The sequence below is a fragment of the Aeromonas sp. FDAARGOS 1415 genome, assembly GCF_019048365.1.
Lineage (GTDB): Bacteria > Pseudomonadota > Gammaproteobacteria > Enterobacterales > Aeromonadaceae > Aeromonas > Aeromonas taiwanensis.
This window is the reverse complement of sequence record NZ_CP077363.1, coordinates 589672-645889: the sequence shown is the minus strand read 5'-3', so window position 1 is coordinate 645889 and position 56218 is coordinate 589672. Positions and strand designations below refer to the sequence as shown.

Here is a 56218-nt window from a genome sequence, read left to right as displayed (position 1 = left end):
CGTCGCCGGCCTACCGGGCGCGCCAGCAGGCCCTGACAAGCAACGAGGGGGGCAGGGCCTCCGTCGCCCAGCTGCGGCAGGCCCTGGCCGCGAACCCGGACGATCCCGAGCTGATGGGGGCCCTGGGGCAGGCCTACTCCCGCAACGATCAGCGGGCGCTGGCCATCGCCCAGTTCGAACGGGTGCTGGCAAACCCCGATGTCACCGACAAGGACAAATGGCGCAGCCTGTTGGCGACCAACCGTTACTGGCTGCTGGTGAGCCAGGGGCGCAGCGCCCTCGAGCGCGAACAGTGGGGGGAGGCCGCGACCCTGTATCGGCGCGCCATCGCCCAGGACGGCCAGGAGCCCGAGGCCTGGCTAGGCCTGGGGGACAGCGAGCTGGGCCGCCAGCACGAGGCCGAGGCCGAGACCGCCTATCGCAAGGCGCTCGCCATGAAGGGAGCCAGGGAGCGGGCCCTGGCCCGGCTGTTCGATCTCTACAAGGAGCAGGACCCGTCGCGGGCCCTGGCCCTGCTGGCGCAGCAGGGCACCCCCGGGATGCAGGCCGAAGGGCGGCGGCTCAAGGCCGGTCTGCTGCAGGACGAGGCCGACCAGCTGGATCGGGCCGGCAAGCTGCAGGAGGCCCTGCGCCTGCGCGAACAGGCCCTGGCGCTGACGCCGGAGGAGACCTGGCTGGCCTACCGGGTCGCCGACACCCGGGCCCGCCTCGGGCAGGCGGGGAGCGGGGAGCGCCTCTTGCGGGAGCAACTGGCGGCGCGGCCCCAGGATGCCGCCCTGCGCTACGCCACCGCCCTCTACCTCTCGGGACAGGAGAAGGGCACAGAGGCGAGAGGCGTGCTGGCCGCCGTCCCCCGGGCGGGGTGGACGACACAGATGAGCGAGCTGGATCAGCGCCTCGCCCGCGACGAGGTGCTCGCCCAGGCGAGGGCACGCCACGATGCCGGAGATGATGCGGGGGCGGAGCGGCTGCTCCAGCCGCTGCAACCCGATGACGCCGTGACCCTGACCCTGGCGGAGTGGGCCGCCGGGCGGAAAGAGTGGGCCCGGGCCGAGGAGTATTACCGCCAGGTGCTGGCCCGCACGCCCCGGCAGCCGGAGGCCCGGCTCGGCCTGGCCGAGCTGGCCCTGGCCAGGGGGGGCAGGACCCAGGCCCGCCAGTGGTTGCCGGCCTGGCCGGTCAGCCCGCTGCCCGAGGATGAATTCAACTACTACCGCCGGGTGGCGAACCTCTATCAGGGGCTGGGGGAGGAGGAGACGGCCAAGGCCATCTTCGTGGCCTACGAGCCCCTGGTTGCGTCGCAACCGGCGTCCCAGCAGACGGCCCTGTTCTGGCGCGATGCCGCGCGCCAGCGCTTCGCGGCCCAGGACACCGAGGGCGCCCTGGTGCTGGATCGCAAGGGGTTGGTGGCCGCGGGCCTCGCCCCCCGCGAGGATCTGGACGGGGGCGAGCTGACCCGGCTGGCCCAGAGCCGTGACGGAGAGGGGTGGCTGGCGTCCGGCCTGCGCAGCGATCTGGACAAACATTACCGGCAGAGCCAGACCACGGTGTCCCTCGACAGCGACTACTGGGGATCCAGCGGCACCGGGGGGCTCTCCGATCTGCGCGCCCTGACCCAGATGGCGCAGCTGGACACCCCCCTGGCCGGCGGCACCGCCTTCGGCCGGCTGGAGCTGGTGGACATGGACGCGGGCCGGCTGCCGGACTCCCCCTACCGGGAGGAGTTCGGCACCTGCGCCGCCCGGGACTGCCGTGGGCAGGAGCACCAGCAGAGCCGGGGCACCACCCTGGCGGCGGGCTGGCAGCGGGGCGCCTGGGCCTTCGATCTCGGCACCACGCCTCTGGGGTTCGAGGTGGTGGACTGGGTCGGCGGCGCCACCCTGACCGGCGACTGGCGCGAGCTGGGGTGGGGGATGACCCTCTCCAGGCGGCCTGTCAGCAGCTCGCTGCTCTCCTACGGGGGGACGGTGGATCCGGGGACGGGTATCCGCTGGGGCGGGGTGAGGGCGAACGGGGTCCGCCTCGATCTCAGCCACGATCAGGGGGGCGCCGTCGGTTTCTGGGGTAGCGCCCAGCAGCACCTGCTGACCGGCAAGAACGTGCCGGACAACTGGCGCACCCGGCTCATGGGGGGCGGCTATTACAAGCTCGTCAACGAGAACCACCGCCGGGCCAGCGTGGGGCTCAACACCATGCTGTGGCATTACCAGCAGGATCTGAGCGGCTATACCCTGGGGCAGGGGGGCTACTACAGCCCGCAGGGATACTTCTCCCTCTCGGTGCCGGTCAGCTACCGTCAGCGCACGCCCGACTGGTCCTGGGAGCTGGGTGGTTCGGGTTCCTGGTCCCGCTCCCGCACCGACGACAGCCGCCGCTACCCGCTGGCGGAGCTGCTACCCACCGGCCTGCCGGACAGGAATGCACCGGTGGAGGGGGGCAGCAGCAGCGGCTTCGGCTACACCCTCAACGCTGTGGTGGAGCATCGCCTGACCGAGCACTGGCGCATCGGTGGACGGGTGGATATCCAGCAGGCGGACGATTACGCCCCCAGCCATGCCACCCTGTTCCTGCGCTACACCTTCAAGCCCTGGCAGGGGGATCTCGACATGCCGCCCCGGCCCCTCACCCCCTACGCGGACTTCGACTGACAGGGGCGCCCGAGCTCGCCGGGCGCCCTCATTTCAGATAGGAGCGCAGCACCCGCACCACCTGATCCAGATCCTCCAGCCGCTCGGCCGGGGTCGCCTCCGGCGCGCCCAGGTGTTCGCGCATGTGCCCCTCCAGTACCTCCAGCATCAGGCCGTTGACGGCCCCGCGGATAGCGGCGATCTGCTGCAGGATGGCGGCGCACTCGCTCCCCTGCTCCAGGGCGCTCTCCAGGGCGCCGGTCTGTCCCTTGATGCGTCTGACCCGGGCCAGCAGCTTCTTCTTGTCGTGGATGGTGTGTGACATCACGGATCCTCTCGCGCAATAAAACTATACTGGGGTATAGTATATTACATCATCGGCTTCAGGAGAAATCCATGTCATCCCCCGTCTCGTCCCATTGCCACCAGCCCGTCGTGCACGAAGGCAATCCGCTGGCAGAACAGAAGACCCGCTGGGCCGTGCTGCTCACCGTCGTCATGATGGTGGCGGAGATCGGCGGCGGCTGGTTCTACAACTCCATGGCGTTGCTGGCCGACGGCTGGCACATGAGCTCCCATGCGCTGGCGCTCGGCCTCTCGGTGCTGGCCTATCGCGCCGCCCGCCACTTCGCCCGCGACCACAGGTTCAGCTTCGGAACCTGGAAGATAGAGGTGCTGGGGGGCTTCAGCAGCGCCCTGCTGCTGGTGGGGGTGGCGGGGCTGATGTTGTTCGAGTCGCTGGCCCGGTTGCTGGATCCCAGCCCCATCCACTACCCGCAGGCGATCGGCATCGCCCTGCTGGGGCTGCTGGTGAACCTGGCCTGCGCCTGGCTGCTGAAGGACGATCACGGCCACCATCACGGGCACGGCCATGGCCATCATCATGACCACCATGATGATCATCACCACGACCATGATCATCATCACGGCCACCAGGATCTGAACCTGCGCGCCGCCTACCTCCACGTGCTGGCGGACGCGGCCACCTCGGTGCTGGCCATACTGGCGCTGGTGGGGGGCATGCTGTGGGGGGCCGACTGGCTGGATCCCCTGATGGGCATAGTGGGGGCCGCCCTGGTGGCGGTGTGGGCCGTCGGTCTGCTGCGGGACACCGGCCGGGTCCTGCTGGATGCGGAGATGGATGCGCCCCTGGTGGACGAGATCCGCGAGGTGATTGCCGAGCTGCCTGACGCCGAGATCCGCGATCTGCACGTCTGGCGGGTGGGTCAGGTGCAGTATGCGGCCGTGCTGTCGCTGCAGATGGGCACTCCGCTCCCGGCCCGGGCGATCCGCGATCGGCTCGCCATTCACGAGGAGCTGGTGCACCTGACCATCGAAATCGCCGAAGCCTGAGGCCGGGTCAGCGCCCCCCCTCGCCGTCCCCGGGCTCCTGCCAGAGGGAGCCCAGCATCAGCCTGAGCAGCAGCCCCGGCGGATCGTCGAGCAGGCTGCCTGGCTCCAGCAGCAGGTGGCCGTCGGCGCGAAAGCCCAACCTGGCGTGGACCGTGCCCTCCTCATCGCACACCTGGAGGATGCCGGTCAGGGCGCCCCCCTCGCCGGGCTGGCAGCGCAGCCTCAGTTCTCGCGGCTCCCCCAGCAGGGTGAAGGCGCGGGCAAGGGGTGGGCTCTCCTCGTAGTCGGGCCAGCTGAAGAAGTGGTAGCGCTCGGCGAGCGCCCCCGCCTGCTGGCAGAATTGGTCGAACAGCTGGGCAATCTCCTGATACTCCTGATCCAGCCGTTTTGCCTGCTCCTCGATCCGTTTCATCCCCGTGGCTCCTTGCTATCCGGTTGATTGGACATCGGTTTCTCTGGCATGCGTCCCGCTCTCTGCTGGTATGAGCCGAAAGAGGCGAGCGGTCTGTGAGCGCGATCCAATTTTCGTTATGAAAACGTTATCTTGTTGAAACGGATTGGTTTTTTTTGCCCATCCGCTCACATTTACGACAATCCCTGCTGATTAATATGACACCGCTCGGCCACGACCGGGTACCTCGAGTATCGAGACCAACTACAGCGGGAATTATAAAAAAATGGATATGAAAAAGACCAAGGTGGCGCTGGTAACAGCCTCACTGCTCGCGCTTTTGTCAGGCTGTAACGACAACAGTTCTTCCTCTTCTACCCCCACCCCCCAGGATGAGCCCGTCGCTCGTCTTCCCAATGTCCAGCCCCCGGCCGAGCTGCTGACGGCCGGTCCCGACGAGGCCGTGATCGCCCTGGTCGATACCCAGAGCAGCGCGGCGCGCGGGGTCACGGGCCCCTTCGCCAACCACAGCCTGCACCTGTGGAACAACGACGCCTGCAACGCGACGGCCGAGAGCGGCCTCAACAGCAGCTGGGATGACAAGAGCAAGACGCCGTCCGAGGCGGACAGCTTCGGCCCGGCCTGGGTCGTGCCGCTCAGCAAGATGGAAGGCTGCATCAACTTCATCGCCCGCAACGGCGATCTCGCGAACCTGACCGGCAGCGACATGAAGGTGGTCTTCAGCGATCACCCGGATCGCACCGTGGCCATCGTGGCGGGCAAGAGCGAGATCTTCGGCAGCCGGGCCGAGGCCTTCACCGCCGCCTTCGGCGTGGCGGGGGCCAGCGCCCACCTGATCGACGGCAATACCCTGATCTGGCAAGGGGGCAAGGACAAGCCCTATGTGCGTCTCTACTACACCGAGTCCGGCACCATCACCGCCAACAGCGACGGCGTGTTCGACTTCCCCTACCTCAAGCTGACCCCGACCAGCCTGAGCGAGGAGCAGCAGGCCAAGTACCCGCACCTCAAGGATGCCGCCGCCTTCGCCCTGCCCGCCGGGCAGGACCTCAAGCCCCTGCTCAAGGGTGAGCTGGTGGCCATCGGCACCGACGCCGACGGCATTCTGCAGGGGGCCACCCTGGTGCAGAGCGCCGGCGCCCTCGACGCCCTCTACAGCGAAGCGGCTACCAAGCTGGCCTACGGCGCCGTGGTCGAGGGGGGCAATGTCACCTTCCGGCTGTGGGCGCCGACCGCCAAGTCGGTCAAGCTGGCGCTGTTCGACGAGCAGCACAACGCCCTCGGCGAGCGTGCCATGACCCTGGACGAGGCCAGCGGCAGCTGGAGCGTGCAGGGGGGCAGCGATCTGGTCGGCAAATACTATCGCTACGACATCCAGGTCTATCACCCGGTCAGCCGCAAGCTGGAGTCCTATCAGGTGACCGACCCCTACTCCCTGAGCCTGGCGATGAACTCCGAGTTCAGCCAGGTGGTGGATCTCGACGATCCGGCCCTCAAGCCGGAAGGGTGGGACAGCCTCAAGGCCCCCCACAGCCAGCAGAACCCTGCCGACATCACCATCTACGAGGCCCATGTCCGGGATCTGACCGGCAACGATGCCTCGACCGATGCAGACAAGCGCGGCAAGTTCCTCGGGCTGACCCAGCCCGACAGCGTGCCGGTCAAGCACCTGCAATCCCTGGCCAAGAGCGGCGTCAGCCACCTGCACCTGCTGCCGGTGTTCGACATCGCCACCGTCAACGAGGATCCGGCCAAGGTGGCCAACATCGGCGACGACTTCAGCAAGCTGTGCGAGGTCAATGCCGAGGTCAAGAACTCCAGGTTCGCCAGCCACTGCGGCGGCGGTGAGACCATCGAGGCCGTGCTGGCAGATCTGCAAGCCAGCGACAGCAAGGAGAACCCGGTCGTGCAGGAGCTGTACGGCTATCTGCGCGGGGTCGACTCCTTCAACTGGGGTTATGACCCTTACCACTACACCACGCCGGAAGGCTCCTACGCCACCAATGCGGAGGGGACGACCCGGATCAAGGAGTTCCGCGAGATGGTCATGGCCATCAAGCAGAACATCGGCATGAACGTGGTGATGGACGTGGTCTACAACCACACCAACGAGGCGGGGCTGGGTCCGAAATCCGTGCTCGACAAGATAGTGCCCTGGTACTACCAGCGCCTCAATCCGGAGACCGGCTCGGTGGAGAACTCCACCTGCTGCTCCAACACGGCGCCGGAACACGCCATGTTCGCCAAGCTGATGGATGACTCTTTGGTCACCTGGGCGCGGGACTACAAGATCGACGCCTTCCGCTTCGACCTGATGGGCCACCACCCGAAAGATCAGATGGTGCAGGCCCTGGCCGAGGTGAAGAAGGTCAACCCGGAGATGTACTTCTACGGCGAGGGGTGGAACTTCGGCGAGGTGCAGGATGACAAGCGCTTCGTGCAGGCGACCCAGAAACACCTGGCCGGCACCGGCATCGGCTCCTTCTCCGACCGGCTGCGGGACGCGGTCCGTGGCGGCAGCCCGTTCGACGGCGGCGAAACGATCCGCAAGACCCAGGGCTTTGGCAACGGCGCCCTGGTGGATGCCAACGAGCTGGACGGCGTCGATCTCGCCACCGCCCTGCACCAGTCTGACCTGGTGCGCCTCGGCATGGCGGGCAACCTCAAGGAGTTCGTGCTGACCGACAAGGACGGCGTACCCAAGAAGGGGTCCGACATCGACTACAACGGTCAGCCTGCGGGTTATGCCCAGGATCCGACCGAAATCCAGAACTACGTCGACAAGCACGACAACCAGACCCTGTTTGACAACCTGGTTTACAAGGCGCCGGAAGGGGCCGATCTGGTGCGGATGCAGGGGGTATCGCTCGCCACCGCCATGCTGGGGCAGGGCATTCCCTTCACCCACGCCGGGGTGGAACTGCTGCGCTCCAAGTCCATGGAGCGGGACAGCTACGACTCCGGCGACTGGTACAACAGAGTCGACTATACCCTGGCCGACAACAACTTCGACAAGGGGCTGCCGCGCAAGGACAAGGACGAGGCCAACTACGAGCTGATCGAGCAGGTGCTCGGCCAGCACGCCAAGCCGGGGTCGGCCGAGATGGCGCAGATGATGGGCTTCTACCAGGAGCTGGCCGAGTTGCGTCAATCCTCCCGTCTGCTGCGTCTGGGCAGCGGTGCCGAGGTGATCAAGCGCGTCGACTTCCGCAACACCGGGCCGGATCAGGTGCCGGGTCTCATCGTGATGACGGTGGACGATGGCAGCAAGGCCGGCGCGGATCTGGATCCGGCCATCGACGGCCTGGTGGTGATGATCAACGCCACCAGCCAGAGCCAGAGCATCGGCGACTTCCGTGACGGCGACGATCAGCCCATCGATCTGGCCGGCATGGTGCTGAGCGGGGCCCATCACGGCGCTGGCAGCATCGCCAGCGGCGCTGCCGTAGGGAACGGTGAGCTGACGCTGGGGGCCTGGTCCGCCGCCGTCTTCGTCAAGCCGCAGAGCGGCGCCCAGGGCGCGGGTCTGCCGGTGAGCAAAAAGACGGATCTGAGCACCTTGCCCCCCTTCGGTGATACCGAGGTGTTTGTCCGTGGTTTCCTGGGGACCTGGGATCCGGTCAACAAGATGAGCTTCAGTGGCAACTACACCTATGAGTTCACCACCGAGGTGACGACGGATCAGCTGGGGACGACCCAGGTGAAGATCGCCGGCAGCGACTGGGGTGGCCCCATCAACTACGGCAAGTGCAGCGATACCGACCAGCTGGCGACCGGCCAGGTCAGTGCGCTCTGTGCCAATGGCGGGGATCTGCCGTTCAACGTGGAGAAGGCTGGCACCTACAAGTTTGTCTTCACCGCCATGAACAAGGACAAGCCCACCCTGAGTGTCAGCTACACCGAACCGGCGCAGAGCTGCAAGGTGCTGGATACCGTCGCGGGCAATCCGCTCGGCTTCCCGCTCTATGTGCGCGGCAGTCTGAGCGACTGGAACGCCCAGCCGGCCTACCAGCTGAGCTACAAGGGGATGGAAGGTAACCTCGCCATCTATCAGGCCGCCTTCAACTACGCGGGCAGCTTTGACTTCAAGTTTGCCAACGACGATGGCAACTGGAGCAAGCAGTTCTTCGTGAAGGATGCCGGTGGCACCCTGATCGCACTGGAGCCCGAGCAGGTTTACCCGCTCCAGCACGGCGACGGTGGCATGGGCAACAACAGCATCACGCTGGAACAGGGTCTGTGGAGCTTCCTGGTGAAGGTTGACCCGACCCAGACTTCCGGCGAGGTGGGCAGCGTCATCATCCAGGAGTGCAGCGCCAAGTAAGTCTTTCCCATCGAGCCCGGGGCTGGCTCGGCAGCCCCGGGTTGAATTCCGCCTCGCCAAGGGCGGGATAACACCGAGAGAGTAAGCAAAGCGCGACTGCCGACCGGCAGCCGCGCTTTTTCTTTGCTCGTGGGCGAGGCAATAAAAAAGCCGCCCCGTTGGAGCGGCTGTTGGTTGTGCAGTTTACGGCCGGACTAGCGTTTTCGCAGCAGGCGCAGGGCGTTGGCGGTGACCAGGGCGGTGGCGCCGGTGTCGGCCAGCACCGCAATCCACAGGCCGGTGATGCCGAGCAGGCTGGTGACCAGGAAGATGGCCTTGAGCCCCAGCGCCAGCGCTATGTTCTGGTGGATGTTGGCCAGCGCCGCGCGGGAGAGCCGGATCATGGCGGCGACCCCGCCGAGCTGGTTGTGGGTCAGGGCCGCATCGGCGGTCTCCAGCGCCACGTCGGTGCCGCCTCCCATGGCGATGCCGATGCTGGCCCGCTTCATGGCCGGTGCGTCGTTGATGCCGTCGCCGATCATCGCGACCTTTTGCGTCAGACCTAGCTTGGCGATCTCATCGACCTTGCCCTCCGGCAGCAGGCCTGCGCGCCAGCCCATGCCGAGCTCGGTGGCGATGGCCTCGGCGGCGCGGGGGTTGTCACCGGTCAGCATGATGCTCTTGAGCCCGAGCTCGCCCAGCTCGCGCAGGGCCGGGGCTGCCTCCGGGCGGATCTGGTCGCGCAGGGCCAGCAGGGCAGCCGGGGCGGTGTCAGGCTGGCCGAGCACCACCACCGTCTTGCCCTGTTGCTCCAGGGTGGCGACCCGGGCCTGCACCGTCGCATCCAGGGTGGCGACCCGGCTCGGCGCCAGCAGCTGCCAGAGAGTGCCGCCTATGCGGCCTTCCACGCCCATGCCGGGCAGGGCGCGCAGATCCTGAGCGGCGGCGGGGCTGAGGCCCCGTTCGCCGGCCGCCATCACCACGGCGCGGGCCAGGGGGTGGTGGGAGCCCTGCTCGATGGCGGCGGCCAGGGCCAGCAGTTCGGCCTCAGGCTGGCCATTCAGGCTCACCAGTTCAGTCAGTTGCGGCTTGCCCAGGGTCAGGGTGCCTGTCTTGTCAAAGGCCAGGGTATCGATGTGGGCGAGGCGTTCCAGGGCCGCGCCCCCCTTGATGAGGGCCCCCTGGCGGGTGGCTGCCGCCAGGGCGGAGGTGACCGCCGCCGGGGTGGAGATCACCAGGGCGCAGGGGCAGCCGATGAGCAGCAGCGCCAGGGCGCGGTAGATCCACTCGTCCCAGCCCTGGCCGAAGGCGAGCGGGGGCACCAGCATCACCAGCAGGGCGACCAGCATCATGGCCGGGGTGTACCAGCGGCTGAAACGGTCGATGAAGCGCTCGATGGGGGCGCGCTGGGTCTCGGCCTCCTCGATGAGGTGCAGGATGCGGTCGATGGCGTTGTTGCCGGGCTCGGAGACCACCTCGAGGCGCAGCACCCGATCCGCCGCCAGACTGCCGGCGGGCACCTTGTCACCCTGGCGGCGTTCCACCGGGATGGATTCGCCGGTCAGGGTACTCTCGTCAAAGGCGCCGAGGGTATCGAGCAGGCGGGCATCGGCGGGCAGACGGGCGCCCGGGGCGATCTCGATGACGTCGCCTGGACGCAGCTGGTCGGCGGCCACCTCTTCACGCAGCTCCCCGTCGGGCGTCTTGCGGATGCGCAGCGCCTTGTCGGGCACCAGGGCCATCAGGGCGGTGACCCCGGCACGGGCGCGACCGGCGGCGTAGGCCTCCAGGTGTTCCCCCAGCATGAAGAGCAGCAGCACCATGGCCGCCTCGGCGGTCTCGCCGAGGAAGAGGGCGCCCACGGCGGCGACCGTCATCAGGGTCTCGATGGCGAAGGGGGAACCGCTTCGGGTCAGTGCCCAGGCCTTGCGGGCGACGGGCCACAGGCCCCAGAGGGTGGCCAGGGTAAAGATGGGCTGGCCGATCTGGCTCGGCAGCAGGGCCGCCACCCCCATCAGGCCGGCCAGCGACAGGGGCTGCCAATACTTGCCGAGCAGGTTGCCAAGCGAGGTCGCCAGAGCCGCGCCTGTGGCGGTCTGTGCCTGCTTGTCGTCCTGCTCCCCCTTGAGCCGGAAGCCGGCGGCCAGCACGGCGGCGGTGACGGGGTCGGGGGCCTGGCCCGGGGCGAGATCCACCACCAGCTTCTCGGTGGCGAACAGCACGCGGGCCTGCTGAACCCCTTCGACGCGGCTGACGGCCGTCTCTATCTTGCGGGCGCAGCTGGGGCAGTCCATCCCCAGCACCTGCCAGCTGTGACGGCGGCTGTCGCGGGTGGGGGCAGGCAGGGGGCCGTCGGGGACGTGTGCGTGATGCGCAGAGGGCGGACTGTTGGCCCCGGCGGGGGGATCCTCATCCCCGGTACATTCGCCTGCGCCGTGCTCCTGGTGATCCCGGGGGGCCTGACGCTGGCAGTCCTGGGTGGCGTTGTCGCAGCAGTGGCTGTCGTGCTGGTGCTCGTGGGGGGCGGCCTTGACGATGCCCTTGATGGGGGATGCATGGGAATGGCCGCAGCAGGATTTGCTCATGATGAGTCCCTCTTGAGTGGATCCCGCCCCTGCGGGATCCCCGATGTCTGGACCCAGTGTAAACCTTGGTCTTTAGTCCAAGGTCAAGCCCGGTTTGTGGTCCCTGTCCGGAGGCATTGGGTCCAGGTCTTGTGGCTGGAAAGCGCGGGGGACGGGAGCAGGGCGCAAATCCCTCTTGTTAGCGGGTGTTTGTCCCCTGCCGCTGGGCCTATACTGTTGACCCTGGATCCCACACCGATAATCAAGGACCTAACATGAGCAATACCGTCACCCTGCAAGGCAACCCCGTCTCCGTTTCCGGCCACTTCCCCGTTGCCGGTGAGCAGGCCAAGCCCTTCTCCCTGGTTGCCAAGGACCTGTCCGACGTGACCCTGGCGAACTTCGCCGGTCAGCGCAAGATCCTGAACATCTTCCCGAGCGTCGATACCCCGACCTGCGCTACTTCCGTGCGCAAGTTCAACGAGCAGGCCAGCGCCCTGAACAACGCCGTGGTGCTGTGCATCTCCGCCGACCTGCCGTTCGCCCAGGCCCGTTTCTGCGGCGCCGAGGGGCTGGACAAGGTAGTGAACCTGTCCACCCTGCGTGGCGTCTCCTTCCTGCAGGACTACGGCGTGGCCTTCTCCTCCGGTCCGCTGGTGGGTCTGGCCGCCCGCGCCATCGTGGTGCTGGATGAGCACGACAAGGTGCTGCACAGCGAGCTGGTGGCCGAAGTGGCCGACGAGCCGAACTACGCCGCCGCCCTGGCTGCCCTGTAATCCGCGCCCAGCGCTGATGGCCGACGGCCTGCCCCGATGCAAGGGGCAGGCCGTTTTTCTTTGCCGTCTGCCCGACTCTTTTACTTCTGGGGCGGGTCTGGCTAGACTTCGCCCCCATCTCTTCCCTCATCCTGTCTGCGTAGCCCCATGACCTTTAGCGAACTTCCCCTCGATCCCGCCCTGCTGGCCCTGTTGCCTGCGGGTCTGCAAAACCCCACTCCCATCCAGCAGCTGGCCATTCCTGGTGCCCTCGCAGGCCGGGATCTGCTGGCCCTGGCCCGCACCGGCAGCGGCAAGACCCTGGCGTTCGGCCTGCCGCTGCTGCAGCGGCTGGATCCCGCCCTGGCAGAGGTGCAGGGGCTGGTGCTGGTGCCGACCCGGGAGCTGGCAAGCCAGGTGAGCGACGCCCTGCGGGGGCTGGCCGCCGGGCTGGGGCTTCGCCTCGTGACCCTGTGTGGCGGAGTCGCCCAGGAGCTGCAGGTGGCCGAGCTGGCGCAGGGGGTACAGCTCCTGGTGGCGACACCGGGCAGGCTGCGGGATCTGGTGAACCAGGAAGTGCTGACCCTGGCCGGGCTGCGCACCCTGGTGCTGGACGAGGCGGATCGCCTGCTGGAGATGGGGTTCTGGCCCGATATCCAGTGGCTGATGCACGGGATGCCCGAGGCGCGCCAGCACCTGCTCTTCTCTGCCACCCTGCCCACCGAGCTGGAGAGTCTGGCCATGGGCCTGCTGCGGGATCCGGTCCGCATCGAGGCCGACCCGCTCAACAGCCTGGTGAGCGAGATCGAGGAGCGGCTTTATCTGGTCAACAAGAGCAGCAAGGTGCCGGCGCTTATCGCCTTGCTCAGCGCGCAGGCCTGGCCCCAGGTGCTGGTCTTCATCAGCGCCAGGGACGATGCAGACGGGGTGGCGAAGAAGCTCGCGAAGGCGGGCATCGCGGTGGCGGCCCTGCACGGGGAGAAGGATCAGGGGGCGCGGGAGCAGGCGCTCAATGACTTCAAGGCGGGCAGGGTGCGGGTGCTGGTGGCCACGGATCTGATGGCGCGCGGCATCCACGTGGAGGCCCTTCCCGTGGTGATCAACCTGGACCTGCCCGCCCATGCCCCCGTCTACGTGCACCGCATCGGTCGTACCGCCCGGGCCGGGCGCAGCGGGCTCGCCATCTCCCTCACCTGTCATGGGGATGGCGAGGCGCTCGAGGCCATCCGCACCCTCACCGGGCGCGAGCTGTCGCTGGCGGCGCTCGACGGTTTCCCGGTGACCGACAAGCCCGCGAGCGCCGAGGGCAAGCGCGCCCCCCGCGACAAGCAGGCGAACCGTCGCACCCAGGGCAAGCGCAGCATCAAGCAGTTCAAGGGCAAGGCGTAGCGTCCCTGCCATGGCCGGCGTGACAGGCCGGTTTGTCGCAGTACCACACAGTGAGAGGGTCGGGGCCAATCCAGACCCTCTCTGTTTGCCCACCTGGTCACTATCAAATCACGGTCGCTTCGCTATGCTCCTTGGTTTCACCATGGAGGGATGACGAATGACCCGTCTGGTAATGGGGCCCTTGCTCGGGCTCGAAGCAGAGACCGCCTACAGCGTCTGCTTTATGACGGAGCCCGGCTGCCAGAGTGCCGGCGTGCGGATCAACGGCGAGCTGCTGGCCGCCAGCAAACAGGCGGACACCCCGAAAGGGGGCTTCTGGCGGCTGATCTGGCAGGCCAGCCCCAAGAGCAAGGCCGGCACCCCCGTCGACTACGAGATCCTGCTGGACAACAAGCCGGCGCACGATCAGGCAGGATACGACAAGTGGCAGTTCCATCTGCCGGGCAAGAAGGAGCAGGTGCGGATAGGCTACGCCTCCTGCAACGGCTTCTCCGACTTCAAGCTGCTCACCTCCACCCCGGCCCCCTACGCCATGTGGGACAAGCTGGCTGCGGAGCACAAGGCCCATCCCTTCTCCCTGCTGCTGATGGGGGGAGATCAGGTCTATGCGGACTCCCTCTGGACGAGCGTGCCGACCCTCAAGGCCTGGAACGAGCTGGACCGGGAGGAGAAGGTCAAACGCAAGGCGACCCGGACCATGGTGGAGCAGCTCGACCGCTTCTATTGCGAGCTCTATTGCAAGCAGTGGAGCCGCCCCGAGGTCGCCTTCATGCTGGCCCGGGTGCCGAGCGCCATGATGTGGGACGATCACGACATCTTCGATGGCTGGGGCAGCTACCCCGAGGATCTGCAGCGCTGCGAGGTCTATCAGGCCATCTATGCCGCCGCCACCAAGTACTTCCGGCTGTTCCAGCTGCGCAGCGAGGCCAACGGAGCGCTGCTGGACAAGGCGCTGAATCACCACTCCTGGCGGCTCGGTTTTCGGGGTTACCAGATCCTGGCGCTGGACAACCGGGCCAACCGCACCCTGACCCGGGTGATGAGCCCGTCCCAGTGGGATCAGATCAACGCCGCGCTGGCAGCCTGCGACTCTGGGCACCTGCTGGTGATGGCGGGGGTGCCCGTGGTCTATCGCGACTTCTCCTTCACCGAGGCGGCGCTGGATGCCACCCCCTGGGAGGAGGAGCTGACCGACGATCTCAAGGATCACTGGCGGGCCAAGGACCATCAGGGGGAGCGGGCCCGGCTCATCATGCGGTTGCTGGACAACGCCAGGCAGCGGCGCCAGAAGGAGCCTGGCTGCAAGACCCTGATCCTCTCGGGCGACGTGCACGTGGGGTGCCTCGGCGTCATCCAGGACAAGCGGGAGGGGGTGGTCAATGTGCACCAGCTGGTCTCCTCCGGCATCGTCCACCCCTGTCCCACCCAGTTCCAGTGGATGGGGATCCTGGCCATGACCAACGACGATCCGGAGTACCTCGACGAGAACCGGCTGATCCGTGCCGAGTTGCTCAAGCCCTTTGGCGCCCCCCTTTACCTGCGCACTCGCAACTTCGCCACCCTGCTGATGGGCAGCGACGACAAGCTGTGGGCGAACTGGCATTGCGAGAACGGGCTGGCGGCGAGCTACCCGCTGGCCTGATGGCCGGGGAAATACGAAGGGCCCGTCAGGGCCCTTTTTTCATTGCGTTGGTGTGGCGGTGTCATGGGCGAAGAAGTCGCGCCGGAACTGGCCGAGCACCGCCTCCCTGTGCTGCTGCCAGCTCGCCTCGTCCATGTTGCCCCGGCTGGCCGCCAGCTGCTGCTCGAGCTCGGCCAGCTGCAACTGGTAGCGGCCGCGCTGATCCAGCTGTTGCTGGCGGCTGGCGGCAAACTGCAGGGTCACCTCGGCCTGTGCGACTGGCAGGGGGTGGCTTGTGCATCATGAAGTCCTTTTGGTTGAGATACGCAGGAAAGTGACTGTTATGACGGCCGGAGGAGTCATTCAATTTACATATTTGTTGCAAATCAATGAGCAGCCCCATATGGGGGGAGCAAGGGAAGCTAGGAAGAGAGGGGGGGAGAGGGGCGCGCCGGTGGACGCGCCCCGGAAGGTTCAGTTGTGGAACTGCTTGATCAGGCGGGAGAGGTTCTGCAGCCGCTCCACCAGCAGGGTGATGCCGTCCAGCGCCTGCCTGCTGTTGTCTGCGGTGTGGCTCGCCAGCTGGTGGATCTCCTGTATCCCCTGATCCAGGGTGAGGGTGACATCCGCCTGCTGGCTGACCGCCTGGGCGATCTCGTCGCTGGTGTGGGTCACCCGGGTCAGCATCTGGTTGATCTGATCGAGCACCCCGGCGGTGGTCCCCATGTGTTGCTGACAGAGCACCGAGGTCTGCGCCCCCTGGGCCATGCCGTCGGACAGCTGTCGGGTGCTTTGCTGCAGCGCTCCTATCATCTCGCTGATCTCGCCGGTGGAGCTGCGGGTCTTCTGGGCCAGGGCCCGGATCTCGTCGGCCACTACCGCGAAGCCGCGCCCCTGCTCGCCGGCCCGGGCCGCCTCGATGGCCGCGTTGAGGGAGAGCAGGTTGGTCTGATCCGCTATCTGCCCGATGACCTCCAGGATGCCGCTGATCTTCTGGCTGTCCTGGGTCAGGCGGGCCAGCACGTCCTGGCTGGCATCCAGCTCCTGATGCAGCCGGTTAACCGAGGCCCTTGTGGTCGCGATCGCCTGCTTGCCGCTCTCTGACACCTGTTGCACCTCGCTCACCAGCGCATTGGCCTGATGGGCGTTGTTGGCCACGTCGCGGATGGACTGGCTCATCTGGGTGACGGCCGCCGCCAGCTGCTCGCTCTGGGCCCGCTGCTGCTGCAGATGGGTGTCTATGGTCTGGATGTGTCCCCTGTCGTCCTCCGCCGCCTGCAGGATCTGCTGGTTGGTGTCGGCGCTGCGCCCGACCACCGCCCTGAGCTCGGCCTTCTTCATGCGCAGCAGCAGCTCGAGGGCTCCCAGACTGTCCTGTCGTCTGGCGTAGAGCACCTGGCACAGTGGGGTACCCAGCTCCTCCCCAGCCTGGGCCAGCAACCGTGCCAGCCGCCGTTGCTGGTGCCAGCCATGCCCCATCTGGCCCAGGAGGCAGAGCAGGGTGAGCCCGCCCCAGAGGGGTTGTCCCGTCGTCAGGGAGAGCCCCAGACCGGTCAGGGCCGCCGCGCACAGCAGCAGGGTGAGCTGCCCCGGCTCGAGCCTGAACCGGCTGATCCAGGGCAGCGCCTGGCCGCTTCGGATCCGGGCATAGAGCTGCTCTGCCCAGGCGATGTCGTGATCGCTCGGTCGGGTACGGACCGACTGGTATTCGATGATCTGCTGACGCTCGTTGAGGATGGGGGTGACATAGGCATTGACCCAGTAGAACTGGCCGTTCTTGGCGCGGTTCTTCACCAGCCCCATCCAGCTCTTGCCCTGTTGCAGGCGGCGCCACATGTCGGCGAAGGCCGCCTTGGGCATGTCGGGGTGGCGGACCAGGTTGTGAGGCTCCCCCTCCATCTCGGCGGCGCTGTAACCGGCCACGTCGCAGAAATGCTGGTTGGCGTAGGTGATGTGGCTGGCGGGGTCCGTGGTCGAAATCAAGGAGATGTGGTCGGGGAAACGGATCTCCCCTTCTTGCCGGGTTGTGGTCATGTGCGCATCCTGAATGAGCCAAGTAACTGATAAATTTGTTTTTTTATTGTTGTGAGTGTTACGAGGCAATTGTAGATGCGGGTGATGACACCACCTTGGCTTGGGTCAAGAAATCGGCAGGGGAAAAGACTGAAAAAAGTAGTAGACCGCGGCCTGTGAGAGGCGGGTCAGCCGCGGGGGACGAAGTCGTGGATCTCCCCGGATCTCGGTTTGAAGCGGGGATCTTCCCCCTGCTCGTCAGCTACCCAGGCCATGGCCTGGCAGAAGCTCTCCTGTTTGGCGAAGGCTTCGCGCGCCTGATCGATGGCCCGCTCGGCGTTGCGCCGCTCCATCTTGCTGGCCTTGCGATCGCTGAACTGCTTCTGCTGATCCAGCATCCACTCGAGGAAGGCCTGCTGGCACTCGGTTTCACTGGCGGCCTTGGCGGGGAGGACGGCAAAGAGGGTGATCAGGAGCAGAGCGCGCATAGGAAGACGATTCAACGGGTTGGGGAGGAAAAGAGTCGGCATTTTATGTCGGTAAGCCGGATTGGAAAAGTCCCGTGGGGGCCGGCCTGGCCGGCCCCTCAGGCTCAGTGCTTGACGAGGTAGAGCTGGCGGCTGTAGGCCACGTCTTCCGGATTGTTGATGGGGTATCCCTTGAGCCAGGGTTTGATCAGCCGGGCGTTGGTGTACTGGTAGATGGGGGCGATGGGCGCCTCTTCCTGCAGTATGGCTTCGGCCTCGTCGAACAGGCGGGCCCGCTCTTCGGGGTGCTGGCTGGCGGCGGCTCTGGTCAGCAGGGCGTCGTAGCCGGGGTTGGCGAAGCGGGCCATGTTGCCGCTGTGGCCGGAGCCCCACAGGCCGAGGAAGGCGGACGGATCGTTGTAATCGGCCACCCAGGAGGAGCGGATCACCTCGAACTGACCGCTCTGGCGGCTGTCGAGGTAGCTCTTCCACTCCTGGTTGGTGAGCTCGACCCTGGCTCCCAGCTTCTGCTTCCACAGGTTGGCGATGGCCAGCGCCATCTTCTTGTGGATCTCCGCCGTGTTGTAGAGGAGGGTCAGCTTGAGGGGCTTGTCCGGGCCGTAGCCGGCCTCCTTGAGCAGGGCCCTGGCCTGGTCGTCGAGCGCCTGCTGGCTGCTGGTGGAGAGCAGGTTGGGTTTGGGCTCGAAGCCGGCGGTCACGTCAGGGGTGAAGTGATAGGCCGGCTTCTCGCCGGTTCCCAGCACCTTGTCGGCGATGAGGCCCCGATCGATGGTGTAGGAGAGCGCCTTGCGTACCCGCACATCGTCGAGGGGAGGGCGCAGGGTATTGAAGGCGTAGTAGTAGGTGCCGAGCTGCTCCGGGGTATAGACCTCACCCGGGATCTGCTGCATCAGCTTCTCGTACTGCTCCTTGGGGAAGGATTCGGTGATGTGCAGATCCCCGGCGAGGTAGCGGTGGGCGGCGGCGCTCTCCTGGTTGATGGGCACGAAGGTGACGCGGGTCAACACCGTATGGGCGCGATCCCAGTAGTAGGGGTTCGGGGTCAGCTCCAGCTTCTCGTTCACCACCCGGTGGCTCAGCACGAAGGCGCCGTTGCCCACCAGCTTGCCGGGCTGGGTCCACTGGCTGCCGTACTGCTCCATGCTGGCACGGTGCAGCGGGGACAGGCTGGGGTGGGTCAGCAGGCTCAGGAAGTAGGGCACCGGCTGGGAGAGCCTCACTCTCAGGGTATGGTCATCCACGGCCTCGACGCCGAGCGCGTCGGGGGCCAGCTTGCCCGCGACTATCTCGTCCACCTTGTCGAAGTGGGCCAGCTGGGCGAACCAGGCGAAGGTGGCGGCCTCTTTCGGATCGACCAGCTTGCGCCAGCCGTAGACGAAGTCGGCAGCCCTGACCGGGTCGCCGTTGGACCAGCGCGCATCCGGGCGCAGGTGGAATGTGAACTCCCGGTTCTCCTTGTTCTCCCAACGCTCGGCCACGCCGGGCTGCACCTTGCCGTCCGGCCCCTGGGTCAGCAGCCCCTCGTAGAGATCCCTGAGCACCTGCAGCTCGGGCAGGCCGACCAGCTTGAGGGGGCTCAGACTGGCGGGCTCGTCCTTGAGGTGACGCACGACGGCCTGTTCGGCGGCGAGCTGGGTGCCGGCCGGGACATCGGCGGCCTGGACGCAGGCACAGCCCAGCAGGGCCAGCAAGGGGCTCCATCCTTTCATGGCGAATCCTTCAAATTGTGTGAAGCGAGGAGAAAACTCGGCGAGAATGCATCGCCGACAGACGGGAAATCATGATATCCCCTTTGCTGGTCTGACCGCTAGCATGAGTCCCATGATATCCGGTGCTGTGGTCAAGGTGCGCCCGCCTGAGCGCGGATCAGAGGAGAGAGCGATGAGAGCATGGATTTTGTTGGCCTGGGTATTGAGCCAGGGAGCCTGGGCACTGGCCCCGTGCGAGAAGGAGAGCCCGGTGGGCAGCTGGTGCGAGGTGAACATCGACCAGCTGCATCCGACCCAGGGCGGCGTGGGCCAGCTGCAGGTGGACACCACGGCCCAGGAGCTGGCGGACAAGAGCGAGAAGCAGCTCGACAAGTTGATGAAAAAGAAAGAGATCCCCATCGTGATAGCCCCCGATGGCGGCTACTGGCTGGTGGACAGACACCATCTGACCAAGGCGCTGTGGCAACGGGGGGTGAAGCAGGCCAGGGTCAAGGTCATCGCCCGGCTGCAGGACAGGGCCAACTTCTGGAGCCAGATGCAGAACAACCACTGGGCCTGGCTCAAGGATGAACGGGGCCAGCCCCTGACCCCGGAGCAGCTGCCCCGCCACATCGGGGATCTGCCGGACTACCCCTATCGTACCCTGGCGGGCCTGTTGCAGGACGCGGGCTACTTCAGCAAGGGGGAGCAGGTCTATTTCGTCGAGTTCGCCTGGGCCAGCTGGCTCGGCCGGCAGATGGGGTGGCAGCCGGTCAATGTCGTCACCCTGCCGGATCGCCTCGCCGAGGCCAAGCGCCTGGCCTGCGGCTCCCTGGCTGGCGACCTGCCCGGTTATCCCGGCAAACAGTGTCGCGTCAATCAGCCCAGAGCGGCGGATTGAGGGATCCTGCACAAAGGGTCTGGTTGATATTTATTCTCGATTGGCCATGATACAGGTTCCACTCGTGTCGGCAGAGGAGAGGAAGATGGCGAATCAACACTGGCAACGTTACATGCTGGAGGCAGAGAATGCCCTGGGCATGGGGGCACTTGGCACGGCCATCTGCCTCTATCAGCAGGCCCTGGGGGAGGTGTATGAACTGACGAAAGGGGATCTGGACGAGCTGGCCAGCATGCGGGTCGCCACCTGTCACCGCATGGCCGACTTCTGGCGCGCCATGGACGAGCCAGCCTATGAGCTGCGCTACCTCAAGCTCGCCTCCGAGCTGGTCACCGCCCTGGTGCCCCAGTGCCCCAACCGGGCGTGCGAATCCCTCATCAGCGAGCTGGGCTGCTGCCGCGCCGCCCTGCTCTCCTTCCTGAAGCGTCACCCCAACCCCGAGATCGCCAGGCTCATCCAGGTGCAGGACAAGGTGCAGGGCTGCGAACTGATCGGACGGTTTCGTCTCAACTGACCGCCGGGGGGCGGGCGGCTAGCCCTTGCGCCCGAGCCTGGCGGCAATGCGGCCCTGCGCCTCTTCCCCCTGCAGGGCAAGGGAGAAGGCGCGCGCCTCCACATCGATGACGAAGTGCACCGCCTGCCTGAGCTCCTGCTTGAGCAGTGCCTTGCTCTTTTGCAGCGCCTTCGGCGGCTTGGCAGCCAGCCTCAGAGCCTGCTCCCGGGCAAAGGGGAGCAGGGCGTCCACCGCCAGCACCCGGTTGGCGAGCCCGAGGCGCAGAGCCTCATGTGCATCCATGTGGTCGGCCAGCAACAGCAGTTCGGACGCCTTCAGGTGGCCCACGGTGCGTGGCAGCAGCAGGCTGGAGGCAAACTCCGGCACCAGCCCCAGCTCGACGAAGGGCAGTTGCAACCGGGCATTCTCCCCCAGGTAGACGAGATCGCAGTGCAGCAGCAGGGTGGTGCCTATGCCCACCGCAGCCCCGCCCACGGCGGCGACCACGGGCTTGGGGAAGTCGGCCAGGGTGTGGAGGAACTGCAAGATGGGGTCGTCGGCCTCCAGGGTCTCTTTTCCCATGAAATCGGCGAGATCGTTGCCGGCGGTGAAGCAGTCCGGCTGCCCCTGCAGCAGCAGAACATGGATGTTTTCGTCCTGGGCCGCCTGACGCAGGGTGTCGGCGAGGGCCTGGTACATCTCGGTGTTGAGGGCATTGCGCTTGTCCGGCCGGTTGAGGGTCAGGATGAGCAAGCCATCCTGCTGTTCGGCCAGAATTGTGAGGGCCATGTCTGAATCCTTGTCATGGGGGGCTGCCAACGGCTCGCCACAGGGGTAAGCTCGCTTCGGTTCACCACATCATAAAAGGATTTCAACCATGTTCAAACGTGCGTTTTACTCCAGCCTGGCCCTGCTGCTGGCCGCACCGGCCCTGGCCAAGGTCGAGGCCGTCGACGGCTATGTGCGCCTGTTGCCCCCGGGCTCACCCAACACGGCGGCCTTCATGGTGCTCAAAAACGACGCGGACAAACCGGTGAAGCTGGTGACGGTGGCCTCCCCCGAGGCGGGCCGTGCCGAGCTGCACACCCACCTGCACGAGAACGGGGTGATGAAGATGCGCCAGGTGGAGAGCATCGAGATCCCGGCCCGGGGGGAAGCCGTCCTCAAACCCGGCAGCCTGCACGTCATGCTGTTCGAGGTGCGGGATCTCTCCCAGGGGACTCCGTTCCCGCTGGTCCTGACCCTGGATGATGGTCAAACCCTGACCCTGAACCTGCCGGTGAAGCCGGTGGAACCGGCAAAAGGCATGCAACACTGACATGAATGGACGCTTGTTCAGCTTTTTGCTCTAGGTATTCCTTGCCGACTGGGTAAAATGATGGCCTTTCCAGTCCATGATGGAGCCTTATGATGAAGAAGACCTTGATTGCCGGTTGTGTACTGGCCCTGTTCAGCCACGCCGCCACCGCCGCCGATGACTGGCGGATTGCCGCTGGCGCCGATCTGTGGAACGCCAAGGGCAGCGGCCAGATCAACGGTGTCGGTGCCGACGGCGGCTATGACGACAACTACAACTGGAGCGGCTACCTGCAGCTGGAGCACGGCATTCTGCTGCTACCCAACGCCAAGTTCGAGATGTCCGACTTCAGTACCAGCGGCGGCCGCTTCAACAACGATCTGCTGGCCTATGACCTGAGCCTCTACTATCGCCTGTTCAACAACGACCTGTTCCAGATCGATCTGGGTCTGACCGGTCGTCGTTACGACGGCGATTTCAACACCCAGCACTACTCCTATGACAAGGACGTGCTGATGGCCTACACCGGCGCTGAAGTGCGCATCCCGGGGACCGGCTTCGCCGCCTTCGGCGACATGCGCGTGGAAGATGCGGACAACTATGACTACCGTCTGGGCGGCTCCTACAAGTTCTCTTCCGTGCCGCTCAAGATCCGCGCCGGCTGGCGTGAGGCCGAGATGGACTTCGACCGTGTCGATCAGAACATCGATGGCTGGTTCATCGGTGGTGAATTCACCTTCTGATCCCGTTTGAGGAGCGCACATGGGCCACATCATAGTGACTGGCGCGGGGTCCGGACTCGGACGTGCGTTGACAATCGGACTGGTTGAGCGTGGTCATCGCGTCTCCATGATGGGTCGCCGCTACCAGAAGCTGCAGGAGCAGGAACAGCTCCTCGGGAGCGCCGTGGTCGGCATCGCCGCCGATCTCGCGCATCACGAAGAGGTGGACGTCGCCTTCGCGGCGGCGGTGGAATGGGGCGGCCTGCCCGATCTGGTGCTGCATTGCGCCGGGGTCGGCGAGTTCGGGCCGGTGGGCGTTTATACCGCCGAGCAGATCCGCCGTGTGGTGGAGAGCAACCTCGTCTCCACCATACTGGTGGCCCAGCAGACCGTACGCCTCATCGGCGACAAGGGCGGTGTGCTGGCCAATGTGCTCTCCTCGGCGGCCCAGACGGGCAAGGCAAACGAGAGCCTCTATTGCGCCTCCAAATGGGGGATGCGCGGCTTTCTGGAGTCCCTGCGGGCCGAGCTCAAGGGCTCTCCCCTGCGGCTGGTGAACCTCTATCCGAGCGGGATCCGCAGCGAATTCTGGGACAACTCGGATCACGTGGATCCGAGCAACTTCATGACCCCGGAGGACGCGGCGGCCTACATGCTCGACGCCCTGGAGGCGAGGAGCAGTTGCCATGTGACCGATCTCTTCATCGGTCGCAACTAGCCACAGCCCGGCTGTCGCCGCCTTGCGGCAGAAAACAAAAAGCGCGCCAGATGGCGCGCTTTTTTTGTATCGGGGGGAGAGCTGAATCAACGACCCAGCTTGCCTTTGAGCAGGGCCACGATCTCGCCGATGGCCACTTCCTGCTTCTCGCCGGAGCGGCGGCACTTGTACTCCACCACGCCGTTGTCGAGACCCCGGTCACCGATGACGATGGCGTGGGGCACACCGATCAGCTCCATGTCGGCGAACATCACGCCCGGACGCTCCTTGCGATCGTCAAACAGCACGTCCACGCCGGCGGCTTTCAGCTCGGCGTAGAACTGCTGTGCCTGCTCGGCCACGCGCTCGGACTTGTGCATGTTCATCGGCACGATGGCCACTTCGAACGGGGCGATGGCGTCCGGCCAGATGATGCCGTACTGGTCGTTGTTCTGCTCGATGGCCGCGGCCACCAGACGGGAAACACCGATACCGTAGCAACCCATCTCCATGGTGACGGACTTGCCACCCTCGTTCAGCACGCTCGCCTTCATGGCTTCGGAGTACTTGGTACCCAGCTGGAAGATATGGCCCACTTCGATGCCGCGCTTGAGCAGCAGGGTGCCCTGGCCGCAGGGGCTCGGGTCGCCTTCCACCACGTTGCGCAGGTCGGCCACTTCATAGGCCGCAATGTCGCGATCCCAGTTCGCACCGGTCAGGTGGAAGCCGGTCTCGTTGGCGCCGCAGACGAAGTCCGCCAGGTGGGCGGCGCTGCGATCGACGATGATGCGACCGGTAAAGCCGACCGGGCCGATGGAGCCGGCGTCACAGCCAGCGGCAGCCTTGATCTGCTCGTCATTGGCGAAGGTCAGCGGGTTGGCGACCCCCGGCAGCTTCTCGGCCTTGATTTCGTTCAGCTCGTGATCGCCACGCAGCACCAGGGCGATGACCGCCTGTTTGCCGTGCTCATCTTCCTCTGCCAGTACCAGCAGGGTCTTGGCGATGGCGGTCGGCGCCACGGCCAGGAAGGCGGCCACTTCATCGATGGTGTGGACGGCCGGGGTGGCTACCTTGGTCAGGGCGGCAGTGGCGGCAGCGCGCTCGCCAGCCGGTGCCAGGGCTTCGGCCATCTCGATGTTGGCGGCGTAATCTGAGCTGTCAGAGAAGGCGATCAAGTCTTCACCGCTCTCGGCCAGCACCTGGAATTCGTGGGAACCGGTACCCCCGATGGAGCCGGTATCGGCCTGCACCGGACGGAAGTTCAGACCCATGCGGGTGAAGGCGGCGCAGTAGGCGGCGTGCATCTTCTCGTAGGTATCGACCAGAGATTCCTTGTCGATGTGGAAGGAGTAGGCATCCTTCATCAGGAACTCGCGGCCGCGCATCACGCCGAAACGGGGGCGCACTTCGTCACGGAACTTGGTCTGGATCTGGTAGAGGTTGAGCGGCAGCTGCTTGTAGCTGTTCACCTCGTAACGGATCAGGGCGGTGATCACCTCTTCGTGGGTCGGGCCCAGCACGAAGGGGCGGTTGTGACGGTCGGTCAGGCGGCACAGCTCGGGACCGTAGTCGTCCCAGCGGCCGGACTCCTGCCACAGCTCGGCCGGTTGCACCACCGGCATGGAGACCTCGATGGCACCCGCATTGTTCATCTCTTCGCGAACAATGTTCTCGATCTTCTTCAGTACCCGCAGACCGGTCGGCAGCCAGGCGTACATGCCGGAGGCGAGTTTACGGATCATGCCGGCGCGCAGCATCAGCTGGTGGCTGATGACCTCTGCGTCGGAGGGAGTTTCCTTGAGAGTGGAAAGCAGATATTGGCTGGTGCGCATCGCGGTAGACCTTCGCTAGTTCGGGCGGCTTGGCCCTGGAAAATTTTCAAGTGCGGAATTTTAACAGGCCGAGCCCCCTGGCCCAAGGGCTAAATTTGCGCCGCGGGAGAAGCGGGGGGCCCGCCCGCGCTAGACCCGGAATTGCGACAACAGTCGCTGCTGCTGTTGGCTGGCCTGATGGAGGGAGGAGGCCAGTTGCAGGCACTCCTGGGCCTCCTGCTCGCCGGTCTGGGCCTGCAGGCTGATGTCCGAGACCTTGTCTGTGGTGTGGCCCAGGGTCCGGGAGAGCTGGCAGGTGGCGTCCGCCACCTGCTGTACCATGTCGGCGAGCTGGTCGATGGCCTCTTCTACCTTGAACAGGATCTGCCTGGTGTTGTCAGAATCCGCCATGCCAGACTCCACGGTTGCCAGGTTGCGCTGCATCATCAGATAGGCCTGCTCGGTCTGCTGCTGGATGCTGTTGATCACGCCGGTTATCTCGGCGCTGGAGGTGGCGGTACGATTGGCCAGGGTGCGTACCTCGTCGGCGACCACGGCAAAACCGCGCCCCATCTCACCGGCCCGTGCCGCTTCGATGGCGGCGTTGAGGGCCAGCAGGTTGGTCTGCTCCGAAATGCTGCTGATGCTGGAGATGATCTGGCCAATCTGGCTCGCCTGCTCCTTGAGGGCGTTGATGGCGCCGGCGCACTCGCCCACTTCCACCACTACCCGTTGCATGCCGGCACTGGTGGAGGTCACATAATGGCTGCTCTTCGTGGTCAGTTGCCGCACCTCGTTGGCATGTTGTGCGGCCAGGCTGCAGTTGTCCGAGATGGTGGTGGCGACCTGCACCATGCGCTCGCTGTCGAGGTGCAGCGCCTGGGCATGCTCGGCGGTCTGGCGGCTGCTCTGGCTGATGGCCTGGACCCGGTTGACCGAGGTGTGCACGTGCTGGTTGATATGCTGGTTGTTGTCCATGGTGGCACTGATCATCCTTTGGAGCTTCTCGATGAAGCGATCCACGCTGCCTGCCAGCGAGCCCAGTTCATCGTCTCGCTGGAGGTGGAGGCGGGCATTGAGGTCTCCGTCCCCTGCGGCGATATCCCGCATGCGCTGGTCGAGCTGCAACAGCGGACGAACAATGGCGCGGACCAGCCAGAAACCGCAGCAGGTGACGATCAGCAGGCTCAGCAGCAGGCCCCCCAGGATCAGGTCCCTGGTGTAGCCGATGATGGCATTGAGCTGGCCAACCTGATCCTCGACGGTGGCGTCCCCTTTGGCCTCGATCTCGACCAGTGCCAGCCTGAGCTGGTCGGCACTGCGCTCGTAACGGGCCAACTGTGCCTGGTATGCAGCCAGGGCGGAGATCCACTCGCGGATCAGGCGGGCATTGTCGGTCTGCAGGGCGCGATATTGAGCGGATAGCGACTGGCCGGCGAACTCTCCGTCACCGGGCACATCGAACAGGCCGGTTGCCAGCATGCCGTCAACCGCCTCCTGATAAAAGCGGGTGGCCTGTGCCAGTTCGGCCTGGATGGCGGGGGTGGGGCCTTCGCTCTGCATCTTTTCCAGCGCATAGAGCTGACGCAAGAAGCCGATGTTGGCTTCCATGCCGCCATCGGCCGCCTGCCAGCGGGTCGCGAGACCGCCGTTCCAGCTGATGGCCTGATCCGGTGACAGGGTGAGGCTCTCGACGGCCTCGTCGCCTATCACCTCCAGCTGGGTCGAGAGGCGCGACATGCGCTCCGAGCTGGCGCGCATTGCCTCATCTATCCCGGTGAAGGCGTGGTAAAGATCCAGCAGTTGTGCCTGCTGTTGCTGATAGGCCTGTTCATGCTGGCTCAGCGCGCTGACTGCCGCAGCATCGATGAGCCTGCCTTCCTCCACCCGGCGCAAGGCGTCGGTGGCGGCCCCTCTTGCCCGTTGCAGCTCGTGCTCGTCAAGGGGCGTGCCCGTGAGCATTTTCTGGATATAGAGGGACTGGTTGCCGAGCTCGATGGAGCCCTCCATGGCGCCGTCGGCAGTTTGCCAGGCGGCACCCAGGACGTAGGAGAGCAGGTTGGCCAGCCGTTGGCTGCCATACCAGCCAATCGCCCCCATCCCCAGGGTGCAGCCCAGCAGGATGGTGAGTCCGAGATTCGATACGGTGACGATTTTCATGATGCAAGACCCTGATTGGTTCCGAACAAGACCAATTTAGTGTTTGTTCAATGGCCCAAATGCGCCATTTCCGATGGAAAATAAAGTGGCAGGCTGCCTCCTGTCCCGGGATGGTGCCGGCCGTGCAGGGAGAGCAAGCCATCCTCGTGAGCTCCGTGGGCCTATGCTGGATACTTATCCAGTTATTCTTTATGCTATGACCCAATTTGCGAGAGTCTGCGTGGCGAGGAAGAGAACATGATCGGTCGCTTGAGAGGCGTCATCATCGAGAAGCAACCCCCAGAGGTCCTGATCGAGGTGGGGGGCCTGGGGTACGAGGTGCACATGCCCATGAGCTGCTTCTATGATTTGCCCGAACTCGGGAAGGAAGCGGTGATCCACACCCACTTCGTGGTGCGTGAGGATGCCCAGTTGCTGTACGGCTTCAATCACAAGCAGGAGCGGGCGTTGTTTCGCGAGCTGATCAAGACCAACGGGGTCGGCCCCAAGCTGGCGCTGGCGATCCTCTCCGGCATGACGGCCACCCAGTTCGTGATGAGTGTCGAGCGCGAGGAGATAAGCTCCCTGGTCAAGTTGCCCGGGGTGGGCAAGAAGACGGCCGAGCGCCTGGTCGTGGAGATGAAAGACCGCCTCAAGGGCTGGGTCAGCCACGATCTCTTCTCCCCGGCCGAGATCTCCCTGCCTGCCAAGGAGAGCGCGCTGCGCGCCCCCGACGCGAGCGAAGAGGCAGCCAGCGCCCTGGTGGCGCTGGGCTACAAGCCACAGCAGGCCAGCCAGATCGTCAGCAAGGTAGCGGTCGATGGCATGTCGGTGGAGGATATCATTCGTGAATCCCTGCGTAGCCTGGTGTGAGGTAACCCATGATTGAAGCGGATCGCCTCATCTCGGCGGGCGCCGCCCGTGAGGACGAGATCATCGACAGGGCCATCCGGCCCCGGAAGCTGGCGGATTACACCGGGCAGGATCACGTCTGCGACCAGATGGAGATCTTCATCGAGGCGGCCCGCCAGCGGGGGGAAGCGCTCGACCACCTGCTGATCTTCGGGCCACCCGGGCTCGGCAAGACCACGCTGGCGAACATCGTCGCCAACGAGATGGGGGTCAACATCAAGACCACCTCGGGCCCGGTGCTGGAGAAGGCCGGCGATCTCGCGGCCCTGCTCACCAACCTGGAGCCGAACGATGTGCTCTTCATCGACGAGATCCACCGCCTGAGCCCGGTGGTGGAAGAGGTGCTCTACCCAGCGATGGAGGATTACCAGCTCGACATCATGATAGGGGAGGGCCCCGCCGCCCGTTCCATCAAGCTCGACCTGCCCCCCTTCACCCTGATTGGGGCCACCACCCGGGCCGGCTCCCTCACCAGCCCGCTGCGGGATCGTTTCGGCATCGTCCAGCGCCTGGAGTTCTACAACGTCAAGGACCTCACCGACATCGTCTCCCGCAGTGCCCGCTGCCTCGGCCTGGACATGTCGAGTGACGGTGCGCTGGAGGTGGCGCGCCGCTCCCGGGGGACACCGCGAATTGCTAACCGTTTGTTAAGACGGGTGCGGGATTTCGCTCAGGTGAAATCCGATGGCCGGATTGATGGACCCATTGCGGCTCGTGCCATGGACATGCTGGACGTGGACAATGAAGGCTTCGACTTCATGGACCGCAAGCTATTGTTGGCCGTCATCGACAAGTTTATGGGGGGGCCGGTGGGCCTCGACAACCTGGCCGCCGCCATTGGCGAGGAGAAGGACACCATCGAGGACGTGCTGGAGCCTTATCTGATCCAGCAGGGCTATCTGCAACGTACACCCAGAGGGCGGATCGCAACCCAGCGTGCCTATGCGCACTTCGGCCTGGAACGACCGGCAGAGCCGTAATGGCAGTGAGATGAACAAAAAACCGCCCTCGAGGCGGTTTTTTGTTATGCGGGCAAAAAAAAGCCCACGGCGGATGCGGTGGGCAAAGACAATTCAGGATGGATGTTCACAGACAGTGAGTGCGTCTGCAGACCGGTCGGGAAAAAACAAAGGAGCCGTCGCGAGGCCTCAGAGTCGGTTCATTTGATAGAGTTGAACGAAAGAAAGCTTGTAGTAACGGATGGTCTTGGCAACAAACTTTTTCATCATTAATCCCAACAAACAGGTTCGAAATGTTCATCGAATACGTACCGGGAACCCGGAATGACCGGCCTGTATCCAGAGGTATGCCCTCACTGCGAGGCGCATTGTAGGAGCTCTTTCGGAGTGGGACAAACAAGAAAATCTATGGGCTTTGGATTAGATAAAGTAATGGTTTGTCGGGCGGGGGCAAGTCGCATAAACATGTGTTTTTGCTGGTTTTAAATTGGTTTTATGCGGCGTGCTGTCAATTTTTAAATAGTGGAATAATGAGAGTGTTGTTTATGACGGTTTTTATTTGTTTAACAGAATTTAAACTATTTTGGTGAGCCATAAAATTGATTTAAATCAATTGTTTATGTCTTGGTGTTTTTTGTGATGAAGCTCCCACAATTATTGAAAACGGACCGGAAAGTTGCCCCGAAAAAGCATGTATTGGCGGTGGTTTTACATTGATTTCAATCAAATAAAGGTGATATAAAACAGCGATCATTATAGGCGGGAATAGAACCATAGTTATTGTTTACCAGATGTTAAACATTAGCTTTTTTTGTTCTTGTATATTGCCTTGTTGTTAATGTGGTGGCAGTCGAATCCGGTCAGTCCGCCGAGGGGTGGCCGACCATTCGGGGACTTCCAATGGAAGCTTTGTCCTTAAAACTTAAAATAGCCGTGCCAATAATCGGTGAGGAAACATCATGATTGCTGAGCATGTGGTAGACCTATCGCGGTTCCAATTTGCTGCGACGGCCCTTTATCACTTCCTGTTTGTACCCTTGACGCTGGGGATGGCCTTCCTCCTGGCGATCATGGAGTCTGTCTATGTGATGACCAACAACACAGTGTACCGGGACATGACCAAGTTCTGGGGCAAGTTGTTCGGTATCAACTTTGCCCTCGGGGTCACCACCGGCCTCACCATGGAGTTTCAGTTCGGTACCAACTGGGCCTACTACTCCCACTATGTCGGCGACATCTTCGGGGCCCCGCTGGCCATCGAAGGCTTGATGGCCTTCTTCCTGGAATCCACCTTCGTCGGTATGTTCTTCTTCGGTTGGGATCGCCTCAGCAAGCGCCAGCACCTGGCGGCCACCTGGCTGATGGCCCTCGGGACCAACCTCTCCGCCCTCTGGATCCTGGTCGCCAACGGCTGGATGCAGAACCCGGTGGGTGCCGAGTTCAACTTCGAATCCATGCGCATGGAGATGGTGAGCTTCGCCGATCTGGTGTTCAACCCAGTTGCCCAGGTGAAGTTCGTCCACACCGTGGCGGCAGGCTATACCACTGGCGCCATGTTCGTGCTGGGTATCTCCTCCTACTACCTGCTGAAGAATCGTGATGTGGCCTTCGCCCGTCGCTCCTTCGCCATCGCGGCCGCGTTCGGCATGGCCTCCATCCTCTCCGTGCTGGTGCTGGGTGACGAGTCCGGTTACGAGACAGGGGAAGTGCAGAAGGTGAAACTGGCGGCCATCGAGGCCGAATGGAACACCGAGCCGGCCCCGGCCTCCTTCACCCTGTTCGGCATCCCGAACCAGGAGGAGATGCGCACTGACTACGCCATCAAGATCCCCTATGCCCTCGGCATCATCGCCACCCGTTCCCTGGACGGTCAGGTGACCGGTCTCAAGGATCTCAAGAGCGAGCACGAGCTGCGCGTGCGCAACGGCATGACCGCCTACGACCTGCTGACCAAGCTGCAATCCGGTGACAAGTCCGAGGATACCCGTGCCCGCTTCGACGAAGTGAAGCAGGATCTGGGCTACGGTCTGCTGCTCAAGCGTTACACCCCGAACGTGACCGACGCCACCGACGAGCAGATCAAGGCCGCCGTGGATGACTCCATCCCGCAGGTACTGCCGCTGTTCTTCGCCTTCCGTATCATGGTCGCCTGCGGCATCCTGATGCTGGTGCTGATCGGTCTGGCCTTCTATGACAGCACCCGCCACAAGATCGGCGAGCGCAAGTGGCTGCTCAAGGCGCTGCTGTACGGCATCCCGCTGCCCTGGATCGCCATCGAGGCGGGCTGGTTTGTCGCTGAATATGGTCGTCAACCCTGGACCATCGCCGAGATGCTGCCGACTTATGTCTCCGCATCCAACATTCCTGCGTCCGAGATCTGGTTCTCTCTGATCGGGATCTTCCTGTTCTATACCGTACTGCTGATCATCGAGATGTACCTGATGTTCAAGTATGCGCGCCTGGGCCCAAGCAGCCTGAAGACGGGCAAGTACCACTTCGAACAGAGCAAGGCATAAGGAGAGTGACCCATGTTTGATTACGAAATGTTGCGTCTGGTCTGGTGGGTGCTGGTCGGCGTGCTGCTGATCGGGTTTGCCATCACCGACGGTTTCGATATGGGGGTGGGCGCCCTGCTCCCCTTCGTCGGCAAGAAGGATGTGGAGCGTCGTGTGATGCTCAACACCATGGGGCCCCACTGGGAAGGCAACCAGGTCTGGCTGGTAACCGCCGGCGGCGCCCTGTTCGCGGCCTGGCCCATGGTCTATGCGGCGGCTTTCTCCGGCTTCTACATCGCCATGATCCTGACCCTGATGGCGCTGTTCTTCCGTCCGGTCGGCTTCAAGTACCGCTCCCTGCAGGAAGACGCCAAGTGGCGCTCCAACTGGGACTGGGCTTTGTTTGCCGGTAGCGCCATTCCTCCCGTCATCTTCGGCGTGGCGTTCGGCAACCTGCTGCAGGGTGTACCGTTCAGCTTCAACCAGTTCCTGATGATGACCTATCACGGCAACTTCTTCGGCCTGCTCAATCCGTTCGGCCTGCTGGCCGGCCTGGTGAGCCTCTTCATGATCATCACCCAGGGCGCGACCTGGCTGATGATGAAGACCGAGGGTGAAGTGCTGGCCCGTTCCCGCACCGCCGCCATGATCTTCTCCCTGCTGACCCTGGTGCTGTTCGCCCTGGCCGGCGTCTGGGTGAGCGGCATGGATGGCTATGTGATTGTGGGCTCCGTCGCCACCGACGCCGTCACCAACCCGCTTCATAAAGAAGTCGTGGTGCAGTCCGGTGCCTGGATGCAGAACTACAACCTCCATCCCTGGATGATCGCCGCTCCCGTGCTGGGTCTGGTGATGTGCCTGCTGACCTCGGTAGCGGCCAAGCTGGACAAGGGCTGGGTGGCGTTCCTGTTCTCCTCCCTGGCCATTGCCGGCATCATCCTGACCGCGGGCTTCTCCATGTTCCCGTTCGTGATGCCCTCGAGCCTGGAGCCGTCCCAGAGCCTGACCATGTGGGATTCCACCGCCTCCTTCAACACCCTCAAGGTGATGACGGTAGTCGCAGTCGTCTTCGTACCGACCGTGCTGGCTTACACCATCTGGACCTACATCAAGATGTTTGGCCGGGTGAGTAACAAGCACATCGAAGACAACCAACAATCGCTCTACTAAGAAGGGGCCCTGAGTATGTGGTATTTCACCTGGATCCTGGGGCTGCTGCTGGCCTGTGCATTTGGCATCATCAATGCGCTCTGGCTGGAGCATACCGAGAACCTGGATCGTCAGATAGATGAAGACAAGTGACAGGCTCGCCCGGCTGGCCGCTCCCCTGGAGCGCCAGCCATGGCAGGGTCTGATGCTGCTGGCGGCGACCCTGTTGGCCGTCTCCATTTTGCAGGCACCGAACCTGGTCGCGGCGAACACCAGTGATCACGGTCTCTGGCTCGCTCCCTGGCTGATGTGGGCGGTCTGCTGCGGGGTCATGCACGGCCTGGGGTTCCATCCGCGCAGCCTCATCGGTCGCGTGCTGTTCTTCCCCTGGCTAGCCCTGCCGAGCCTGTTGTTCGGGCTCTGGCTGACCAGCAGCTATTACCTGCCATGAATGCAGAGGGGGAGGCCAGCGTTTCGCTGCCTCCCCCTGTTTTTCGTCCCCTCGGGGGCGGCGCTCTGAGCCCGGCTTCAGCCCGTCTGGTACGTTCGGCGGAGTCTGTTCGGGAACGGGTTATTTCCTGCCATAAAAAACGGGGGGAGATGGGATTTCCCTGTCTCCCCCTGCTTCTTTCCTATTCAGCCCTGCGCTATGATAGCCCCCCATCTGACTGTCGAATGGATCACAGATTTTTATGGGGGAAGTCTCTGAGTTTCCGGTACGTGTCTACTACGAAGACACGGACGCCGGAGGCATCGTCTACAACGCCAACTATCTCAAGTTTATGGAACGGGCCCGCACCGAGTTCCTGCGCGCCGGCGGCATCGAACAGGATGTCCTGCTGCAGGAGGGGATCGCCTTCGTAGTGAGTCGCACCGAGATCGACTTTCGCGCCGCAGCCCGCTTCAACGAACTGCTGACCGTAATGACGCAAGTGACTGAAGTGAAACGCGCCTCCATGCGTTTTTCACAGCAGATCCTGGCGGCTGATGGACGGCTGATCACCCAGGCCATGGTACAGATAGCCTGTGTCAGCCATCCGCAAATGAAACCTGTTGCTATACCTGAAAAAATCAAGGGAGTGCTGTTAAGTGCACGCTGAAATTTCGTTTATTGGCCTGTTCTGGCAAGCCAGTCTGCTGGTGAAACTGGTCATGATGACCCTGATGGGCATGTCGGTCGTCTCCTGGGCGCTGATCATCCAGCGTTCCAAGGTCATCAAGGCGGCGAATCTCTCTTCGGAACAGTTTGAAGACAGATTCTGGTCCGGTGTCGACCTCAACCGTCTCTACCAGGAGTCCTCCTCCCGTCGTGACGACATCGAAGGCATGGAAGACATCTTCTATTCCGGCTTCAAGGAGTATGCCCGCCTGCTCAAGGCCGGTGCCCGTGGCCAGGATGCGGTGATGGACGGCACCTATCGTGCCATGCGCGTCTCCCTGTCCCGCGCGGTGGACGATCTGGAGTCCAACCTGCCGGTACTGGCGACCATCGGCTCCATCAGCCCCTACATCGGCCTGTTCGGTACCGTCTGGGGGATCATGAACGCCTTTATCGCCCTGGGTCAGGTGCAGCAGGCGACCCTGCAGATGGTGGCCCCCGGCATCGCGGAGGCGCTGATCGCCACCGCCATGGGTCTGTTCGCCGCCATCCCGGCCGTCATCTTCTACAACCGCTTCACCAACAAGGTCGAACGGCTGGAAAACGCCTACGCCAACTTCATGGACGAGTTCACCACCATACTGAACCGCCAAATCGCACAGCAGGGTGAGAAGTAATGCAAACCTATCAGCGGCTCAAGCGCAAGAAGGTCGCCGAAATCAACGTGGTGCCCTATATCGACGTCATGCTGGTGCTGCTCATCATCTTCATGGCGGTGACGCCGGTGATCACGCAAGGGGTCAAGGTAGATCTGCCCCAGGCGGAGTCCGAGCAGTTGCCGGAGGATGCCAAGCCTCCCTTCATCGTCAGCGTGAACACCGAGGGGGAGTACGTCATCAAGGCCGGTGAGGCGGATGATGAGCCGGTGCCGAGCGGGACGCCCGAGGCGATGCAGCAATACATCACCGAGAAAGCCATGGGTTATCTGGCCATCAACCAGAACGCCCCCGTGGTGGTGGCCGGTGACAAGTCCGTACGCTACGAAGAGGTGATCCTGTTGATGGTGGCCCTCAAGAATGCTGGCGTGCCTCAGGTTGGTCTGATGACGGATCCGGTGAACTGACGGAGATGGATGTGAAGCGTGGTATTTCCGGTTATCTCGTCGCGTCGCTACTGCTGCATCTGATCATCGGGATCATCCTGCTGGTCGGCATCGACTTCAGCAAGCCCAAGCGCCCCGAGTCCAAGGGGCAGATCGTCAATGCGGTCATGATGGACAGCGAAATGCTGGAACAGCAGATGCAGCAAATCCAGCAGCAGAAGCAGGCACAGCCCAAGGCTGTCCAGCAGCAGAAGGAGAAGGACAAGGAAGACGCCGATCAGGCCCGGCGTGAGCTGGCTCAGGAGCAGGAGCGTCTGCGCATCGCCGAGACCAAGCGCAAGGAAGCCGAAGAGGCGACCCGCAAGGCCGAGACCGAAAAACAGAAGAAGGTCGCTGAACAGAAGCAGGCGGAAGAGAAGGCCCAGAAGGCCGAGGAAGCCCGCAAGCTCGAAGAGCAGAAGACCAAGAAGGCCGAAGCCGATCGCAAGGCGGCGGAAGAGGCCAAGGCGCTGGCGCTGAAGAAAAAGAAAGAGCTGGAGAAAAAGCAGGCCGAAGAGAAGGCCAAGGCGGAAGAAGCCAAGGCCAAGAAGGCGGAAGCCGAGAAGAAGGCCAAGGCCGAAGCGGAGAAAAAAGCGAAGGCGGAAGCCGAGAAGAAAGCCAAGGCCGAGGCCGAGAAGAAGGCCAAGGAAGAGGCGGCCAAGAAGGCAAAAGCTGACGCAGAGAAGAAGGCGAAGGCCGAGGCCGAGAAGAAGGCCAAGATAGAGGCGGAGCGCAAGCGCAAGGCGGCCGAGGAGGCCAAGTTGCAAAAAGAGATGGAAGCCATGATGGAGCAGCAATTGGCGGCGGAAGCCAATGCGCGCAGTCAGGCTGCGTCTGCTGCTGCCAAGGGTGAGGTCGACAAGTATGCGGCACTCATCAAGGCGACCGTCGAGCGTTACATGATTTTGGATCCCACCATGCGGGGCAAAACCTGTACCATTGGTGTCAAGTTGGCCAGTAGTGGTTTCGTCATCTCGGTGGACAACGGTCAGGGTGACCCGGCAGTTTGTCGTTCCGGCAAGGCGGCGGTCCTCAAGGCCAACCAGTTGCCGGTGCCGAAGGATCCGGCGGCGTTCGAGATGTTGAAGGAGTTTAACCTCAAGTTAGAACCGAACATCTAAGCATGATAAAACGGGGTCATTGACCGTGGTTGGCAGCATCTGCTGATAAAGGAATTTCACCTCTCATTTTTTTGGAACAGAGTATCTAAGCCATGATAAGAAAAGTGTTTTTTGCTTTGGTTGGCTGCCTTCTGCTAGGCCAGAGCGCTCAGGCGGCCTTGGACATCGTCATCACCGGCGGTATCGACAGTGCCCGTCCCATCGCCATCGCCCCCTTCAAGTGGGAGGGCAATGGTCAGCTGCCGCAGGACATCGCCGAGGTGGTCTCCAATGACCTGATGCGCAGCGGCAAGTTCAAGCCCCTGTCCCGCAGCCAGATGCCGCAGACCCCGAGCACCAGCGGCGAGATCAACTTCGCTCCCTGGGCCTCCCAGGGCGTCGAGGCGGTGGTGGTCGGCTCCATCGCCGCCGTGGGTGACGGCACCTACAAGATCAACTTCGAGCTGGTCGACGTGCTGAAGGGCCAACTGGCCAAGACCCAGGGCGGCGAGAGCAATGGCTACATCCTGGACAGCCGCATGGCGACCATCCCCGGTGCCCAGATGCGCCAGTTTGCCCACCGCATCTCCGACATCGTCTATGAGCGTCTGACCGGTGAGCGCGGTGCCTTCCTGACCCGCCTGGCCTATATCTCCGTCCAGCAGGGGACCCAGTTCCCGTATCAGCTGCGGATCTCCGACTACGACGGCTACAACGAGAAGACCCTGCTGCGCTCCCGCGAGCCGCTGATGTCCCCGGCCTGGTCGCCGGATGGCAGCAAGCTGGCCTACGTGAGCTTCGAGAACCAGAAGTCCGAGATCTACGTGCAGGACATCTACTCCCAGCAGCGCAGCCTGATCACCAGCTTCCGCGGTATCAACGGGGCGCCGGAGTGGTCTCCGGATGGTCGTCGTTTGGCCATCGTGTTGTCCAAAGATGGGCAGCCTGATCTCTATGTCGTTGATGTTGCTAGCAAGCAACTCACTCGAGTCACAAATAACCGCACCATCGACACCGAACCCTCCTGGATGCCGGACGGTCAAACTTTGCTGTTCACCTCTGAACGTGGTGGCAAACCTCAGATTTATAGCGTAAATTTGGCGACTGGCGTCACTCGCCGGATGACCTGGGAAGGGGATTCCAACCAGGGGGCATCCATCACGCCGGACGGCAAGTCCATGGTGATGGTGACCCGGGTTCAGGGACAATATCGCATCGCTCGCCAGGATATGGAAAATGGAGCCATGTTGGTACTGACTCAGAGTGCTCTGGATGAATCGCCAAGTGTGGCTCCCAATGGCAGCATGATCATTTATGCCACCATCTATCAGGGTCGTAAGAGTCTTGCATTGGTGTCGACCGACGGTCGCTTCAAGGCAGTGCTTCCGACCAGTAGCGGTGAAATTCGTGCACCAGCTTGGTCGCCCTTCTTGAATTGATAAAAAAATCGCTTGTTTTTTGTTTTGTTATAAAGGTTTAAGGAAATAGCATGCAACTCAATAAACTGCTCAAGGGTCTGGCCATCGCACTGCCACTGTTCACCCTGGCTGCCTGTAGCTCCTCTTCCGACTCCGACGCCGCTGGTGCCGAGTCCGGCATGACTGACGGCATGGGCGGTGTACAAACCGGCGGCGCCAACGGCATGTTGTCCCCGGAAGAGCAGATGCGTCAGAAGTTCGAAGCGCTGCAACGCGACAACGTGATCTTCTTCCCGTACGATGGTTACGACATTCAGGGTCAGTACGCCGACCTGCTGGATGCCCATGCCAGCTACCTGCGTGAGCGTCCGAGCGTCAAGGTACTGATCGAAGGCCACGCGGATGAGCGCGGCACTCCGGAATACAACATCGCACTGGGCGAGCGTCGTGCCAAGGCTGTTGCCAAGTATCTGCAAACCCTGGGTGTGCAGGCCGAGCAGCTCTCCATCGTCAGCTATGGCGAAGAGAAGCCGCTGGATCTGTCCCACACCGAGGAAGCCTTTGCCAAAAACCGCCGCGCGGTCCTGGTTTACTAAGGTTTGAACCGAATGACATTCGTGTATAAGCAAGCGGCCATTTCGATGGCCGTTTTATTTGCAGCCAGTGCCCATGCTGCCGCACCGGTCAGCGATCTGAGCGGCGACTCTGGCAGTGCCGTCGTGCTGAGCGGCAACAACGGCGCCATCGTGCCGACAGGCAGTCTGGAAGACAGGGTGGCGCTGCTGGAGCGTACGCTCAACGCCCGTCTGCGCCTGCAGGCCGAATTGCAACAACAGGTGGATTCCCTGCAAGGGGAGGTCTCCGAGCTGCGTGGTCAGCTGGAACAGCAGACCTACCAGATGGAGCAGTCGCAAGAGCGTCAGCGTCAGCTCTATCAGGAGCTCGACAAGGTGGCCAACAGCCAGCCTGCCGCTGCCCCGGCCGCACCTGCCGCCGCCGCTGCGACCCCTGCCGCTGCCGCCAACTACTCGACCAACCAGGACGAGAACCAGGCCTATGATGCAGCCGTGAACCTGGTGCTCAAGGAGAAGAACTACGACAAGGCCATTCCTGCCTTCGAAGGGTTCATCAAGCAGTTCCCGAGTTCCAGCTATGTCCCCAATGCCCATTACTGGCTCGGCCAGCTGATGTTCAACAAGGGTGACAGGACCGGTGCGGCGAGTCAGTTCTCCACCGTGGCGAACAAGTACAGCAAGTCACCCAAGCGGGCCGATGCCCTGTTGAAGCTCGGCATGCTGGCACAGCTTGACGGCAAGAAGGCGGAAGCCAAGGCGTTTTACGAGCAGGTGATCAAGGGCTACCCCAACACCTCGCCGGCCCAGTTGGCCAAGCAGAGCCTCGGCAAGCTGTAACATTGCTGCATGTCACTGTTTTCGTAACAGTCTTGTAAATACAGCCTCGCTTTGTATGCGCAGTGAACAAACAGATTGAATTTAAGATTTTTCTATTGCGCCAGGATGATAAATCCGTAATATAGGCCGCCGTCAGAGCCGCTGCAGCAGTGCAATCGGTCCTGGTCGTGGTGAGGGTCGTTAGCTCAGTCGGTAGAGCAGTTGACTTTTAATCAATTGGTCGCTGGTTCGAATCCAGCACGACCCACCATTTTCTCCATCAGGTGGAGACAGAATTCCCAGGTCGTTTAGCTCAGCTGGGAGAGCACCTCCCTTACAAGGAGGGGGTCACTGGTTCGAGCCCAGTAACGACCACCATATTTTAACGTTGCCTGCTTGGGCGGGTGGCGACAGGTTCAGGATGTGGGTCGTTAGCTCAGTCGGTAGAGCAGTTGACTCTTAATCAATTGGTCGTAGGTTCGAACCCTACACGACCCACCACTCTTGACCATACAGAATCCCAGGTCGTTTAGCTCAGCTGGGAGAGCACCTCCCTTACAAGGAGGGGGTCACTGGTTCGAGCCCAGTAACGACCACCATGTTTTAAAAAATGATTTAGATGGGTCGTTAGCTCAGTCGGTAGAGCAGTTGACTTTTAATCAATTGGTCGCTGGTTCGAATCCAGCACGACCCACCATCATTTCAGAATCCCAGGTCGTTTAGCTCAGCTGGGAGAGCACCTCCCTTACAAGGAGGGGGTCACTGGTTCGAGCCCAGTAACGACCACCATGTTTAAAAAATGATTTAGATGGGTCGTTAGCTCAGTCGGTAGAGCAGTTGACTTTTAATCAATTGGTCGCTGGTTCGAATCCAGCACGACCCACCATCATTTCAGAATTCCCAGGTCGTTTAGCTCAGCTGGGAGAGCACCTCCCTTACAAGGAGGGGGTCACTGGTTCGAGCCCAGTAACGACCACCATGTTTTAAAAAATGATTTAGATGGGTCGTTAGCTCAGTCGGTAGAGCAGTTGACTTTTAATCAATTGGTCGCTGGTTCGAATCCAGCACGACCCACCATCATTTCAGAATCCCAGGTCGTTTAGCTCAGCTGGGAGAGCACCTCCCTTACAAGGAGGGGGTCACTGGTTCGAGCCCAGTAACGACCACCATGTTTAAAAAATGATTTAGATGGGTCGTTAGCTCAGTCGGTAGAGCAGTTGACTTTTAATCAATTGGTCGCTGGTTCGAATCCAGCACGACCCACCATCATTTCAGAATCCCAGGTCGTTTAGCTCAGCTGGGAGAGCACCTCCCTTACAAGGAGGGGGTCACTGGTTCGAGCCCAGTAACGACCACCATGTTTTAAAAAATGATTTAGATGGGTCGTTAGCTCAGTCGGTAGAGCAGTTGACTTTTAATCAATTGGTCGCTGGTTCGAATCCAGCACGACCCACCATCATTTCAGAATCCCAGGTCGTTTAGCTCAGCTGGGAGAGCACCTCCCTTACAAGGAGGGGGTCACTGGTTCGAGCCCAGTAACGACCACCATCTTGAAAAGCCCGCAGCCAGCGGGCTTTTTTGTTGCTGTCTGCCAGTACCCCCACCATCGACTGACTTGCCGACGACGACGTCACTTCCCTCTCCATACCATCTGACTGCGCCATGGAGCCGTGATCCCGCAGCGAGAGAGTTCCCCTAGAGGCAGCCCGGCGTGAGCAAGCCCGGTGCCATCCGGCAATACCTTCGGGCCGGAATGAGAACAGATTGCCCATGCAGGCGTCGAGAGTGGGGTTGAGATGGATTTGCTGATGGGTTTGTGCACGGCTTCTGGTTATAATTTTGGCCTTTCCGAGCGTTGATGGAACAGTCGCAATGAGCAATGCACTGAACAATGTCCCGCCGGTAGTCGAGATGGACTACCCCTTTCCGGCCAAGCCGAAGCCCCTGACCTCAGAGCAGAAGGCGACCCTGATCGCCGAGATCAAGACGCTGCTGCAGGAGCGCCAGGCCGTGCTGGTTGCCCACTACTACACGGATCCCGAGATCCAGGCCCTGGCTGAAGCCACCGGCGGCTTCGTCGGCGACTCCCTCGAGATGGCTCGCTTCGGGCGTGACCACGCCGCCCAGACCCTGATCGTGGCCGGGGTGCGCTTCATGGGGGAGACCTCCAAGATCCTGAGCCCCCACAAGCGGGTGCTGATGCCGACCCTGGAAGCGGAGTGCTCCCTCGATCTGGGCTGTCCCATCGACCAGTTCTCCGCCTTCTGCGATGCCCACCCCGACCATATCGTGGTGGTCTATGCCAATACCTCGGCGGCGGTGAAGGCGAGAGCAGACTGGGTGGTTACTTCCAGCATCGCGCTGGAGATCGTCGAGCACCTGGACAGCCAGGGCCACAAGATCATCTGGGGACCGGACAGGCACCTTGGCGCCTATATAGAGAAGAAGACCGGGGCCGAGATGCTGCGCTGGCAGGGTCACTGCATCGTGCACGACGAGTTCAAGGCCAAGGCGCTGCGTGAGCTCAAGGCCCAGAACCCGGATGCCGCCGTGCTGGTGCACCCGGAGTCCCCGGCCTCCGTCATCGAACTGGCGGATGCGGTAGGTTCCACCAGCCAGCTCATCAAGGCCGCCAAAGAGCTGCCCCAGCAGAAGCTCATCGTGGCCACCGATCGCGGCATCTTCTACAAGATGCAGCAGGCCTGCCCGGAGAAAGAGATGGTGGAAGCGCCGACCGGCGGTGATGGCGCCACCTGCCGCAGCTGCGCCCACTGCCCCTGGATGGCGATGAATGGTCTGGTGGCGATCAAGGAAGCGCTGACCGACGGCGCCGAGCGTCACGAGATCCATGTGGATGAAGCGCTGCGCCTGAAGGCCCTGATCCCGCTGGACCGCATGCTCAACTTTGCCGCCGAGCTCAGGCTCAAGACCAGTGGCAACGCCTGATCGTCTCCGAAAACAAGGTGCAAAGAGGGCTCCCGCGGGAGCCCTCTTTTTTTATGGGATTGTCACACCCATCAGATGATGACGGTGGAGAAGCTGTGCTCCTCGTCCGGCGCCACAGTGACACCGGCCTCGTCGGAGATGGCCGCCTCGACACAGAGCATGGTGAGATAGCCATCGTCACTCATGTCGGCCATGGCGCTGGCGCCTTCCAGCCAGGGTGTCCAGACTACCACGCTGTCATGGTTGCCATTCACCACCCGGGTGGTGCGCTCGCCATCCTGTACGCTGACCATGGCGTCGGGCTGGCGATAGATGCGATCCATGGCCGCCGTCACCCTCAGGGGGCCCTGCTGACGCTCGGTCTGGCCGGTCAGCTTGTCCAGATAAGGTTCGCCCAGACCGGTCACGGCTACCGCGTCCGGCGCGCTGATCTGCAGATAGGTGTGCAGGGCTGCGTTGTAGGTGAGAGGGGCCTTGCCGGTGTTGCGGGTGGTCAGCACCAGGGAGAGCTCCTTGCCCACCAGCACGTCCAGCTCCAGTTCGAAGGCGTGGGGCCAGAGGGCGCGGCTGGCATCGCTATCGCGCAGAGACAGGTGGACGAGCGTGCCATCCCCGTGGTCGGAGACGCCATCCAGAGTCCACAGGCTGGTGCGGGCGAAGCCATGGGCGGGCTTGCCGCTGCCGACCCGGGCGGGGGAGGGGCCAAACCAGGGCCAGCAGAGGGGAATGCCACCGCGGATGGGCTTGCGGCCATCCAGTATGGCCTTGTCGCTGAGCCAGATGGAGGCGGGCTCGCCATGGCGCTGATAGCTCAGTACATGGGCGCCAAACAGGCTGATCTCGGCCCTGGCGTATTGGTTGTCGATGGTCAGCAGCGGTTGGCCATCCACACGATGGCTGAGAGTACAGTGAGCGGTCAGAGTGCGTGTCGGTGTCATAAAGAGTCCTGTGCTCGGTAGTTCGGAAGGGATGCCTGGGATTCAGAATACAAAAAAGGCGGCCAATGGCCGCCTTTTTTCACGCTACGCGATTGCGCATCCCAAATTACTTGGAGATGTGAGCGATCAGGTCCAGAACCTTGCTGGAGTAGCCCATTTCGTTGTCGTACCAGGAGACGACTTTCACGAAGGTCTTGTTCAGCTGGATACCAGCCTTGGCATCGAACACGGAGGTCTGACGCTCACCCAGGAAGTCGGTGGAAACCACTTCGTCTTCGGTGTAGCCCAGAACGCCCTTCATGGCGCCTTCGGAGGCAGCCTTCATGGCCTGGCAGATTTCAGCGTAGGACGCTTCTTTCTTCAGGTTGACGGTCAGGTCAACAACGGACACGTCCGGGGTCGGAACGCGGAAGGCCATGCCGGTCAGCTTGCCGTTCAGTTCCGGGATGACAACGCCAACAGCCTTGGCAGCACCGGTAGAGGACGGGATGATGTTCTGAGCCGCGCCGCGGCCACCGCGCCAGTCTTTGGCAGACGGACCATCAACGGTCTTCTGGGTAGCAGTGGTAGCGTGAACGGTGGTCATCAGGCCGGATTCGATACCGAAGGTATCGTTCAGAACCTTGGCGATGGGGGCCAGGCAGTTGGTGGTGCAGGAAGCGTTGGAAACGATGTCCTGGCCAGCGTAGGAATCCTGGTTAACACCCATGACGAACATCGGGGTGGCGTCTTTGGACGGGCCAGTCAGAACGACTTTTTTGGCGCCGGCAGCGATGTGCTTGCGAGCGGTTTCGTCGGTCAGGAACAGGCCGGTAGCTTCGGCAACAACGTCAACACCGATCTCGCCCCATTTCAGGTTGGCCGGGTCACGCTCAGCGGTAACACGTACAGTTTTGCCGTTAACGATCAGGTTGCCGTCTTTGACTTCAACAGTGCCCTTGAAGCGACCGTGAGTGGAGTCGTATTTCAGCATGTAAGCCATGTAGTCAACGTCGATCAGGTCGTTGATACCAACCACTTCGATGTCAGAACGCTCAGCGGCCAGACGGAATACGAAACGACCGATACGGCCAAAACCGTTAATACCTACTTTGATAGTCATAATTGGTTACCTAACTGTTCAGTAGTCAAAGAAAATTCCGTTTGTAAATTTACTAGAACTCACCTGTGAGTCAACCAACATTCTGCGCGAAATTGCGCTATATCATGAAAAACTGTGAAATTTATTTTCGGTTTATGTAACTGGCTACCAGCTTTTGTTGAATGCATCATCAGCAAAGTGGGGCGCAGAGAACAACAATAGTGCCTGCCCGGTCACACATCCAGCCGGGGAGATATGTAAAAATGTGCCCGGTTTAGCATGGCCAAAGAGCCACTGTTCAAGTACCAACCATAAAAATTAATCACAAAATAGCGTAGACAGAATCCACAGCGGGAATTCTCAAACTATGACCACCCTGATTGAACAGCTGGCTGCCGCCAAAGGCATTGCCAGTGAATATGTCGATGCCTGGGGCCAGCCGGCCCTGGTATCCGAAGAGAGCAAGGCCGCCATGCTGGGCGCCATGGGTTACCGCGTCGATGACGAGGCCGCCCTGACCGAGCAGCTGGAGCAGGAGCATCGCCAGCACTGGCTGCGGCCCCTGGATCCCGTGATGGTGGTGCGCAGTGGCGAACCCATCAGCCTTGAAGTCCGTCTGCCTATCGAATTCGTCAACGACGCCCTCCACTGGCAGATCGCGCTGGAGCAAGGCTCCCGGCTGTCCGGCCAGCTGACTCCGATCGAAGGGGAGCTGGTCGGTGTCGCCGAGTTTGAAGAGATGGAGTGCCAGGCCTACCGGGTTGCCCTGGATGTGCAGCCTGCGCTGGGGTATCACCAGTTGCAACTGCTGGAAGAGGGCAATGACGAACCGCTGGCCTCCATGCGTCTCATCGTCGCCCCCAAGTCCTGCTACAAGCAGGCGCCCATCGCCAATGGCCGCAAGGTGTGGGGTCCGAGTGTGCAGCTCTACTGCCTGCGCAGCCGCCACAACTGGGGCATCGGCGATTTCAGCGATCTCGGCCAGTTGGTGGAGAAAGCCGCCGCCTGGGGTGCCCACTTCGTCGGTCTCAACCCCATTCATGCCCTCTATCCGGCCAACCCGGAGAGTGCCAGCCCCTACAGCCCCTCGTCCCGTCGCTGGCTCAACGTCGCCTATATCGACGTGGAAGCGGTGCCCGAATTCCTGGGCAACGCGCGCCTGAAAGCGGAGGTGGCGAGCCCGGCCTTCCAGCAGCACCTCACCTCCCTGCGGGTCAAGGACAACGTGGACTACACCGGCGTCATCCAGACCAAGATCGGCATGCTGCGCCAGGTGTTTGACGAGGCAAGCTTCAGTGCCGAGCGTCAGGCGGCGTTCGATGCCTTCGTGGCCGCCGGTGGCGACAGCCTGCAGCAGCAGGCCGCCTTCGACGCCCTGCAGGCCCACTTCTATGGCTTGGGCGACAATGCCTGGGGCTGGCCGGTGTGGCCGGAGCCGTTCCGTGACTATCACAACCCGGCCGTTGCCGCCTGGATGGCCGAGCACAGTCAGGACGTGGCCTTCTACCTCTACCTGCAGTTCCTGGCCGACGAGCAGCTGGCCCTGGCCGATGCCCGCGCCAAGGCCGCCGGCATGGTGATGGGGATCTACCGGGATCTGGCGGTGGGCGTCTCCGAAGGGTCCACCGAGATCTGGGCGAACCGGGATCTCTACTGCCCGAAAGCCTCGGTCGGTGCGCCGCCCGACATTCTCGGCCCGTTGGGTCAGAACTGGGGCCTGCCCCCCATGAACCCGAACCAGCTGTTCGAGGCCGCCTACCAGCCCATGGTGGATCTGTTCCGCGCCAACATGCGTTCCTGCGGTGCGCTGCGTATCGACCACGTGATGGCCTTGCTGCGTCTGTGGTGGGTGCCGCCCGGAGCGTCCGCCGCCAAGGGGGCCTACATCTATTATCCGGTCAACGACCTGCTGGGGATCCTGGCCCTCGAATCCCACCGCAACCAGTGCCTGCTGATCGGCGAGGATCTCGGCACCGTACCGGAAGGGATCGATGTGACCCTCAAGGAGAACGGTGTCCACTCCTACAAGGTGTTCTTCTTCGAACGCTCCAAGGACGATGGCGGTTTCATCTCGCCTGCCCATTACGCCGAGCAGGCGATGTCCGCCCTGACCACCCACGACATGCCGACCCTCAAGGGCTTCTGGCATTGTGACGATCTGGCGCTGGGGCGCGAACTGGGGCTCTACCCCGATGAAGAGGTGCTCAAGACTCTGTATGCTGATCGCCACCAGGCCAAGCAGCGGATCCTTGACAGCCTGCACGGTCATGGGGTCATCTCTGACAATATCAGCCACGACGTGAACTGGGTCGGCATGAACACCGAACTCAACCACGGTCTGCAACTGCACATGTCCCGTGGCAGCTGTGCCCTGTTCAGCACCCAGCTGGAAGACTGGCTGGAGATGGACAAGCCGGTGAACGTGCCGGGCACCAGTTATGAATACCCCAACTGGCGTCGCAAGCTCTCCCGGGATCTGGAGGATATTTTTGCCGATGAGGCGCTCAAGAATCTGGCGGGCAAGATGAGCCGGGCCCGTGACGAGGCCAGCCGTTGAGCCTTAATCGCCAACATGTGACTCACTTTCATCCGCTTCGGCCCAGGCCGAAGCGGATGTTCAGCCATCAAAGGAAATGTCGATGCCCGTTGAACGTTTGGTTGCCGCCCGCTGTGCCGATCCCTTCTCCCATCTAGGCCTGTTGGCCAATCCGGATGGGCCAGGCCTGAAACTCACCGCCTGGTTGCCCGATGCGCTCGAGGTCCGGGTCAGAGACCTCAAGTCCGGCAAGATAGTTGCCACCCTGACCGCCGCTGATGAAGCGGGCCTCTTTGAAACTGTTTTCACCCGCCGCAAGAATCCCTTCCCCTACCAGCTCATCGCCCGCTACGCCGACGCCAGTGTCGACATCATCGATCCCTACCAGTTCCAGGCTGCCGCCTGGGAAGGACTGGCAGAGCTGACCTGGCAACCGGAGAACCTCTACCACACCCTCGGTGCCCAGTTGCGCACCGTTGAACACCTCGGCCAGCAGGTAGAAGGGGTGCGCTTCGCCGTCTATGCGCCGAGCGCCACTGCGGTGAGCCTCATCGGCGACTTCAACTTCTGGGACGGCCGTCGCCACCCCATGCAACGCAGCCAGTGCGGCCACTGGGTGCTGTTCGTGCCGGGCCTGAAGGCGGGGGATCGCTACAAGTTCGAACTCAAAGACCCCATGGGCAACCGGCTGCCCCACAAGAGCGACCCGGTGGGCTTTTACAGCGAGCAGTACCCCTCGTTCGCCTCCGTGGTGTACGACCACGATCAGTACCAGTGGCAGGATGCCGCCTGGCGCGAGAGCCAGCGCAATGACAAGCGGGAGCAGCCCCTCTCCATCTACGAGCTGCACGTCGGCTCCTGGAAGCGCCACCCCAACGGCGACAGCCTGAACTGGCGCGAGCTGGCGGTGGATCTGGTGAACTACGTCAAGGAGATGGAGTACACCCACATCGAACTGCTGCCGGTCTCCGAGCACCCCTTCACCGGCTCCTGGGGCTACCAGCCGGTGGGCATGTTCTCCCCCACCAGTCGCTACGGCACGGCTGATGATTTCAAATATTTCGTGGATCAGTGCCACCAGGCCGGGATCGGCGTCATCCTGGACTGGGTGCCCGCCCACTTCCCGTCCGATGCCCACGGCCTTGCGCGCTTCGACGGCACGCCGCTGTATGAATACGAGGATCCGCGCCGTGGCTGGCACCCGGACTGGAACTCCTACATCTATGACTTCGGTCGCGACACGGTACGCCAGTTCCTGGTGGCCAGCGCCCTGTTCTGGCTCGACAAGTTCCATGTGGACGGCCTGCGGGTGGATGCGGTGGCCTCCATGCTCTATCTGGACTATTCGCGCAACGCCGGCGAGTGGGTCCCCAACGTCGATGGTGGCAACCACAACTACGAGGCGATAAGCCTGCTCAAGTGGACCAATGAGGAGGTGTACGGCAAGTATCCCCACGCCATGACCATCGCCGAGGAGTCCACCGCCTTTGCCGGTGTCTCCCGTCCCACCTTCCTGGGGGGCCTGGGGTTCGGGTTCAAGTGGAATATGGGCTGGATGCACGACACCCTCAGCTACATGCAGAAAGAGCCCATCCACCGTCGCTACCACCACAACGACATGACCTTCTCCATGGTGTACCACTATGACGAGAACTTCATCCTGTCCCTCTCCCACGACGAGGTGGTGCACGGCAAGCACTCCCTGCTCTACAAGATGCCGGGCGACGAGTGGCAGCAGGCGGCGAACCTGCGCGCCTACATGGGCTTCATGTATGCCCACCCCGGCAAGAAGCTGAACTTCATGGGGACCGAGATCGCCCAGAGCAACGAGTGGAACCACGATGCCCAGCTGCCCTGGCACCTGCTGCAGTATCCTAGGCACGGCGGTCAGCAGCGGCTGATCCGGGATCTCAACCACCTCTACCGTCATGAAGCTGCCTTGTACGAGGCCGATTATGAGCAGACCGGCTTCCGCTGGCTGGATCACAACGACGCCGACAACAGCATCTTCGCCTGGCTGCGCGCCGACAAGCTGGGGGCCAACCCCCTGGTGGTGGCCTGTAACTTCACCCCGGTGCCGCGCATCGCCTATCGCCTGGGGGTGCCGGCGGCCGGTCACTACCGGGTGGTGCTCAACACCGACAGCGAGCATTACTGGGGCAGCAATTACGATGTGGGTCTGGTTTTCGTCGCCGAGCCGACGCCCTGGCAGGGCATGGCGCACAGCATAGTGCTGGACTTGCCGCCGCTCGCGACCTTGTTCATCAAACAGGAGTCTTGATGTTCACAATGGAAAACGGGGTGGATCACCCGCTGGGCGCCCGTCTCGACGAGACGGGCTGCCATTTCTGTGTCTGGGCTCCCCAATCGGACAAGGTGGAGCTCTGTCTGTTCGACGAGCAGGAGCGCGAGCTGGTCCGGCTGGCCTTGCCCGGTCGGCGCGGCCAGTACTGGTTCGGCCATGTGCGCGGCGTCAAGGCCGGTCAGCGCTACGGCTATCGGGTCCATGGCAAGCCCCAGGACGGCCTGCTGTTCGATCCGGACAAGCTGTTGATAGACCCCTATGCCCGGGCCCTCAGCCGTCCCACCCGCTGGGATGACGCCCTCTATCAGGGGGACAGTGCGGCCATGGTGGCCAAATCCGTGGTGGTGGACGATGCCTTCGACTGGCAGGGCGTTGGCAAACCCGGCATTCCGCCCGAGCGGGTCGTGCTCTATGAGGCCCACGTCAAGGGCTTCACCCGCCAGCACCCCGGGATCCCCAAGGCGCTGCAGGGCACCTACCTGGGGATCAGCCATCCGCTGATGATCGAGCACCTGCAGGCGCTGGGGGTCACTTCGGTGCAGCTGATGCCGGTGGCGGCCTTCATGTCCGAGCCCAGGCTCGAGCAGCTCGGCCTCAGCAATTACTGGGGTTACAACCCCGTCGCCTTCTTCGCCCCCGAGCCGCGCTACGGGGCCGAGGAGGCGGTGACCGAGTTCAAGACCATGGTGCGCGAGCTGCACCGGGCCGGGCTCGAGGTGATCCTGGACGTGGTCTACAACCACACCGCGGAATCCGGTTTCGACGGCCCCATGCTCTCCTTCAAGGGCTTTGACAACGCGGGCTACTATGCCTTCGAGGCGGGAGCCCACGGCCCGGACTACGGCCGCCACGCCAACGTCACCGGTTGCGGCAACAGCGTCAACCTGGATCACCCCAACACCCTGAGGCTGGTGCTCGATGCGTTGCGCTACTGGGTCACCGAGATGCAGGTGGACGGTTTCCGCTTCGACCTGGCGGTGACTCTGGCGCGCGAAGCAGGGGAGTTCGACCCCATGAGCGCCTTCTTCAAGGCCATGCTGGCGGATCCCGTGCTGGCGCGGGTCAAGCTCATCGCCGAGCCCTGGGACATAGGCCCCTTCGGCTATCGTCTCGGCCAGTTCCCGAGCCAGTGGCTGGAGATCAATGACCGCTACCGGGACACGGTGCGCGCCTTCTGGCGCGGGGATGCGGGCAAGATGGGGGACTTCGCCACCCGGCTGGTCGGGTCGCGGGATCTCTTCCCGAAGAACTGGCGCGCTCCGCACACCAGCGTCAACTACCTCTGCTATCACGACGGCTTCACCCTGGAGGATCTGGTCTCCTACAACCAGCGCCATAACCAGGCCAACGGCGAGGACAACAGAGACGGCCACGGCAACAACCTCTCCAGCAACCACGGGGTGGAGGGGCCGACGCTCGATCCCAGGGTGAACAACCTGCGCCAGCAGCAGAAGCGCAACCTGATCGCCACCCTGCTGCTCTCCCAGGGGACGCCGCACTTCCTCGCGGGGGACGAGATGGGGCGCAGCCAGCTCGGCAACAACAACGCCTATTGCCAGGACAACCAGATAAGCTGGGTCAACTGGCAATTGCGCCCGGAGGACGAGCGGCTGCTCGTTTTCACCCAGCAGATGATGGCGCTACGGGCGGAATCGGGGGTCTTCTCCAACCTGCAGCTGAGTGACGACAGCTGGAACGGTGCCCCCAGTAGCTGCCACCAGGTCAACTGGTACCACCCGGACGGGCACCAGCTCACGGATCAGGACTGGCATGCCCCCATGGGGCAGGCGTTCGCCATGGACATCGGCATGATCGGCTGTGCCGGTGAACGCTGGTGCGTACTGTTCAACGCCAGCGATTACGACATCCAGTTCCGCCTGCCGCCTCCGGGGGAAGGCATGGAGTGGATCCAGACCATAGACACCGCTACCAACGACGGTCTGCCCTTCCTGCCTGACGACATCAAGCGGCAGGTGGCGGTGGGGCGCGCCCACTCCCTCAAGCTGCTCAAGCGGATCGCCCTGCCGGCGGTCGCCCTGGCCAAGGAAGAGGCGACCTCCACGGCGGATGTTGCCGCCGTGTTGCCAACGGGATCACAGTTCCCGCTGGCGGGGTAGAGGGAAGCGGCCGGAGTGGGTATGCTGGCCACCGTTATCAGTGGTGAGGAGTCGGCATGAGCAGTAACAACCCCGAACAGTGGCGCGACAAGCTGAGCGCCGAGCAGTATCACGTCTGCTGGGAGAAAGGCACGGAGCGTCCCTACAGTGGTGCCCTGTTGCACAACCGCAAGAGTGGCGACTACCTGTGCGTCTGCTGCAAGAGCGTGCTGTTTCACTCGGATGCCAAGTTCGACTCCGGCTGCGGCTGGCCTTCGTTCGACCGGGCCATCGAGGGGACGGTGACCTACACCGAAGACAACAGTCACGGCATGAAGCGGGTGGAGATCACCTGCAGCCAGTGCGGTTCCCACCTCGGCCACGTCTTCCCTGACGGGCCGACCGAGACCGGCCAGCGCTACTGCGTGAACAGCCTGAGTCTGGACTTCGATCCCGACGCCTGAGGTTCTGCCCGGCATGAGAGACAACAACGGCGCCCCTGCCAGCAGGGGCGCCGTTTTCGTTGTGGCCGTATTCAGACCTGCAGCAGGGCGGCCCCTGTCAACAGGCCGGCGAGGATCAGGATGGGCAGTTTCTGCACGCGCAGCAGGTAGAAGCCGAGGGCGGCCAGCGCCAGATCGGTGGGGGCCAGCACGGCGCTCAGCCACACCGGCTGATAGAGGGCGGCCAGCAGCAGCCCCACCACGGCGGCGTTGATCCCGGTCACCGCCCCCGTCAGCCTGGGGCTGGCCAGCCAGCTCTGCCAGCAGGGCCCGAGGGCCCACAGCAGCAGGAACCCCGGCAGGAAGAGCGCCAGGGTGGCGAGCAGGGCCCCTGCCAGGGGCGTGGCGGGCAGCAACTGGGCGCCGAGGTAGGTGGCCAGGGTGAACATGGGGCCCGGCACCAGCTGGGCCAACCCGTAACCGGTCAGAAACTGTTGCTGGTTGAGGCTGTGCCCCACGCTCTCCTGCAGCAGGGGTAGCACCACGTGGCCACCGCCAAACACCAGGCTGCCCGCCCGATAGAAGTCGGCGGCCAGCTGGCCGAGGGGGCCACCCAGCAGCGGCAGGCCGAGGAACAGCAGGGCGAACAGCAGCAGGGTGGGCCAGTGGGGTTGGCGCCGGGCGCTGGCCTGCGCAGCGGCCCCGTGCCCTTCCTGCCGGGCGCAGATGAGGGCCGCTCCCGCCAGCATGACGAGCTGGGTCAGGAGGCCGGGTTGCCACCAGAGGGCGGCGGCGGTAAGCACCATGATCCCCTGTTGCAGCCCCGTCTTGCAGAACTGGCGGCTCATGGTGAGCACGGCATCGGCCACCACGATGAGCGCCAGCAGCTTGAGGCCGTGCAGGGCGGCGTCCAGCCAGACATTGGCGCCCAGATAGCCCACGCCGATGGCGGCGGCCAGCAGCAGCAGGAAGGAGGGGAGGGTGAAGCCAACGAAGGCGGCCAGGGCGCCGCCGAACCCGGCGCGGTGGCGGCCGATGGCGAAGCCAAGCTGGCTGGAGGCGGGGCCGGGCAACAGCTGGCACAGGGCCAGCAACTGGGAGAACTCGGCCTGGGTCAGCCAGCGCAGGCGCTCGACGAAGGTGCGCTGAAAATAACCGATATGGGCAGCGGGCCCGCCAAAGCTGACACACCCCAGCCACAGAAACTGAATAAACACCTGCCCCACGCCACCACTCCTGTCTCGTTATCAAAGGCACTGCCGGGATGATATGACAAAGGGATGAACCTGTTATGACTATTCGGGCTATCCCGTTTGCGCAGTGTGTCGCCCCGCGAACGATGGCTTATGGGGTGGGCTGGTTCGGCGTTGGCAGGTAGTCGCGGTTCGCCAGCCAGCGGGCGATGGCTTATGGGGTGGGCTGGTTCGGTGTTGGCAGATAGCAGCGATTGGCCAGCCAGCAGGCGATGGACTGGCGACTGGCATCGAAATGGGGTTCGGGCAGGACCCTGGGGTCGCACCAGACCCAGCCCTCGCACTTCTCCGGCTCCAGCAGTTGCGGCTCCCCTTCCACCTCGGCCAGCAGGGTGACAGAGACGTAGTGCAGGCCGCTCTCGCGCCAGGTCTCCAGATTGTTGGTGACGGCGATGACGCGGGGATGGTGGATGACGAAGCCCGTCTCCTCGGCCACTTCCCGGATGGCCGCCGACTCGAAGGTCTCCCCCAGCTCCAGATGGCCGCCGGCGATGGACCAGTAGGGGGCATGGCTTCCCTTGCGCTTGCCGAGCAGCACCTGGCCCTGGCGGTTGGTGAGGATGACGCCGACCCCGACGCGGGGATAGGGAGTAGACATGGGGACGCTCCTGGCTGTGACTGTGCGACGACGGGGGGCCTTCCACCCCAAAAACGGGCCCACCTTAGGACGGATAAGGGCGTTTCGCAAGCAATGGCCCCGGGGATCTGGCTTGTCCACCACCCATCCGGATGGGGGGCTGGTGGGCCAACTGCCTTGCGTGCAAATTATTCAGCCCTCACTGCTCATGGGGTATACTGCCCCCAGTCGTCAGCGGGGTGCCCCATGAGTGAATTGAAAAAGCAGGTCTGTTTTGCCCTCTACAGCGCCTCCAATGCGGTTATGCGGGCCTATCGGCCACTGCTGGACAAGCTGGACCTGACCTATACCCAGTACCTGGTGATGCTCGCGCTCTGGGCCCGGGACGACGTGAGCCTCAAGGAGATTGGCCAGGAGACCGGGCTGGATGCGGGTACCCTGACCCCCATCGTCAAACGTCTGGAAACCAAGGGGTGGCTGACCCGCACCGTTTCCCGCGAGGACGAGCGGCAAAAATGCATCCGCCTGACCGAGGCGGGGCGCCAGCTGCAACAGGAGGTCAGGGCCTGCTGCCTGGGGGACAGCTTGCGCAACCAGGTGGATCTGGCCGATGCTGAGCTGGCCCAGCTCAAGCAGCTCTGCGATCGCGTATCGGCTCAGCTGGGGCGCTGATCCCTTTTCCTGTCTGGAGTCATCCGATGAAGATCATGATCCCCTTGTTTGCACTCCTGCTGGGCGCCTGTGCCGGCTCCGGCAAGGGCCCCTCCGAACTGCGCATCGACGATGCCGATGCCTGGCAGGCCGTTTGCAAGGATGGCGTTCGCGTCAGGGCCATCAGCGACGAGGGGATTTGTGCGGCGCATCGCGGCGTGGCCATGTGGATGAATAAACCAAGGGCCGTGCGGATGGCAGAAGAAGCGGCCAAATAGTGTGATCAAGACGCCATAAAATGACAAAGCCGACCCTGGGGTCGGTTTTTTTTCGCGATCTCGCCAGCACTTTGGCGCCTTGTTCATGGTGCGCTCATTGTTCTCTTCCCATACTGGCCCTCAAGTGCCAAACGAAAAGGAGAGAGAGATGCAGTCATCCATCGTGGGGCTCTCCATTCTGTGGGGACTGGCCAGTTTTGGCGTGCAGGGGGATTTCATCGAGAGCCGCGAGACCGTGGTCCCGTCCTGGCAAGCCGAGTCCAGAGTGGAGATGGAAGGATATTTGATCGCGTCCCTGGGGGCGGATCGCTGGGTGTTCGACAACGGCAGCGAGAGCCTGGAGGTCGCCCTGCCCAAAGGGCAGTGGGTCTCCACCGGCGAGCGCCTGCGCTTGAGCGGCGAACCCCTGCAGGAGCAGAATGGCTGGTTGCTGCAGGTGCAGGACGTCAGCCCGGTCGAGGCCTGACAGCGGGCTCTCGGCGCCAGAGACGACAAAGAGGAGGCCATGGCCTCCTCTTGCATTTTGTGTCTGTCAGCCTAGGTGCCGGGCCCTCAGCCCAGGTGATTGAGGGGCAGGGCCGTCTTGTGCTTGATGCGGCGCAGCACGAAGCTCGAGCGCACCCCGGTCACCCCGGAGATGTGGGTCAGCTTGTCCAGCAGGAAGTGCTGGTAGTGTTCCATATCCCGCACCACCACCTTGAGCTGGTAGTCGGCGTCGTTGCCGGTGATGAGGTCGCACTCCAGCACCTCGGGCAGATCCTTGACGGCCCGATCGAAGTTCTCGAAGCGCTCCGGTGTGTGCCTGTCCATGGAGATATGAATGTAGGCAGTGAGGGTGAGCCCCAGCTGGCGGGCGTTGAGCAGGGTCACATGGGTGTCGATGAGACCGGCATCCTCCAGCGCCTTGACCCGGCGCGAGCAGGGGGAGGGGGAGAGGCCGACCAGCTCGGCCAGCTCCAGGTTGCTGATGCGGCCATTCTCCTGCATCAACTCCAGAATATGCCTGTCTATACGATCAAGTTTCAGCATTCTCCGTTCCTCGTTGCAATTACTAATCCACTTTTCCTAGATTAAGGGTGAACTATTGCAAAAACAACTGAAAATACCTGCTACTTCACAACCACTCACCGCATGACCGGGGGTACTATGGTGTCATCTTCCGGTGGCAAGACAGATGCCCAACCAGGCGCCTGTGGTGAAGGACCTTACCGGGTCACCAACCCCATCAGCCGTTCGACCCAACCGGGAAGCGACGGGCTGGAACGAGAGCACCCTCTCCCCGAAGGCAACAAAGCAGGCATCCCGGCGCCTGCTTTGTTGTTTTTGCTGCCCGCTCACTCAGGGCTGCGGCGGCCGGATGCGATAGAGGCAGCGCCTGTCCCCGTCCAGCAGATACTGCTCCCGCTCCACCTCGGCCGGCGCCAGCAGCGCGCGGAACATCGCCAGCTCGCTGCGACAGAAGCCCCGGCACGCCCTGGCCGCGCTGCAGATGGGGCAGTGACTCTCCCACCACAGCCAGCTGCCGTCCTCCTCCTGTGACATGTCTGCCATATAGCCCTCCTGGCTGCGCATCACCTTGAGCTCCGCGAGCCGATCCGCCAGTGCCGGCTGGGTCAACCTGGCCTGATAGCGGTGCAGCATCTGCTGCTCCCGCCGGGCAATGAGCTGCTCCATGCCCTCCTCACCAAACAACTGCCTGACGTCGTCGATCAGTTGCAGAGTCAGCTCGCCGTGAGTGTCGGGGAAGCGTTGCCAGGCCTGCTCGGTGAGCTGCCACAGTCGCACCGGACGGCCACGGCCGCGGGCCTCGTCGCTGAAACTCACCCAGCCTTCAGACTCCAGGGTCATCAGATGCTGGCGCGCCCCCATGGAGGTCATCTGCAGCTGCTCCCCGAGCGCGGCCGCGCTCTGGGGGCCCCGGGTCTTCAGGAGATGGAGGATCTTGTCGGTGCTGGCGTTCATGGGATGACTCTGGTTGTGGAGATCGGGTCTGAGAGGCCCGGCTAGGGTCATTATGGGCAGGGGACCCATTTAAATCAACGATATGCTTTACTTAATACCCGAGTCCTTACAATATAAATAAACAAATAACTTTATTTAATGGAGCTGACATGGAAGGGATCAAGGGACAGGCGACGCTCTGGGTGCTGGTCATGACGGTGACGCTGGCGGTGGCG

48 protein-coding genes, 14 tRNA genes and 1 pseudogene (2 of these 63 running past the window's edge) are annotated in these 56218 nt (G+C 63.0%); 47 read left to right on the top strand and 16 right to left on the bottom strand.

Annotated features, from left to right (window positions below; genetic code table 11):
• Positions 1 to 2648, top strand: partial view of a cellulose synthase complex outer membrane protein BcsC gene (gene bcsC / locus I6L45_RS03055; protein WP_216983419.1) — the 3' portion only. 796 nt of this gene lie to the left of the window's left edge; 2648 of the gene's 3444 nt are visible here — the last part of the coding sequence; its start codon lies beyond the left edge, outside the window; it ends in the stop codon at positions 2646 to 2648.
• 28 nt (positions 2649 to 2676) lie between these two features.
• Here the strand turns inward: bcsC and I6L45_RS03050 are convergent, their stop codons facing one another.
• Positions 2677 to 2952, bottom strand: a complete 276-nt coding sequence (locus I6L45_RS03050) for a metal/formaldehyde-sensitive transcriptional repressor (protein ID WP_043757871.1) — start codon at positions 2950 to 2952, stop codon at positions 2677 to 2679.
• A gap of 71 nt (positions 2953 to 3023) precedes the next feature.
• Here I6L45_RS03050 and dmeF point away from each other — a divergent pair, with 71 nt between their 5' ends.
• Entirely contained in the window at positions 3024 to 3980 is a 957-nt protein-coding gene (gene dmeF, locus I6L45_RS03045; protein WP_216983418.1) for a CDF family Co(II)/Ni(II) efflux transporter DmeF, read from the top strand.
• Between the two features lie 7 nt (positions 3981 to 3987).
• Here the strand turns inward: dmeF and I6L45_RS03040 are convergent, their stop codons facing one another.
• The gene (locus tag I6L45_RS03040; RefSeq protein WP_043757876.1) at positions 3988 to 4392 is read right to left on the bottom strand and encodes a hypothetical protein; all 405 of its coding nucleotides are present in this window, start codon (positions 4390 to 4392) and stop codon (positions 3988 to 3990) included.
• 265 nt (positions 4393 to 4657) lie between these two features.
• Between I6L45_RS03040 and pulA the strand changes: the two genes are divergently transcribed.
• On the top strand, positions 4658 to 8716 hold the full coding sequence (gene pulA, locus I6L45_RS03035) for a pullulanase-type alpha-1,6-glucosidase (RefSeq protein WP_216983417.1): 4059 nt from the start codon (positions 4658 to 4660) through the stop codon (positions 8714 to 8716).
• Between the two features lie 194 nt (positions 8717 to 8910).
• Here pulA and I6L45_RS03030 read toward each other — a convergent pair whose 3' ends face one another.
• The gene (locus tag I6L45_RS03030; protein ID WP_216983416.1) at positions 8911 to 11280 is read right to left on the bottom strand and encodes a zinc/cadmium/mercury/lead-transporting ATPase; all 2370 of its coding nucleotides are present in this window, start codon (positions 11278 to 11280) and stop codon (positions 8911 to 8913) included.
• Between the two features lie 254 nt (positions 11281 to 11534).
• Here I6L45_RS03030 and tpx point away from each other — a divergent pair, with 254 nt between their 5' ends.
• The 3 genes from tpx (at position 11535) to I6L45_RS03015 (ending at position 15045) form a co-directional block, all read left to right on the top strand.
• Positions 11535 to 12035 carry a thiol peroxidase gene (tpx, locus tag I6L45_RS03025; protein ID WP_042074074.1) on the top strand — a complete coding sequence of 167 codons (501 nt, stop codon included), beginning with the start codon at positions 11535 to 11537 and terminating at the stop codon, positions 12033 to 12035.
• Positions 12036 to 12182: 147 nt separating this feature from the next.
• Positions 12183 to 13403 (top strand): DEAD/DEAH box helicase, encoded by a 1221-nt coding sequence (locus I6L45_RS03020; protein WP_216983415.1) that lies wholly within the window; start codon positions 12183 to 12185, stop codon positions 13401 to 13403.
• Positions 13404 to 13560: 157 nt separating this feature from the next.
• A complete protein-coding gene (locus tag I6L45_RS03015; RefSeq protein ID WP_216983414.1) occupies positions 13561 to 15045 on the top strand; it encodes an alkaline phosphatase D family protein in 1485 nt (494 codons plus the stop codon).
• Positions 15046 to 15084: 39 nt separating this feature from the next.
• On the opposite strand, the pseudogene I6L45_RS03010 reads toward I6L45_RS03015, so the two are convergent.
• From I6L45_RS03010 to I6L45_RS02995, 4 genes and pseudogenes are all read right to left on the bottom strand, one after another.
• Positions 15085 to 15309: pseudogene (locus tag I6L45_RS03010) on the bottom strand (hypothetical protein); the annotation flags it as partial.
• A 189-nt stretch (positions 15310 to 15498) separates the two neighbouring features.
• Positions 15499 to 17058: a PAS domain-containing methyl-accepting chemotaxis protein gene (locus I6L45_RS03005; protein ID WP_216983413.1), complete on the bottom strand. Its 1560-nt coding sequence runs from the start codon at positions 17056 to 17058 to the stop codon at positions 15499 to 15501.
• 167 nt (positions 17059 to 17225) lie between these two features.
• Positions 17226 to 17525 (bottom strand): hypothetical protein, encoded by a 300-nt coding sequence (locus tag I6L45_RS03000; RefSeq protein ID WP_134697047.1) that lies wholly within the window; start codon positions 17523 to 17525, stop codon positions 17226 to 17228.
• 104 nt (positions 17526 to 17629) lie between these two features.
• Positions 17630 to 19234: an ABC transporter substrate-binding protein gene (locus tag I6L45_RS02995; protein ID WP_216983412.1), complete on the bottom strand. Its 1605-nt coding sequence runs from the start codon at positions 19232 to 19234 to the stop codon at positions 17630 to 17632.
• Between the two features lie 172 nt (positions 19235 to 19406).
• Here I6L45_RS02995 and I6L45_RS02990 point away from each other — a divergent pair, with 172 nt between their 5' ends.
• Entirely contained in the window at positions 19407 to 20114 is a 708-nt protein-coding gene (locus tag I6L45_RS02990; RefSeq protein WP_216983411.1) for a ParB-like protein, read from the top strand.
• 85 nt (positions 20115 to 20199) lie between these two features.
• Positions 20200 to 20628, top strand: a complete 429-nt coding sequence (locus tag I6L45_RS02985) for a DUF2753 family protein (protein ID WP_043757906.1) — start codon at positions 20200 to 20202, stop codon at positions 20626 to 20628.
• A gap of 18 nt (positions 20629 to 20646) precedes the next feature.
• Here the strand turns inward: I6L45_RS02985 and I6L45_RS02980 are convergent, their stop codons facing one another.
• Entirely contained in the window at positions 20647 to 21396 is a 750-nt protein-coding gene (locus tag I6L45_RS02980; protein ID WP_216983410.1) for an enoyl-CoA hydratase-related protein, read from the bottom strand.
• Between the two features lie 88 nt (positions 21397 to 21484).
• Here I6L45_RS02980 and I6L45_RS02975 point away from each other — a divergent pair, with 88 nt between their 5' ends.
• From I6L45_RS02975 to I6L45_RS02965, 3 genes are all read left to right on the top strand, one after another.
• Positions 21485 to 21925, top strand: a complete 441-nt coding sequence (locus I6L45_RS02975; protein ID WP_216983409.1) for a copper chaperone PCu(A)C — start codon at positions 21485 to 21487, stop codon at positions 21923 to 21925.
• Positions 21926 to 22017: 92 nt separating this feature from the next.
• On the top strand, positions 22018 to 22647 hold the full coding sequence (locus tag I6L45_RS02970) for a TIGR04219 family outer membrane beta-barrel protein (protein WP_216983408.1): 630 nt from the start codon (positions 22018 to 22020) through the stop codon (positions 22645 to 22647).
• 19 nt (positions 22648 to 22666) lie between these two features.
• The gene (locus I6L45_RS02965) at positions 22667 to 23344 is read left to right on the top strand and encodes an SDR family oxidoreductase (RefSeq protein ID WP_210547798.1); all 678 of its coding nucleotides are present in this window, start codon (positions 22667 to 22669) and stop codon (positions 23342 to 23344) included.
• Positions 23345 to 23430: 86 nt separating this feature from the next.
• Here the strand turns inward: I6L45_RS02965 and I6L45_RS02960 are convergent, their stop codons facing one another.
• Complete coding sequence (locus I6L45_RS02960) at positions 23431 to 25155, bottom strand: proline--tRNA ligase (RefSeq protein WP_216983407.1); 1725 nt, start codon at positions 25153 to 25155, stop codon at positions 23431 to 23433.
• A 129-nt stretch (positions 25156 to 25284) separates the two neighbouring features.
• Complete coding sequence (locus tag I6L45_RS02955) at positions 25285 to 27294, bottom strand: methyl-accepting chemotaxis protein (RefSeq protein ID WP_216983406.1); 2010 nt, start codon at positions 27292 to 27294, stop codon at positions 25285 to 25287.
• Positions 27295 to 27531: 237 nt separating this feature from the next.
• On the opposite strand from I6L45_RS02955, the gene ruvA reads away from it, so the two are divergent.
• The 28 genes from ruvA to nadA all read left to right on the top strand — a co-directional run bounded on the left by ruvA (position 27532) and on the right by nadA (position 41883).
• On the top strand, positions 27532 to 28146 hold the full coding sequence (ruvA, locus tag I6L45_RS02950) for a Holliday junction branch migration protein RuvA (protein WP_043757922.1): 615 nt from the start codon (positions 27532 to 27534) through the stop codon (positions 28144 to 28146).
• A gap of 8 nt (positions 28147 to 28154) precedes the next feature.
• Positions 28155 to 29165 (top strand): Holliday junction branch migration DNA helicase RuvB, encoded by a 1011-nt coding sequence (gene ruvB / locus I6L45_RS02945; RefSeq protein ID WP_043757924.1) that lies wholly within the window; start codon positions 28155 to 28157, stop codon positions 29163 to 29165.
• Positions 29166 to 30103: 938 nt separating this feature from the next.
• Positions 30104 to 31660 carry a cytochrome ubiquinol oxidase subunit I gene (gene cydA / locus I6L45_RS02940; RefSeq protein WP_043155723.1) on the top strand — a complete coding sequence of 519 codons (1557 nt, stop codon included), beginning with the start codon at positions 30104 to 30106 and terminating at the stop codon, positions 31658 to 31660.
• Between the two features lie 12 nt (positions 31661 to 31672).
• Positions 31673 to 32809, top strand: coding sequence for a cytochrome d ubiquinol oxidase subunit II (cydB, locus tag I6L45_RS02935; RefSeq protein ID WP_043155722.1), 1137 nt, complete (start codon positions 31673 to 31675; stop codon positions 32807 to 32809).
• A gap of 15 nt (positions 32810 to 32824) precedes the next feature.
• Positions 32825 to 32941, top strand: a complete 117-nt coding sequence (gene cydX, locus I6L45_RS02930; RefSeq protein ID WP_005331536.1) for a cytochrome bd-I oxidase subunit CydX — start codon at positions 32825 to 32827, stop codon at positions 32939 to 32941.
• Positions 32928 to 33239 carry a cyd operon YbgE family protein gene (locus tag I6L45_RS02925; RefSeq protein WP_254204365.1) on the top strand — a complete coding sequence of 104 codons (312 nt, stop codon included), beginning with the start codon at positions 32928 to 32930 and terminating at the stop codon, positions 33237 to 33239. The genes cydX and I6L45_RS02925 overlap by 14 nt, the downstream gene beginning before the upstream one ends.
• 241 nt (positions 33240 to 33480) lie before the next feature.
• Complete coding sequence (ybgC, locus tag I6L45_RS02920) at positions 33481 to 33888, top strand: tol-pal system-associated acyl-CoA thioesterase (protein ID WP_043155718.1); 408 nt, start codon at positions 33481 to 33483, stop codon at positions 33886 to 33888.
• A complete protein-coding gene (gene tolQ, locus I6L45_RS02915; protein WP_043155716.1) occupies positions 33878 to 34564 on the top strand; it encodes a protein TolQ in 687 nt (228 codons plus the stop codon). The genes ybgC and tolQ overlap by 11 nt, the downstream gene beginning before the upstream one ends.
• Entirely contained in the window at positions 34564 to 35010 is a 447-nt protein-coding gene (tolR, locus tag I6L45_RS02910) for a protein TolR (RefSeq protein ID WP_043155715.1), read from the top strand. Before tolQ ends, tolR begins: the two co-directional genes overlap by 1 nt.
• Before the next feature lie 5 nt (positions 35011 to 35015).
• Positions 35016 to 36149, top strand: coding sequence for a cell envelope integrity protein TolA (gene tolA / locus I6L45_RS02905; protein WP_043155714.1), 1134 nt, complete (start codon positions 35016 to 35018; stop codon positions 36147 to 36149).
• Between the two features lie 92 nt (positions 36150 to 36241).
• Entirely contained in the window at positions 36242 to 37567 is a 1326-nt protein-coding gene (gene tolB / locus I6L45_RS02900; protein WP_043757930.1) for a Tol-Pal system beta propeller repeat protein TolB, read from the top strand.
• A 50-nt stretch (positions 37568 to 37617) separates the two neighbouring features.
• A complete protein-coding gene (gene pal / locus I6L45_RS02895; protein WP_043155712.1) occupies positions 37618 to 38142 on the top strand; it encodes a peptidoglycan-associated lipoprotein Pal in 525 nt (174 codons plus the stop codon).
• 12 nt (positions 38143 to 38154) lie between these two features.
• Complete coding sequence (gene ybgF, locus I6L45_RS02890) at positions 38155 to 38958, top strand: tol-pal system protein YbgF (protein ID WP_167576901.1); 804 nt, start codon at positions 38155 to 38157, stop codon at positions 38956 to 38958.
• A gap of 174 nt (positions 38959 to 39132) precedes the next feature.
• Positions 39133 to 39208 (top strand) — tRNA-Lys (locus I6L45_RS02885).
• A gap of 31 nt (positions 39209 to 39239) precedes the next feature.
• Positions 39240 to 39315 (top strand) — tRNA-Val (locus I6L45_RS02880).
• Between the two features lie 47 nt (positions 39316 to 39362).
• Positions 39363 to 39438 (top strand) — tRNA-Lys (locus I6L45_RS02875).
• Positions 39439 to 39460: 22 nt separating this feature from the next.
• Positions 39461 to 39536, top strand: a tRNA-Val gene (locus I6L45_RS02870).
• A gap of 22 nt (positions 39537 to 39558) precedes the next feature.
• A tRNA-Lys gene (locus tag I6L45_RS02865) sits at positions 39559 to 39634 on the top strand.
• 16 nt (positions 39635 to 39650) lie between these two features.
• Positions 39651 to 39726: transfer RNA gene (locus tag I6L45_RS02860), tRNA-Val, on the top strand.
• 21 nt (positions 39727 to 39747) lie between these two features.
• Positions 39748 to 39823: transfer RNA gene (locus tag I6L45_RS02855), tRNA-Lys, on the top strand.
• A 17-nt stretch (positions 39824 to 39840) separates the two neighbouring features.
• Positions 39841 to 39916, top strand: a tRNA-Val gene (locus I6L45_RS02850).
• Positions 39917 to 39938: 22 nt separating this feature from the next.
• Positions 39939 to 40014, top strand: a tRNA-Lys gene (locus tag I6L45_RS02845).
• A gap of 16 nt (positions 40015 to 40030) precedes the next feature.
• Positions 40031 to 40106 (top strand) — tRNA-Val (locus I6L45_RS02840).
• A gap of 21 nt (positions 40107 to 40127) precedes the next feature.
• Positions 40128 to 40203 (top strand) — tRNA-Lys (locus tag I6L45_RS02835).
• Between the two features lie 16 nt (positions 40204 to 40219).
• Positions 40220 to 40295, top strand: a tRNA-Val gene (locus I6L45_RS02830).
• Positions 40296 to 40317: 22 nt separating this feature from the next.
• Positions 40318 to 40393, top strand: a tRNA-Lys gene (locus I6L45_RS02825).
• A 16-nt stretch (positions 40394 to 40409) separates the two neighbouring features.
• A tRNA-Val gene (locus tag I6L45_RS02820) sits at positions 40410 to 40485 on the top strand.
• A gap of 324 nt (positions 40486 to 40809) precedes the next feature.
• The gene (nadA, locus tag I6L45_RS02815; RefSeq protein WP_043764280.1) at positions 40810 to 41883 is read left to right on the top strand and encodes a quinolinate synthase NadA; all 1074 of its coding nucleotides are present in this window, start codon (positions 40810 to 40812) and stop codon (positions 41881 to 41883) included.
• Between the two features lie 71 nt (positions 41884 to 41954).
• Here the strand turns inward: nadA and I6L45_RS02810 are convergent, their stop codons facing one another.
• Both I6L45_RS02810 and gap read right to left on the bottom strand, forming a co-directional pair.
• Positions 41955 to 42821, bottom strand: a complete 867-nt coding sequence (locus I6L45_RS02810; protein WP_216983405.1) for a D-hexose-6-phosphate mutarotase — start codon at positions 42819 to 42821, stop codon at positions 41955 to 41957.
• 106 nt (positions 42822 to 42927) lie between these two features.
• On the bottom strand, positions 42928 to 43923 hold the full coding sequence (gene gap / locus I6L45_RS02805; RefSeq protein WP_042074119.1) for a type I glyceraldehyde-3-phosphate dehydrogenase: 996 nt from the start codon (positions 43921 to 43923) through the stop codon (positions 42928 to 42930).
• 346 nt (positions 43924 to 44269) lie between these two features.
• Between gap and malQ the strand changes: the two genes are divergently transcribed.
• The 4 genes from malQ (at position 44270) to msrB (ending at position 51303) form a co-directional block, all read left to right on the top strand.
• Positions 44270 to 46459, top strand: coding sequence for a 4-alpha-glucanotransferase (malQ, locus tag I6L45_RS02800; RefSeq protein ID WP_216983404.1), 2190 nt, complete (start codon positions 44270 to 44272; stop codon positions 46457 to 46459).
• An 82-nt stretch (positions 46460 to 46541) separates the two neighbouring features.
• Complete coding sequence (gene glgB, locus I6L45_RS02795; protein WP_216983403.1) at positions 46542 to 48719, top strand: 1,4-alpha-glucan branching protein GlgB; 2178 nt, start codon at positions 46542 to 46544, stop codon at positions 48717 to 48719.
• Positions 48719 to 50860 (top strand): glycogen debranching protein GlgX, encoded by a 2142-nt coding sequence (gene glgX / locus I6L45_RS02790; RefSeq protein WP_216983402.1) that lies wholly within the window; start codon positions 48719 to 48721, stop codon positions 50858 to 50860. Before glgB ends, glgX begins: the two co-directional genes overlap by 1 nt.
• 56 nt (positions 50861 to 50916) lie before the next feature.
• Complete coding sequence (msrB, locus tag I6L45_RS02785; RefSeq protein ID WP_043757956.1) at positions 50917 to 51303, top strand: peptide-methionine (R)-S-oxide reductase MsrB; 387 nt, start codon at positions 50917 to 50919, stop codon at positions 51301 to 51303.
• Between the two features lie 71 nt (positions 51304 to 51374).
• Here msrB and chrA read toward each other — a convergent pair whose 3' ends face one another.
• Both chrA and I6L45_RS02775 read right to left on the bottom strand, forming a co-directional pair.
• The gene (gene chrA / locus I6L45_RS02780; RefSeq protein WP_216983401.1) at positions 51375 to 52508 is read right to left on the bottom strand and encodes a chromate efflux transporter; all 1134 of its coding nucleotides are present in this window, start codon (positions 52506 to 52508) and stop codon (positions 51375 to 51377) included.
• 181 nt (positions 52509 to 52689) lie between these two features.
• Complete coding sequence (locus I6L45_RS02775; RefSeq protein WP_216983400.1) at positions 52690 to 53133, bottom strand: NUDIX hydrolase; 444 nt, start codon at positions 53131 to 53133, stop codon at positions 52690 to 52692.
• A gap of 225 nt (positions 53134 to 53358) precedes the next feature.
• On the opposite strand from I6L45_RS02775, the gene I6L45_RS02770 reads away from it, so the two are divergent.
• The 3 genes from I6L45_RS02770 to I6L45_RS02760 all read left to right on the top strand — a co-directional run bounded on the left by I6L45_RS02770 (position 53359) and on the right by I6L45_RS02760 (position 54507).
• Complete coding sequence (locus I6L45_RS02770) at positions 53359 to 53784, top strand: MarR family winged helix-turn-helix transcriptional regulator (protein WP_043757962.1); 426 nt, start codon at positions 53359 to 53361, stop codon at positions 53782 to 53784.
• 26 nt (positions 53785 to 53810) lie between these two features.
• Positions 53811 to 54041: a hypothetical protein gene (locus I6L45_RS02765; protein ID WP_210549554.1), complete on the top strand. Its 231-nt coding sequence runs from the start codon at positions 53811 to 53813 to the stop codon at positions 54039 to 54041.
• 148 nt (positions 54042 to 54189) lie between these two features.
• Positions 54190 to 54507 carry a hypothetical protein gene (locus I6L45_RS02760; RefSeq protein ID WP_216983399.1) on the top strand — a complete coding sequence of 106 codons (318 nt, stop codon included), beginning with the start codon at positions 54190 to 54192 and terminating at the stop codon, positions 54505 to 54507.
• Between the two features lie 86 nt (positions 54508 to 54593).
• Here the strand turns inward: I6L45_RS02760 and I6L45_RS02755 are convergent, their stop codons facing one another.
• Both I6L45_RS02755 and I6L45_RS02750 read right to left on the bottom strand, forming a co-directional pair.
• A complete protein-coding gene (locus tag I6L45_RS02755; RefSeq protein WP_010672894.1) occupies positions 54594 to 55070 on the bottom strand; it encodes an Lrp/AsnC family transcriptional regulator in 477 nt (158 codons plus the stop codon).
• A gap of 309 nt (positions 55071 to 55379) precedes the next feature.
• Positions 55380 to 56003, bottom strand: a complete 624-nt coding sequence (locus I6L45_RS02750; RefSeq protein WP_216983398.1) for a metalloregulator ArsR/SmtB family transcription factor — start codon at positions 56001 to 56003, stop codon at positions 55380 to 55382.
• 149 nt (positions 56004 to 56152) lie between these two features.
• Here I6L45_RS02750 and I6L45_RS02745 point away from each other — a divergent pair, with 149 nt between their 5' ends.
• Positions 56153 to 56218, top strand: partial view of an MFS transporter gene (locus I6L45_RS02745; protein WP_216983397.1) — the start only. It continues 1173 nt past the right edge of the window; the window shows 66 of its 1239 coding nt (coding positions 1-66); it begins with the start codon at positions 56153 to 56155; its stop codon lies off the right edge, out of view.

Coding starts and splice junctions, on each gene's coding strand:
- I6L45_RS03050 (WP_043757871.1), bottom strand. CDS start 2,952: ATGTCACACACCATCCACGACAAGAAGAAGCTGCTGGCCCGGGTCAGA.
- dmeF (WP_216983418.1), top strand. CDS start 3,024: ATGTCATCCCCCGTCTCGTCCCATTGCCACCAGCCCGTCGTGCACGAA.
- I6L45_RS03040 (WP_043757876.1), bottom strand. CDS start 4,392: ATGAAACGGATCGAGGAGCAGGCAAAACGGCTGGATCAGGAGTATCAG.
- pulA (WP_216983417.1), top strand. CDS start 4,658: ATGGATATGAAAAAGACCAAGGTGGCGCTGGTAACAGCCTCACTGCTC.
- I6L45_RS03030 (WP_216983416.1), bottom strand. CDS start 11,280: ATGAGCAAATCCTGCTGCGGCCATTCCCATGCATCCCCCATCAAGGGC.
- tpx (WP_042074074.1), top strand. CDS start 11,535: ATGAGCAATACCGTCACCCTGCAAGGCAACCCCGTCTCCGTTTCCGGC.
- I6L45_RS03020 (WP_216983415.1), top strand. CDS start 12,183: ATGACCTTTAGCGAACTTCCCCTCGATCCCGCCCTGCTGGCCCTGTTG.
- I6L45_RS03015 (WP_216983414.1), top strand. CDS start 13,561: ATGACCCGTCTGGTAATGGGGCCCTTGCTCGGGCTCGAAGCAGAGACC.
- I6L45_RS03005 (WP_216983413.1), bottom strand. CDS start 17,058: ATGACCACAACCCGGCAAGAAGGGGAGATCCGTTTCCCCGACCACATC.
- I6L45_RS03000 (WP_134697047.1), bottom strand. CDS start 17,525: ATGCGCGCTCTGCTCCTGATCACCCTCTTTGCCGTCCTCCCCGCCAAG.
- I6L45_RS02995 (WP_216983412.1), bottom strand. CDS start 19,234: ATGAAAGGATGGAGCCCCTTGCTGGCCCTGCTGGGCTGTGCCTGCGTC.
- I6L45_RS02990 (WP_216983411.1), top strand. CDS start 19,407: ATGAGAGCATGGATTTTGTTGGCCTGGGTATTGAGCCAGGGAGCCTGG.
- I6L45_RS02985 (WP_043757906.1), top strand. CDS start 20,200: ATGGCGAATCAACACTGGCAACGTTACATGCTGGAGGCAGAGAATGCC.
- I6L45_RS02980 (WP_216983410.1), bottom strand. CDS start 21,396: ATGGCCCTCACAATTCTGGCCGAACAGCAGGATGGCTTGCTCATCCTG.
- I6L45_RS02975 (WP_216983409.1), top strand. CDS start 21,485: ATGTTCAAACGTGCGTTTTACTCCAGCCTGGCCCTGCTGCTGGCCGCA.
- I6L45_RS02970 (WP_216983408.1), top strand. CDS start 22,018: ATGAAGAAGACCTTGATTGCCGGTTGTGTACTGGCCCTGTTCAGCCAC.
- I6L45_RS02965 (WP_210547798.1), top strand. CDS start 22,667: ATGGGCCACATCATAGTGACTGGCGCGGGGTCCGGACTCGGACGTGCG.
- I6L45_RS02960 (WP_216983407.1), bottom strand. CDS start 25,155: ATGCGCACCAGCCAATATCTGCTTTCCACTCTCAAGGAAACTCCCTCC.
- I6L45_RS02955 (WP_216983406.1), bottom strand. CDS start 27,294: ATGAAAATCGTCACCGTATCGAATCTCGGACTCACCATCCTGCTGGGC.
- ruvA (WP_043757922.1), top strand. CDS start 27,532: ATGATCGGTCGCTTGAGAGGCGTCATCATCGAGAAGCAACCCCCAGAG.
- ruvB (WP_043757924.1), top strand. CDS start 28,155: ATGATTGAAGCGGATCGCCTCATCTCGGCGGGCGCCGCCCGTGAGGAC.
- cydA (WP_043155723.1), top strand. CDS start 30,104: ATGATTGCTGAGCATGTGGTAGACCTATCGCGGTTCCAATTTGCTGCG.
- cydB (WP_043155722.1), top strand. CDS start 31,673: ATGTTTGATTACGAAATGTTGCGTCTGGTCTGGTGGGTGCTGGTCGGC.
- cydX (WP_005331536.1), top strand. CDS start 32,825: ATGTGGTATTTCACCTGGATCCTGGGGCTGCTGCTGGCCTGTGCATTT.
- I6L45_RS02925 (WP_254204365.1), top strand. CDS start 32,928: ATGAAGACAAGTGACAGGCTCGCCCGGCTGGCCGCTCCCCTGGAGCGC.
- ybgC (WP_043155718.1), top strand. CDS start 33,481: ATGGGGGAAGTCTCTGAGTTTCCGGTACGTGTCTACTACGAAGACACG.
- tolR (WP_043155715.1), top strand. CDS start 34,564: ATGCAAACCTATCAGCGGCTCAAGCGCAAGAAGGTCGCCGAAATCAAC.
- tolA (WP_043155714.1), top strand. CDS start 35,016: ATGGATGTGAAGCGTGGTATTTCCGGTTATCTCGTCGCGTCGCTACTG.
- tolB (WP_043757930.1), top strand. CDS start 36,242: ATGATAAGAAAAGTGTTTTTTGCTTTGGTTGGCTGCCTTCTGCTAGGC.
- pal (WP_043155712.1), top strand. CDS start 37,618: ATGCAACTCAATAAACTGCTCAAGGGTCTGGCCATCGCACTGCCACTG.
- ybgF (WP_167576901.1), top strand. CDS start 38,155: ATGACATTCGTGTATAAGCAAGCGGCCATTTCGATGGCCGTTTTATTT.
- nadA (WP_043764280.1), top strand. CDS start 40,810: ATGAGCAATGCACTGAACAATGTCCCGCCGGTAGTCGAGATGGACTAC.
- I6L45_RS02810 (WP_216983405.1), bottom strand. CDS start 42,821: ATGACACCGACACGCACTCTGACCGCTCACTGTACTCTCAGCCATCGT.
- gap (WP_042074119.1), bottom strand. CDS start 43,923: ATGACTATCAAAGTAGGTATTAACGGTTTTGGCCGTATCGGTCGTTTC.
- malQ (WP_216983404.1), top strand. CDS start 44,270: ATGACCACCCTGATTGAACAGCTGGCTGCCGCCAAAGGCATTGCCAGT.
- glgB (WP_216983403.1), top strand. CDS start 46,542: ATGCCCGTTGAACGTTTGGTTGCCGCCCGCTGTGCCGATCCCTTCTCC.
- glgX (WP_216983402.1), top strand. CDS start 48,719: ATGTTCACAATGGAAAACGGGGTGGATCACCCGCTGGGCGCCCGTCTC.
- msrB (WP_043757956.1), top strand. CDS start 50,917: ATGAGCAGTAACAACCCCGAACAGTGGCGCGACAAGCTGAGCGCCGAG.
- I6L45_RS02775 (WP_216983400.1), bottom strand. CDS start 53,133: ATGTCTACTCCCTATCCCCGCGTCGGGGTCGGCGTCATCCTCACCAAC.
- I6L45_RS02770 (WP_043757962.1), top strand. CDS start 53,359: ATGAGTGAATTGAAAAAGCAGGTCTGTTTTGCCCTCTACAGCGCCTCC.
- I6L45_RS02765 (WP_210549554.1), top strand. CDS start 53,811: ATGAAGATCATGATCCCCTTGTTTGCACTCCTGCTGGGCGCCTGTGCC.
- I6L45_RS02760 (WP_216983399.1), top strand. CDS start 54,190: ATGCAGTCATCCATCGTGGGGCTCTCCATTCTGTGGGGACTGGCCAGT.
- I6L45_RS02755 (WP_010672894.1), bottom strand. CDS start 55,070: ATGCTGAAACTTGATCGTATAGACAGGCATATTCTGGAGTTGATGCAG.
- I6L45_RS02750 (WP_216983398.1), bottom strand. CDS start 56,003: ATGAACGCCAGCACCGACAAGATCCTCCATCTCCTGAAGACCCGGGGC.